Source organism: Roseivirga sp. E12, from assembly GCF_017592825.1.
GTDB lineage: Bacteria > Bacteroidota > Bacteroidia > Cytophagales > Cyclobacteriaceae > Roseivirga.
This window is the reverse complement of sequence record NZ_JAGFMD010000005.1, coordinates 173,015-230,685: the sequence shown is the minus strand read 5'-3', so window position 1 is coordinate 230,685 and position 57,671 is coordinate 173,015. Positions and strand designations below refer to the sequence as shown.

The 57,671-nt window shown below is 41.0% G+C and carries 51 protein-coding genes (2 of these 51 running past the window's edge); 30 read left to right on the top strand and 21 right to left on the bottom strand.

Translation table 11 applies throughout. The features are described from left to right. The 8 genes from rimM to J4E76_RS13350 all read left to right on the top strand — a co-directional run. Positions 1-349, top strand: the 3' portion of a protein-coding gene (gene rimM / locus J4E76_RS13385; protein WP_208504947.1) for a ribosome maturation factor RimM. 197 nt of this gene lie to the left of the window's left edge; only the last 349 of its 546 coding nucleotides appear in the window; its start codon lies off the left edge, out of view; the stop codon is at positions 347-349. Beyond that, the gene (gene trmD / locus J4E76_RS13380; protein ID WP_208504946.1) at positions 339-1,016 is read left to right on the top strand and encodes a tRNA (guanosine(37)-N1)-methyltransferase TrmD; all 678 of its coding nucleotides are present in this window, start codon (positions 339-341) and stop codon (positions 1,014-1,016) included. The genes rimM and trmD overlap by 11 nt, the downstream gene beginning before the upstream one ends. Positions 1,017-1,104: 88 nt before the next feature. Further along, positions 1,105-1,464: a 50S ribosomal protein L19 gene (rplS, locus tag J4E76_RS13375; RefSeq protein ID WP_208504944.1), complete on the top strand. Its 360-nt coding sequence runs from the start codon at positions 1,105-1,107 to the stop codon at positions 1,462-1,464. A gap of 116 nt (positions 1,465-1,580) precedes the next feature. Continuing rightward, positions 1,581-2,003 carry a hypothetical protein gene (locus J4E76_RS13370; protein ID WP_208504942.1) on the top strand — a complete coding sequence of 141 codons (423 nt, stop codon included), beginning with the start codon at positions 1,581-1,583 and terminating at the stop codon, positions 2,001-2,003. Between the two features lie 127 nt (positions 2,004-2,130). Further along, the gene (locus J4E76_RS13365; RefSeq protein ID WP_370592804.1) at positions 2,131-2,904 is read left to right on the top strand and encodes a diaminopimelate epimerase; all 774 of its coding nucleotides are present in this window, start codon (positions 2,131-2,133) and stop codon (positions 2,902-2,904) included. A 65-nt stretch (positions 2,905-2,969) separates the two neighbouring features. Further along, positions 2,970-6,320, top strand: a complete 3,351-nt coding sequence (secA, locus tag J4E76_RS13360) for a preprotein translocase subunit SecA (protein ID WP_208504940.1) — start codon at positions 2,970-2,972, stop codon at positions 6,318-6,320. Then, positions 6,313-6,843, top strand: coding sequence for a hypothetical protein (locus J4E76_RS13355; RefSeq protein WP_208504938.1), 531 nt, complete (start codon positions 6,313-6,315; stop codon positions 6,841-6,843). Before secA ends, J4E76_RS13355 begins: the two co-directional genes overlap by 8 nt. Continuing rightward, positions 6,840-8,030, top strand: a complete 1,191-nt coding sequence (locus J4E76_RS13350) for a M20 family metallopeptidase (protein WP_208504936.1) — start codon at positions 6,840-6,842, stop codon at positions 8,028-8,030. The genes J4E76_RS13355 and J4E76_RS13350 overlap by 4 nt, the downstream gene beginning before the upstream one ends. A 71-nt stretch (positions 8,031-8,101) precedes the next feature. Here J4E76_RS13350 and J4E76_RS13345 read toward each other — a convergent pair whose 3' ends face one another. Further along, positions 8,102-9,796, bottom strand: a complete 1,695-nt coding sequence (locus J4E76_RS13345; protein WP_208504934.1) for a Na/Pi cotransporter family protein — start codon at positions 9,794-9,796, stop codon at positions 8,102-8,104. 226 nt (positions 9,797-10,022) lie between these two features. Here J4E76_RS13345 and J4E76_RS13340 point away from each other — a divergent pair, with 226 nt between their 5' ends. From J4E76_RS13340 to J4E76_RS13315, 6 genes are all read left to right on the top strand, one after another. Next, positions 10,023-11,198, top strand: coding sequence for a Na/Pi symporter (locus tag J4E76_RS13340; protein ID WP_208504932.1), 1,176 nt, complete (start codon positions 10,023-10,025; stop codon positions 11,196-11,198). 86 nt (positions 11,199-11,284) lie between these two features. After that, on the top strand, positions 11,285-12,502 hold the full coding sequence (locus tag J4E76_RS13335; protein ID WP_208504930.1) for a porin: 1,218 nt from the start codon (positions 11,285-11,287) through the stop codon (positions 12,500-12,502). Positions 12,503-12,590: 88 nt separating this feature from the next. Then, a complete protein-coding gene (gene chrA, locus J4E76_RS13330; protein ID WP_208504929.1) occupies positions 12,591-13,724 on the top strand; it encodes a chromate efflux transporter in 1,134 nt (377 codons plus the stop codon). A gap of 76 nt (positions 13,725-13,800) precedes the next feature. After that, positions 13,801-14,142 (top strand): phage holin family protein, encoded by a 342-nt coding sequence (locus tag J4E76_RS13325; RefSeq protein ID WP_208504927.1) that lies wholly within the window; start codon positions 13,801-13,803, stop codon positions 14,140-14,142. 5 nt (positions 14,143-14,147) lie between these two features. Then, complete coding sequence (locus J4E76_RS13320) at positions 14,148-14,501, top strand: hypothetical protein (RefSeq protein WP_208504925.1); 354 nt, start codon at positions 14,148-14,150, stop codon at positions 14,499-14,501. After that, entirely contained in the window at positions 14,491-15,258 is a 768-nt protein-coding gene (locus tag J4E76_RS13315; RefSeq protein WP_208504924.1) for a geranylgeranylglyceryl/heptaprenylglyceryl phosphate synthase, read from the top strand. Before J4E76_RS13320 ends, J4E76_RS13315 begins: the two co-directional genes overlap by 11 nt. Here the strand turns inward: J4E76_RS13315 and J4E76_RS13310 are convergent. The 7 genes from J4E76_RS13310 to panC form a co-directional block, all read right to left on the bottom strand. Beyond that, the gene (locus J4E76_RS13310; RefSeq protein WP_208504922.1) at positions 15,244-16,167 is read right to left on the bottom strand and encodes an AraC family transcriptional regulator; all 924 of its coding nucleotides are present in this window, start codon (positions 16,165-16,167) and stop codon (positions 15,244-15,246) included. The genes J4E76_RS13315 and J4E76_RS13310 overlap by 15 nt on opposite strands. 136 nt (positions 16,168-16,303) lie before the next feature. Further along, the gene (locus tag J4E76_RS13305; protein WP_208504921.1) at positions 16,304-17,443 is read right to left on the bottom strand and encodes an acyl-CoA dehydrogenase; all 1,140 of its coding nucleotides are present in this window, start codon (positions 17,441-17,443) and stop codon (positions 16,304-16,306) included. A gap of 56 nt (positions 17,444-17,499) precedes the next feature. Beyond that, positions 17,500-18,192 (bottom strand): zinc metallopeptidase, encoded by a 693-nt coding sequence (locus tag J4E76_RS13300; RefSeq protein WP_208504919.1) that lies wholly within the window; start codon positions 18,190-18,192, stop codon positions 17,500-17,502. A gap of 4 nt (positions 18,193-18,196) precedes the next feature. Beyond that, positions 18,197-18,676 carry a D-glycero-beta-D-manno-heptose 1-phosphate adenylyltransferase gene (rfaE2, locus tag J4E76_RS13295; RefSeq protein WP_208504918.1) on the bottom strand — a complete coding sequence of 160 codons (480 nt, stop codon included), beginning with the start codon at positions 18,674-18,676 and terminating at the stop codon, positions 18,197-18,199. Further along, a complete protein-coding gene (locus J4E76_RS13290) occupies positions 18,648-19,667 on the bottom strand; it encodes a lysylphosphatidylglycerol synthase transmembrane domain-containing protein (protein ID WP_208504917.1) in 1,020 nt (339 codons plus the stop codon). Before J4E76_RS13290 ends, rfaE2 begins: the two co-directional genes overlap by 29 nt. Before the next feature lie 8 nt (positions 19,668-19,675). Beyond that, positions 19,676-20,023, bottom strand: coding sequence for an aspartate 1-decarboxylase (gene panD, locus J4E76_RS13285; RefSeq protein ID WP_208504916.1), 348 nt, complete (start codon positions 20,021-20,023; stop codon positions 19,676-19,678). 26 nt (positions 20,024-20,049) lie between these two features. Then, on the bottom strand, positions 20,050-20,898 hold the full coding sequence (panC, locus tag J4E76_RS13280; RefSeq protein ID WP_208504915.1) for a pantoate--beta-alanine ligase: 849 nt from the start codon (positions 20,896-20,898) through the stop codon (positions 20,050-20,052). Between the two features lie 139 nt (positions 20,899-21,037). Between panC and J4E76_RS13275 the strand changes: the two genes are divergently transcribed. The 3 genes from J4E76_RS13275 to glmS are packed head-to-tail and all read left to right on the top strand — an operon-like array spanning position 21,038 to position 25,014. Beyond that, positions 21,038-21,850 carry a glycogen/starch synthase gene (locus tag J4E76_RS13275; RefSeq protein ID WP_208504914.1) on the top strand — a complete coding sequence of 271 codons (813 nt, stop codon included), beginning with the start codon at positions 21,038-21,040 and terminating at the stop codon, positions 21,848-21,850. Further along, on the top strand, positions 21,843-23,135 hold the full coding sequence (locus tag J4E76_RS13270; RefSeq protein WP_208504913.1) for a DUF4270 family protein: 1,293 nt from the start codon (positions 21,843-21,845) through the stop codon (positions 23,133-23,135). Before J4E76_RS13275 ends, J4E76_RS13270 begins: the two co-directional genes overlap by 8 nt. A 43-nt stretch (positions 23,136-23,178) precedes the next feature. Next, on the top strand, positions 23,179-25,014 hold the full coding sequence (gene glmS / locus J4E76_RS13265) for a glutamine--fructose-6-phosphate transaminase (isomerizing) (RefSeq protein ID WP_208504912.1): 1,836 nt from the start codon (positions 23,179-23,181) through the stop codon (positions 25,012-25,014). Between the two features lie 28 nt (positions 25,015-25,042). Here glmS and J4E76_RS13260 read toward each other — a convergent pair whose 3' ends face one another. Further along, the gene (locus tag J4E76_RS13260; protein WP_208504910.1) at positions 25,043-25,705 is read right to left on the bottom strand and encodes a 3-hydroxyacyl-CoA dehydrogenase family protein; all 663 of its coding nucleotides are present in this window, start codon (positions 25,703-25,705) and stop codon (positions 25,043-25,045) included. A 39-nt stretch (positions 25,706-25,744) separates the two neighbouring features. Between J4E76_RS13260 and J4E76_RS13255 the strand changes: the two genes are divergently transcribed. From J4E76_RS13255 to J4E76_RS13245, 3 genes are all read left to right on the top strand, one after another. Next, the gene (locus J4E76_RS13255; protein WP_208504908.1) at positions 25,745-26,125 is read left to right on the top strand and encodes a RidA family protein; all 381 of its coding nucleotides are present in this window, start codon (positions 25,745-25,747) and stop codon (positions 26,123-26,125) included. Between the two features lie 65 nt (positions 26,126-26,190). Beyond that, positions 26,191-27,705, top strand: coding sequence for a glutamate--tRNA ligase (gene gltX, locus J4E76_RS13250; RefSeq protein WP_208504906.1), 1,515 nt, complete (start codon positions 26,191-26,193; stop codon positions 27,703-27,705). Between the two features lie 2 nt (positions 27,706-27,707). Continuing rightward, a complete protein-coding gene (locus J4E76_RS13245; protein ID WP_208504904.1) occupies positions 27,708-27,914 on the top strand; it encodes a hypothetical protein in 207 nt (68 codons plus the stop codon). Between the two features lie 3 nt (positions 27,915-27,917). Here J4E76_RS13245 and J4E76_RS13240 read toward each other — a convergent pair whose 3' ends face one another. From J4E76_RS13240 to J4E76_RS13225, 4 genes are all read right to left on the bottom strand, one after another. Then, positions 27,918-31,187, bottom strand: coding sequence for a VCBS repeat-containing protein (locus J4E76_RS13240; protein WP_208504902.1), 3,270 nt, complete (start codon positions 31,185-31,187; stop codon positions 27,918-27,920). Beyond that, on the bottom strand, positions 31,180-33,438 hold the full coding sequence (locus J4E76_RS13235; RefSeq protein ID WP_208504900.1) for a CRTAC1 family protein: 2,259 nt from the start codon (positions 33,436-33,438) through the stop codon (positions 31,180-31,182). Before J4E76_RS13235 ends, J4E76_RS13240 begins: the two co-directional genes overlap by 8 nt. Before the next feature lie 81 nt (positions 33,439-33,519). Further along, positions 33,520-33,705: a hypothetical protein gene (locus tag J4E76_RS13230; protein ID WP_208504898.1), complete on the bottom strand. Its 186-nt coding sequence runs from the start codon at positions 33,703-33,705 to the stop codon at positions 33,520-33,522. Continuing rightward, positions 33,702-34,337: an isoprenylcysteine carboxylmethyltransferase family protein gene (locus tag J4E76_RS13225; protein ID WP_236017458.1), complete on the bottom strand. Its 636-nt coding sequence runs from the start codon at positions 34,335-34,337 to the stop codon at positions 33,702-33,704. Before J4E76_RS13225 ends, J4E76_RS13230 begins: the two co-directional genes overlap by 4 nt. A 1-nt stretch (position 34,338) precedes the next feature. Here J4E76_RS13225 and J4E76_RS13220 point away from each other — a divergent pair, with 1 nt between their 5' ends. The 7 genes from J4E76_RS13220 (at position 34,339) to deoC (ending at position 41,374) form a co-directional block, all read left to right on the top strand. Next, complete coding sequence (locus J4E76_RS13220; protein WP_236017457.1) at positions 34,339-35,289, top strand: YafY family protein; 951 nt, start codon at positions 34,339-34,341, stop codon at positions 35,287-35,289. Between the two features lie 77 nt (positions 35,290-35,366). Next, positions 35,367-35,981 (top strand): GyrI-like domain-containing protein, encoded by a 615-nt coding sequence (locus J4E76_RS13215; protein WP_208504892.1) that lies wholly within the window; start codon positions 35,367-35,369, stop codon positions 35,979-35,981. A 102-nt stretch (positions 35,982-36,083) separates the two neighbouring features. Further along, positions 36,084-37,202, top strand: a complete 1,119-nt coding sequence (locus J4E76_RS13210) for a glycerate kinase (RefSeq protein ID WP_208504890.1) — start codon at positions 36,084-36,086, stop codon at positions 37,200-37,202. A gap of 17 nt (positions 37,203-37,219) precedes the next feature. After that, on the top strand, positions 37,220-38,035 hold the full coding sequence (locus tag J4E76_RS13205; RefSeq protein WP_208504889.1) for a LytTR family DNA-binding domain-containing protein: 816 nt from the start codon (positions 37,220-37,222) through the stop codon (positions 38,033-38,035). Positions 38,036-38,119: 84 nt separating this feature from the next. Beyond that, on the top strand, positions 38,120-39,463 hold the full coding sequence (locus J4E76_RS13200; RefSeq protein ID WP_208504887.1) for a lanthionine synthetase LanC family protein: 1,344 nt from the start codon (positions 38,120-38,122) through the stop codon (positions 39,461-39,463). Positions 39,464-39,510: 47 nt separating this feature from the next. After that, complete coding sequence (locus J4E76_RS13195) at positions 39,511-40,725, top strand: NAD(P)-dependent oxidoreductase (protein WP_208504884.1); 1,215 nt, start codon at positions 39,511-39,513, stop codon at positions 40,723-40,725. Next, positions 40,715-41,374 carry a deoxyribose-phosphate aldolase gene (gene deoC, locus J4E76_RS13190; protein WP_208504883.1) on the top strand — a complete coding sequence of 220 codons (660 nt, stop codon included), beginning with the start codon at positions 40,715-40,717 and terminating at the stop codon, positions 41,372-41,374. The genes J4E76_RS13195 and deoC overlap by 11 nt, the downstream gene beginning before the upstream one ends. Before the next feature lie 3 nt (positions 41,375-41,377). On the opposite strand, the gene J4E76_RS13185 is transcribed toward deoC, so the two are convergent. Both J4E76_RS13185 and J4E76_RS13180 read right to left on the bottom strand, forming a co-directional pair. Then, positions 41,378-41,902: a hypothetical protein gene (locus J4E76_RS13185; protein ID WP_208504881.1), complete on the bottom strand. Its 525-nt coding sequence runs from the start codon at positions 41,900-41,902 to the stop codon at positions 41,378-41,380. 63 nt (positions 41,903-41,965) lie between these two features. Beyond that, the gene (locus J4E76_RS13180; RefSeq protein WP_208504879.1) at positions 41,966-44,527 is read right to left on the bottom strand and encodes a M14 family metallopeptidase; all 2,562 of its coding nucleotides are present in this window, start codon (positions 44,525-44,527) and stop codon (positions 41,966-41,968) included. 433 nt (positions 44,528-44,960) lie between these two features. Here J4E76_RS13180 and J4E76_RS13175 point away from each other — a divergent pair, with 433 nt between their 5' ends. The 3 genes from J4E76_RS13175 to J4E76_RS13165 all read left to right on the top strand — a co-directional run bounded on the left by J4E76_RS13175 (position 44,961) and on the right by J4E76_RS13165 (position 50,659). Beyond that, entirely contained in the window at positions 44,961-48,182 is a 3,222-nt protein-coding gene (locus J4E76_RS13175) for a carboxypeptidase regulatory-like domain-containing protein (protein ID WP_208504877.1), read from the top strand. A 126-nt stretch (positions 48,183-48,308) separates the two neighbouring features. Further along, positions 48,309-49,091, top strand: a complete 783-nt coding sequence (locus J4E76_RS13170) for an alpha/beta fold hydrolase (protein ID WP_208504875.1) — start codon at positions 48,309-48,311, stop codon at positions 49,089-49,091. A 47-nt stretch (positions 49,092-49,138) separates the two neighbouring features. Then, entirely contained in the window at positions 49,139-50,659 is a 1,521-nt protein-coding gene (locus J4E76_RS13165) for a transporter substrate-binding domain-containing protein (protein ID WP_208504873.1), read from the top strand. Here J4E76_RS13165 and crtD read toward each other — a convergent pair. The 6 genes from crtD to J4E76_RS13135 form a co-directional block, all read right to left on the bottom strand. After that, positions 50,652-52,115, bottom strand: coding sequence for a 1-hydroxycarotenoid 3,4-desaturase CrtD (gene crtD / locus J4E76_RS13160; RefSeq protein WP_208504872.1), 1,464 nt, complete (start codon positions 52,113-52,115; stop codon positions 50,652-50,654). The genes J4E76_RS13165 and crtD overlap by 8 nt on opposite strands. Before the next feature lie 145 nt (positions 52,116-52,260). Beyond that, a complete protein-coding gene (locus J4E76_RS13155) occupies positions 52,261-53,319 on the bottom strand; it encodes a proline racemase family protein (protein ID WP_236017456.1) in 1,059 nt (352 codons plus the stop codon). Beyond that, positions 53,316-54,566, bottom strand: a complete 1,251-nt coding sequence (locus J4E76_RS13150) for an FAD-binding oxidoreductase (RefSeq protein ID WP_208504870.1) — start codon at positions 54,564-54,566, stop codon at positions 53,316-53,318. Before J4E76_RS13150 ends, J4E76_RS13155 begins: the two co-directional genes overlap by 4 nt. 6 nt (positions 54,567-54,572) lie before the next feature. Next, entirely contained in the window at positions 54,573-55,574 is a 1,002-nt protein-coding gene (locus J4E76_RS13145) for a 4-hydroxyproline epimerase (protein WP_208504868.1), read from the bottom strand. A 7-nt stretch (positions 55,575-55,581) separates the two neighbouring features. Next, entirely contained in the window at positions 55,582-56,520 is a 939-nt protein-coding gene (locus J4E76_RS13140) for an ornithine cyclodeaminase family protein (protein ID WP_208504866.1), read from the bottom strand. Between the two features lie 3 nt (positions 56,521-56,523). Continuing rightward, positions 56,524-57,671: the 3' portion of a DUF885 family protein gene (locus J4E76_RS13135; RefSeq protein WP_208504865.1), read on the bottom strand. It continues 565 nt past the right edge of the window; 1,148 of the gene's 1,713 nt are visible here — the last part of the coding sequence; its start codon lies beyond the right edge, outside the window; it ends in the stop codon at positions 56,524-56,526.

The window sequence follows — 57,671 nt, the reverse complement described above, 5'->3', positions numbered from 1 at the left end:
GAGTTTTGAAGATGTTTCTTCACTAGAAAGCGCTCAAGCGTTAAAGGGTCGTGAGCTATATCTTCCTTTGGCCTCTTTACCCGAGCTATCGGATAACGAGTTTTACTTACACGAGATAGTGGGTTATAGTCTTCAAGATTCGAATACGGATGGGACTGTTGGTACCATCAACAATGTCATTGAGTCAGGACCTCAGTTATTGTTTTCAGTATTGTCTGAAAACGATGTTGAGATTCTAATTCCTTATACCGAAAGCTTATTAGAGTCGATAGACAAGGAATCGAAGCGGATTGTGCTTAATGTACCTGAAGGTTTAATTGATATCTATTTAGAAGATAATGAGGATTGATATCATTACATGTCTACCAAAGTTGTTGGAGAGTCCTTTTAGTCACTCAATCCTCCAGCGCGCCCAAGACAAAGGGATCGTAGAGGTAGTTGTACATGACCTTAGAGGGTATGCCGTCAACAAGAAAAAACAGCTTGATGACTACGCATATGGCGGAGGTGCTGGCATGGTTATGATGATCGAACCAATTGATAATTGCATCTCGACCCTCAAGGCTGAACGTGACTATGATGAGGTGATCTATATGACACCAGATGGTGAGACCCTCAATCAACAAATCGCCAATGAGCTATCTCTGAAAGGAAACATCATGATTCTCTGTGGTCATTATAAAGGAGTAGATGAGCGCGTTCGTGAACGTTTCATCACTCGCGAGATCAGTATAGGAGATTATGTGCTTTCAGGCGGTGAGCTAGGGGCAGCAGTACTGTCAGATGCCATTATTAGATTGATACCGGGTGTATTGTCGGATGAGACATCGGCTTTGACTGATTCCTTCCAAGATAATTTGTTGGCTCCACCGGTCTATACACGACCTGCAGAATATAAGGGAATGACAGTCCCGGAAGTGCTACTTTCGGGTCACGAAAAGAAGATTGAGGAGTGGAGATTTAAGCAATCTCTGGCTAGAACAAAAAAGAGACGCCCAGACTTGCTGGATGACTAAAAAATTTCGAACTGAGTATCAGTTTATAAAAAACTAATTTCTATATTTGCATTCCAATTTTGGGAAGACCAGATTAAGAACGAAGATTATGAGCGATCTTATCAATTTTATAGAGGAAGAAAGTAACGAGAGAAGAGCTTCTTTTCCTGAATTCGCTGCTGGTGATACGGTTAACGTTCACGTGAAAATTAAGGAAGGCACTAAAGAAAGAATTCAGCAGTTTCAAGGAACTGTAATACAAAGAAAAAATCCAGGATCTAATGGTGAGACTTTCACTGTAAGAAAGATCTCTGGCGGCATAGGAGTTGAAAGAATCTTCCCACTATTGTCTCCAAGTCTTGACAAAGTAGAGGTTCTGAGAAGAGGTAAAGTAAGAAGAGCTAGACTTTTCTACCTTAGAGGCCGTCAAGGTAAGGCAGCTAGAATCAAAGAAAAGATTTCTAGATAAGCACTTAGCTATTAAAATATTGAAGCTCCGATTTGTCGGGGCTTTTTTTATGTTCTGAAATTAGAATCGCACGTTTATTGCTTGTCACTATAAGTTTTAAACTCAAAAAATCGAACATGAAAAAATTATTTTGTCTCACGCTCTTTCTCTTTTCTGCCAACTTCGTAAAAGCTCAAGTAGGTTTCTCTTATCATCAGTCCTCAGTCATTAGCGCTTTTGGCGTTTCGACCAACCCTGATAAAAAGCTATGGGGAGAGGCACGAATTGGTGCCAATTCGACTGAATTTGACATCACTGCTATGGTGTTATACAATGTGTTGGAGCGAGAGGACTTTAAGCTTTATAGTGGAGTGGGTGTTGGCACCACTTTTAGTGATGGAAACATAGCATTGGCACTTGGATTTCAATTTAAGCCTATTGAGAAAAAGGACAATTTCACTCTTTTTGGCGAGTATACGCCACTTCTTAATTCATCGGCTGGAAGTTATCTGGCTTCTGGGAGTATTGGTTTTAGATATTTTCTCAAGAGGAGGAAGTAGATGTAAACCCCTAGTCTGGAGCAGTTTTATTTTGGAATTTTTTTAGTGGTCACCTACTTAAGTCGCGCCATTTTGTCACTAATTCAAAAAAGGCTCGTTAATTGCAATCCAGAGCTAAAATTTAGAAGTGACCACCATTAATTTTCATAAATATCAGGGAACAGGAAATGACTTCGTCATGATAGATAATCGTGATGATCATTTTAATAAATCTGATTTGAACCAGGTTATCGCTCTTTGTGATCGAAGGTTTGGTGTAGGTGCTGACGGAGTTATCCTGATAGAGGAGCATGGTAGCGCTGATTTTGAGATGATTTTCTTCAATCCCGATGGTTCGCAATCCCTCTGTGGCAATGGCAGTCGTTGCGCTGTGATGTTTGCCAATCACTTGGGTATGATTCAAAATGAGACAACCTTCATGGCTATTGACGGCCTTCATCAGGCATATATTGAGGGTGGACTAGTGCATCTATTAATGCATGAGGTATCTACATATGAGAAGATTGGTGAGGATTACTTGATTGATACCGGGTCTCCGCACTACCTGAAATATGTGGACAATACCGAGTCTGTAGATCCAGTGTCAGAGGGAAGAGAAATCCGTTATTCAGATCGCTTTTCTAATGACGGAGTCAATGTCAATTTTCTAGAGAAAATGAGTGATGACGAGTTGAAGATCAGAACCTATGAGCGAGGTGTCGAAGGTGAGACCTTTTCATGTGGTACAGGCTGTACAGCAGCTGCACTTTCTTTAGGACTTAAGACAGGTACAGAACAAGTAAAACTCAATGCCGTTGGCGGAGAATTAAAAGTGTCCTTTAAGCGGGACGGAGAGTATTTTAAAGATATCTATTTAATCGGCCCGGCCGAAAGAGTTTTCAGCGGCCAAATTAGCCTGTAAGATTATAGAGACATACTTTCTTTATTAGTATACAAGAAATTAACTTTAGCGTATAAAGATTTAATATGAGCATTTTTACGAAGGGGATATCAAAGCTTTTCGGTAGTAAGTCAGACAGAGATGTCAAGGAAGTCACACCAATTGTGGCTCAGATCAATACGATTTATGCCACACTTGCAGATATCAGCGATGATGAGTTAAGAGGGAAGACCCAAGAATTTAAGGATACAATAGCCAATGGCCTGAAAGATATTGATGGAGAAATTGCTGCACTTCAACAGCGTATTGAGGACGAACCTAATCTCGATATTCAGGAAAAAGAAAACATCTTCCAAGCTATTGATAAGCTAGAAGAAAAGCGTAATGAAGAGCTTGAAGTTATTCTAAAAGAAATTTTGCCTGCTGCTTTCGCAACCGTGAAAGAAACTGCAAGGCGATTCAAAGAAAATGAGAAGCTAGTTGTGTCTGCCACGATGATGGACCGACAGCTAGCCGCGAAGGGTGATCATATTGAAATTGACGGAGATTCAGCTACTTGGTATAATGAGTGGGCTGCTGCTGGTAACCTCCTAAAGTGGGAGATGCTTCACTACGATGTTCAGCTTATCGGTGGTATCGTATTGCACAATGGTAACATTGCCGAGATGGCGACAGGTGAAGGAAAGACATTGGTTGCCACACTGCCGGCATATCTAAATGGCTTGGCTGGTAGAGGTGTTCATGTGATTACCGTAAATGACTATTTGGCCAAACGTGATTCGGAGTGGATGGCTCCACTTTTCCAATTTCATGGACTATCTATAGACTGTGTTGACAAGCACCAGCCAAACTCAGAAGAAAGACGTCAGGCCTATCGTGCTGATATCACGTACGGTACCAACAACGAATTCGGCTTTGACTACTTGAGAGATAACATGGCGCGCGAAGAGAAAGAGCTTGTACAACGCAAGCATCACTACGCCATGGTAGATGAAGTGGATTCTGTCTTGATTGATGAGGCAAGAACACCACTCATTATTTCGGGGCCTGTGCCTAGGGGTGATGAGCACGAATTCCATGAATTAAAACCGCGTATCCAAAAGTTGGTCGATGCCCAAAGAAAGATTTGTGGTCAGTACCTCAATGATGCTAAAAGACTTCTGAAAGAAGGTAATGAACAAGAAGGTGGCTTGGCCTTGTTTAGGGCGTTTAGAGGTTTACCAAAGTATAAGCCTTTGATCAAGTTCTTAAGTGAAACGGGCGTAAGAATGTCCATGCAGAAGACTGAAAACTTCTACCTGCAAGACAACCAAAAAAATATGCCTCAGGCCGATGAGCCTCTATATTTCACTATTGATGAAAAAACCAATGCCGTGAATCTAACGGAAAAAGGTACTGAGCTGATTACAGGTGAAGGTGAAGACCCTAACTTCTTTATTCTTACGGATATTGGTGAGATAGTCGCCAAGTTTGAAAAGGATGATACGCTCAATGATGAGGAAAAGCTGAAGCAGAAAGATGAGGCTATAAAAGATTATAGCATTAAGGCACAGAGGATTCATACAGTGAATCAGCTCTTGAAAGCCTTTACAATGTTCGAGCGCGATACAGAATATATCGTAGCCGAAAACAAAGTAAAGATTGTAGATGAGCAGACGGGTCGTGTAATGGACGGTCGTAGATATTCTGATGGCTTGCACCAAGCTATTGAAGCGAAGGAAAATGTGAAGGTTGAAGATGCAACGCAAACTTATGCAACCATTACCCTTCAGAACTACTTCAGGATGTATCATAAATTGGCTGGTATGACTGGTACGGCTGAGACTGAAGCGGGTGAATTTTGGGAAATCTATGAACTAGATACCGTTGTCATCCCTACGAACCGACCAATCCAGAGAGACGATAGACAAGACAAGGTTTATAAGACTGTTCGCGAGAAATTTAATGCTGTAGTTGAAGAGATTGTTGAATTGACGGAGCAAGGTAGACCAGTATTAGTAGGTACCACCTCGGTAGAAATTTCTGAAGTACTGAGTAGAATGCTTAACCTCAAAAAGATTAAGCACCAGGTACTAAATGCAAAGCAACATGCCAGCGAGGCTGATGTTGTCGCTGAAGCAGGTAAGCCCGGTACCGTGACCATTGCAACCAACATGGCAGGGCGTGGTACAGATATTAAGCTTCATCCTGATTCGAAAGCTGCAGGAGGACTGGCCATTATCGGTACAGAGCGTCACGAATCAAGACGTGTTGATAGGCAGTTGAGAGGTAGGGCAGGACGTCAGGGAGACCCCGGAGCATCTCAGTTCTTCGTTTCCTTGGAAGATAACCTGATGCGCTTATTCGGATCTGACCGTGTGGCTAAACTCATGGATAGAATGGGCTTGAAAGAGGGCGAAATGATTCAGCACTCTATGATTACCAAGTCTATTGAGCGTGCTCAGAAAAAAGTTGAAGAAAATAACTTCGGTACACGTAAACGCTTGCTCGAGTATGATGACATCATGAACCAGCAACGTACTGTGATCTACGATAGGCGTAGAAATGCCCTTAAGGGAGAGCGTTTGCAGCTCGATATCATGAACATGCTATATGATACATGCGAAGACATTGTTAATAACAGCAAGGGTTCAGAAGATTACGATGCATTTAAGCTAAGCTGTATTAGTACCTTGGGTATCGACTCCCAAATAGATCAAGACGCCTTTACTAAAACTGACTTCAATAATTTGGTCAATGACCTTTATGACGAAGCATTTGCTGCTTATCAAAATAAGAACAAGACAATTGCTGAAAATACCTTGCCACTACTGAAACATATTCAGAAAGAACGAGGTGCAACAGTGGAAAATATCTTGTTGCCATTTACTGATGGTAAACGTCAAATTGGTGTTCCAGTAAACTTGCAGAAGACTATTGATACTGAGAATGCCGAGATGATCAAGGCAATGGAAAAGGCGATTACCTTGGGTGTAATTGACCAGACATGGAAAGAGCATTTGCGTGATATGGATGACTTAAAGCAGTCAGTTCAAAATGCTGTCTATGAGCAGAAAGACCCTCTTTTGATCTATAAATTTGAGGCCTTTGAGTTGTTCAAGGCATTCCTTTCAAAAGTGAATGAAGAGACGATGTCTTTCCTAGCTAAAGCAGCTATTCCTACGGAAGACCCGAATCGAGTACAAGAGGCAAGGTCTTCGAAGCGCCAAAACTATAATGAGTCTAAGGCTGAATCTCAAAGTGCTTTAGCTGGCAGACAGGATGCACGGAACAGACCTCCGGTCGAAAAAGTAGCTCCTATAAAATCAGAAAAGGTTTTTGGTAGAAATGATAGGGTATCCGTTCAGTATCCAGACGGAAGTGTGAAAAAAGACGTTAAGTTTAAGACTGTGGAGGCTGACATCATGTCTAATAAGTGTGTGGTTATAGATGAATAGAGTTATTCTAAATATTGTTCTGATCCTTTTAGTGATTGGTTTGGGTTCGGCTGGCTGCGCAAAGTCAACTGTTCCTCAAAAGACTGAAGTTGCTGATTTGACCTTTTCCGAGGATTTATCTCAGTACAATCCTAAAGTTGAAGTGACCAACACGAATTCTGGTGAAGCATCCAACGAAGTAGTTCAGAATGAAGCTTTAGAAAGTCAGTTTGACATATCGGATCAACTTGATGCACTTTTGGATTCTATGCGAGTCGGCAACGATTCCGTGCGTATGATGGATGGCTACACTATATTAGTTTATTCTGGCAACAACGGAACTGAGGCCGGACGTGTGAGAAACAGACTGTTCGACATTGTACCAGATATGACTGCCCGCTATAGCTATAAGCTGCCTACCTACTTTGTAAAAGTAGGTCAGTTCTTTCAGCAAGTAGAAGCTCAGCCGCTATACCGTAAAATCAGAGCATATTATCCTACAGCTTCCATCGTTCCCGATAAATTTCCGATTGAAGAGAAATGATTTCGGCTGAAAAAATAAAGGCATTAGCCAGGCAGTTTGCAGATGACGTAGTACAAATCAGACGTCACATTCATGCAAATCCTGAACTATCATTCCAAGAGTTCGAAACAGCCAAGTATGTAGCTGAACAACTTAGAGAGTTGGGTATAACACCTCTGGAGGGAGTTGCCGGTACAGGATTGACAGCAACTATTGAAGGCAAAAATCCAACTTCAAAAACTGTAGCACTGCGAGGAGATATGGATGCCCTTCCTATTCTTGAAGCCAATGATATTGACTATAAATCAACCAAAGAAGGGGTAATGCATGCCTGTGGTCATGATGTTCATACAGCATGTGTTTTAGGAGCTGCAAGGATTCTAACTGAGCTGAAAGACCGGTTTGAGGGAACCGTCAAGTTAGTATTCCAACCTGGAGAAGAAAAGAACCCTGGAGGGGCCTCTTTAATGATTAAGGATGGTGCTTTGGAAAACCCAAGACCTGATCGCATGTTAGGCCAACATGTAATGCCCTTTATCCCGACTGGTAAGGTTGGTTTTAGAGAGGGAATGTACATGGCCAGTGCAGATGAAATATATCTTACAGTGAAAGGTAAAGGTGGTCATGCGGCCTTACCGGATAAGGTCATTGACCCAATATTAATTGCTTCTCATATACTGGTAGCGCTTCAGCAAGTGGTGAGCAGAAACGCTGATCCGAAAACACCGACTGTTTTATCTTTTGGGACTATTCATGGGGGACAGGCACAGAATATTATTCCTGATGAGGTGAAAATCTCAGGAACATTCAGGGCTTTGAATGAAGATTGGCGGTTTGAAGCACATAAAAGAATTACTGCAATTGCCAAGGGGGTAGCTGAGGGTATGGGAGGTGAATGCGATGTTAATATTGACGTTGGCTATCCGTATCTGAGTAATGATATCAAAACTACGCAAGTGGCAAGGCAGGCTGCCACAGAATACCTGGGAGAAGAAAATATAGTCGATTTAGACCTTTGGATGGGGGCGGAGGACTTTGCTTTCTATACACACGAAGTGCCATCAAGTTTCTATAGGCTGGGTACTGGAAATGAGGCTAAAGGTACCACCAATGGCGTACACACGCCCAATTTCAACATTGACGAAGATGCCATTGAGCTTGGAATTGGCTTAATGGCTTGGATTGCTCTGAATCAGTTGACTAAGTAATACAGATTGAGAAAAAGGAAATAAAAAAGGCCAACTTTAAGAAGTTGGTCTTTTCTTTATTCAGCACTTAGCTATTCCATATCTTCATCGTCCCTTCCGAAATCTCCGCGAACCGCCTCACTAATATTAATAATGTGATCGCCAATTTTTTCAGCAGAGAAGAACAGATCCTTATAGATTATTCCACTCTTGACATCGTACTCCATTTGTTCTGTGGACTTAAGGTGTTTCTTTCTAAGCTTAGCTTTAAGAGAGTTGATTTCCATTTCAACTTTAATAGCATCGTCAATATCGGCTTTACCAAATGGTCCTTCAAGGTTGCCCTTCATTAGGCTGAATGCCTCGTCTAACAACCCGAAAATCTTGGCAATGTTCGCATGCTGTTTTTCGGTGAAACTCAGTTTTTGCTTGTTACCTCTCTCAATATCCTTTGACATCCTGAGAATAATATCAGCAACTCTTTCAAGGTCTGTTGAAATACTCAAGATAGACCTGACTTTAACAGAAGCATCTTCTGTAAGTCTTTGCTCGCTTATCTTAACAAGATAGCTGGCAATGTTCTCCTCAATGTCGTCAGTCAAATTCTCATACTCAGCAATCTTAGCCCTTTGTTTGGCTCGTTTGCTCTCGTTCTGCTCAAGTAACTGCTTTTTGAGTAAGTCCATCATTTTGATGGTGATCTTCCCAAATTTGACCGTTTCTTTTTGAGCTTCTACTATCGATACATCTGCTGCAAGTGGGGCACCTTGAGTTCCTAAATAAGTCAGGTGGAACTCTTCGTCCTCATCACCCTTAGAGGTAACAAGTTTCGTTGCAAGGCGCACAAGTTGAGGGACAAACCAAATCATTATTAATACATTCAGTGTATTAAACATGGTGTGGAAAGTAGCTAGCGTATATTTGTCGGCACTATCTCCAGTCGGAGCCGGCCATATATAATGAATTAAATCAAGGAAATACGGCAGTAAAATAACCATCCATGTCACACCAACAATGTTGAACATTGAGTGAATCTTGGCCGATCGCTTTGCATGCACATTTCCAATTAATGCCGCTAGTTCAGCTGTAATGGTGGTACCGATATTCTCACCTAGAACCATAGCTGCTCCAATTTCTATTGGTAGTCCCTGTGAACATAATACTATGGTTAATGACATCGCTGCACTGGAGGATTGAACTATAATGGTTAGAAGAGTACCTGCAGCTACAAATAAGAGTCTTGTCAGAAGGCCTGGGTTGCTATACTCTGTAAGAAAAGCAATAACGTGATCGTTATTTTTAATATCAGGAACCGCACCTTTAAGGGCATCTAAACCCATGAATAACAAGGCAAAACCAATCAGGAACTCTGCCCAATTCTTGAGACTCTGCTTTTTTGAAAACATCATTGGCATTGCAACGGCCAAGATAGGAAGTGCAAATGCGGAGATCTTCACTTTAAACCCAAGAAGGGATACTAACCAGCCAGTGATGGTTGTACCAATGTTCGCACCCATCATGATTCCCGCAGATTCTACCAATGAAATTAATCCAGCATTAACAAAACTCACTGTCATTACAGTGGTAGCCGATGATGATTGGACAATGGCAGTGATCAAAAAACCAGTAAGAACCCCGGTGTATCGATTCGAGGTCATTGTGCTTAGAATGCTTCTCAGGTTATTGCCAGCCGCTTTCTGAATACCCTCACTCATGACTTTCATGCCATAAATGAAGAAGCCAAGAGCACCTAGGAGCTCTATTACGTTCAATATTCCGTAGTCCATATTAGTTTAAGGTTACTGAATGAATCTCAGTTTTAAAAGATTGATTTTCAGGGGTAAAAGTAGGGATACTTTTTATAAACGGTCTGTTAAGTTTTTGTTAAGTCGACATGATCAAAAGTCAAGTAAGCTTAACAATTGGATGATCTTTAGGAAAACTAACTGACACAGCATTTCGATAAGTTTGCGTCTTGTTAACAGGCCTATCAAAACTACAGAATTACATTTTATGAAAGAACTCGCAACAGATAAAAACAAACAGTTTTCTGTTGCAAAGAGAGCATGTCAAATCATAGCGACTCTGGCATTCTTTTTCTTTTCCATAAAATTGATGGTTACGGCTTTGGGAGGTTTTGCTCCTAGTTTTCAGGAGAATATTCTTTCCTCTTCTTTGGATCCATTTATTGGGCTCTTCATTGGTCTCCTTGTTACTGCAATTATTCAGAGTAGTTCTACCACAAGTACTATGGCTGTGGCACTAGTTGCTACTGGAAATCTTACGATTCAGGAAGCGATTCCAGTGATTATGGGAGCAAATATAGGCACTACCTTGACTAGTACCATTGTGGCTCTAGGTTTCATCTCCGATAAGGAAGCCTTTAGAAAAGCAGTTTCTGCTGGCGTGATTCATGACTTTTATAATATCATCTTAGTGCTAATTCTGTTCCCCCTAGAATACTTTTATGGATTTTTATCGGGAATTTCTATCAAGTTGCAACAATTGATTTTTGGTAGCCATACAGTTAGTTCTGAAGAGGGCTGGAAGTGGTTCCTAGATTTTGGAATAACCGACAGCATTGCCGGACTAGTTCAGAGTAATGTTGTTCTAATGTTGTTGTCTTTTGTGCTGCTCTTTACTTCCATTAAGATGCTTACAAGTTTTATCCAAAAGACAGTAATTGGTGATTCTAAGAACAAGCTGAGGAAGTTCGTCTTTCAAAAACCCGTTAAGTCTTTTGGCTGGGGTATGCTCATTACATCAGCCATCCAATCGAGTTCAGTCTCTACTTCTCTGTTGGTTCCACTAGTAGCAACAAGGAAAATCAGACTGATAAATGCTTTTCCATTTATCATTGGGGCCAACCTAGGAACAACGCTAACTGCTTTGATTGCAGCAAGCTTTAGTTCAGAAGCCGCCATGAGCATAGCAATTGCCCATTTGCTGTTCAATCTGACAGGTGCTGTCTTGTTTATGATATCATCAGGGTTGAGAAGACTTTTGGTGGGTTATACCAAAGAGTTTAGTGTGGTGATGTCGCGTAAGCGAATTATTGGTTTGGCCTATGTGATAATTACATTTTTCCTACTTCCCTTTCTTCTTATTTCAATCAATAAAGCTTTATCAAGTGAGGATGGCTCCAGTAAGCAAGAAGTTGTTCGGAAAGAAAGTGAAATGGTCAATTAAAAAAATTTAAACGCTAATGTAAAGTGTACTTTACTAATAAATTATTTAAGTATTTAAACTACAAATATACATAACCTATTATATCAATGACTCTAGCTAATTTTTCCCCAAGGAAGTTCACCCTATCTATTTTACTATTAGCACTGCTTAGCTCAGTACTTTTTGCACAGGACACGAGTAATAATAAGTTTGGTAAAGGCCTTCAAATTGTGGGTGCTGACTCTTCTTTCTCTATGAAGTTTAGTACAAGGTTTCAGACCTTGTACCAAGGTGTATTAGACCTCGATAGTGATGAATGGAGTGACCGTTTCCTGGTCAGAAGAGCCCGACTTAAGTTCGATGGATTCGTTTACAACCCTAAAATCACTTATAAAATTGAGCTTGGGTTATCTAACAGAGATCATGCTGGCGGAGACATAGATGAGTCTGGTAATACATCAAGAATTATCCTCGATGCAGTTGTGAAGTGGCAAGCCACTAAACACTGGAGTTTCTGGTTTGGACAAACGAAACTCCCGGGTAACCGAGAACGAGTTATTTCTTCTCAGAAACTACAGTTCGTAGACCGTAGTCTTTTAAACTCAAGATTGAATATTGATCGTGATATCGGAGTACAAGTAAGGCATGATAATAAAGTCGGTGAGAATGGTATTCTGAAAAAAATGTTCTCTCTTTCTATGGGAGAGGGTAGAGATATTATTGCAGCCAATACCGGAGGCTATAACTTTACTTACAGATTGGAGTATTTGCCTTTTGGCAAGTTTGAGAGTAAAGGAGATTACTTTGGTTCTGACCTGAAAAGAGAAGAAAAGCCAAAACTAGCCATAGGTTTGACTTATGATGTAAACCAAGACGCGGCAAGGCAGCGTGGACAATTAGGTTCATTCGTTCAGGATTCGAATGGAAATCAATTTGCAACTGATCTATCGACAATCTTTGCCGATTTCATGTTTAAATACGATGGATTCTCAATGATGGGAGAATATGGTGATAAAAAGGCATCAGATAATGTCTTCGCTACACTAACCGATGGATCTACTATCAAGTATGTAACTGGTAATGCTCTAAACCTTCAGGCAGGCTATCTTTTCAAAGGAGATAAAGAATTGGCTTTCAGGTACACTTCAGTGAGCCCTGACGACCTTACATTTTCAGGTCTCAGAGAAGAGAAACAATATACCTTGGCGTTTTCAAGGTACATCGTTGGTCATAGTCTAAAGATACAGAGTGATATCGCCTACCATGACAGAACAGGGGCGAGCAATCGTCTTGTTTATAGATTTCAAGTAGAAGTTGCTTTCTAGAATAAAACCTATCAAAAACATGATTGTTAACTAAGAGTTAACAGGCTTATACCCATATGCATTGATATGGCTGGTAAATTAGAGTACTATGGAAGAAACTAAAAAGGGGAGACTTGCCGAAGTTGCGGGCTTGTTCTTCAAGCTAGGCTGTATTGCCTTTGGTGGTCCAGCGGCTCACGTGGCCATGATGGAAGAAGAGGTGGTAGTAAAAAGGAAATGGATGGATCGTCAGCATTTCCTTGATCTAATGGGAGCTACAAACCTAATTCCCGGCCCTAATTCAACCGAGATGACAATGCATTGCGGTCATGAACGAGCAGGGATTCCTGGTCTTTTTGTAGCTGGTTTTTGTTTTATATTTCCAGCAGTTGTCATTACTGGAGTCTTCGCATGGCTTTATTCCCAGTATGGACAACTACCAGAAGTAGAGGCCTTTGTCTTTGGTATTAAACCTGCAGTCTTAGCTATCATAGCTGGAGCAGTACTCAAATTGGGTAAAAAGGCATTGAAAGGATGGGAACTTGGAGTACTGGGAGGGCTTGTCCTTTTAGCAAGTATTCTTGGTGTTAATGAAATTGTAGCACTCCTAATAGCAGGAATCGTAGGTATGGTTTATTTCACTGCTAGTGGCGGTGGTACCTTAAAGTCGTTTGTTGCTCCTATTGCCCTATGGTCCATTTCTGCAATCACTGTTACTAAAGTCACTGCCCTCAAAGTGTTCTGGAGTTTTCTCAAAGTCGGTGCTGTATTATATGGCAGCGGGTATGTCCTTTTTGCCTATCTGGATGCTGAATTAGTCAGTAACGGACTCTTAACTAGGGAGGCACTTATTGATGCCGTGGCAATTGGCCAATTTACTCCTGGTCCAGTACTTTCAACAGCCACCTTTATTGGTTACCAAATGGCTGGGGTAGGTGGGGCTATTGCAGCTACTGCAGGTATTTTTCTTCCTTCCTTTTTATTCGTTTTTATTTTAAACCCATTGGTGCCTAAAATGAGGAAGTCCAAGTCCTTGAGGTATTTTCTGGATTCAGTGAACATAGCGGCTGTTGCTGTCATGCTCGGGGTGCTGGTCGAAATGGGTAGGACTTCGTTAGTAGACTGGCGAGCTATCGTGATACTGGTACTCAGTATGCTCTTTACATTCGGCCCAAAGAAGATCAGTGCAATGTGGTTGGTTTTGGGAAGTGCCATTTTAGGCTACCTGCTTTTTCTGATATAGCTCATCAGACTGACTATTTTTTGATTAGAAGATATCAATTCGACTCTTCTGATTAAATTGTCAAAAAAATGGGCCATTGAAGCTTTTCGACTTAGATAAATTAATAGATACGTTCACGGGTTTCATTGAGACCAAAATAGAACTGGTTAAGCTTGATGCTAAAGAAGAGCTGAGTGGAGTAATTGCTAAAGCAATCGTATTTTTCAGTGTGGCGGTATTTGCATTACTGGCTTTATTATTTATTTCATTAGGAACATCTTCAATACTCAATTCGTTTCTTGAAAATGACTTTATTGGATATCTCATTGTTGGCGTCATTTACCTAATTGTTGGTGCTACGATATATGCCAATAAAGAATCCATTTTGACTAAAATTAGGGAACAGGCACAAAATGATAATAAAGAGGAAGATCTTTGATGGCTATGTCAAAACGAGAAGAACTTAAAAGTGCGAACGAAAATTTCAAGACTGCTCTTGAATCACAATTGGGTGATCTCAAGCACAATGTCGATAAGATCGGAAAGACCGCACTGATTGTGGGAGGAGGGCTTCTGGGTGCCTACCTACTTTCTACTGCCTTTACAGACTCGGGTAAGAAGTCTAAAAAGGAAAAAGTTAAAAGAGATAAGTCTTCTAAAAAGGATAAGTCTCATTTTCATGATAACCTACTCACCTCAACTTTAAAGGAGCAAGCCATTGTCTTCATACTAGGCCTTGCTGCTGAAAGGCTGACATCTTTATTGAGTGAAATAGATACAGATAAAAATGAAAAGTGACAGGCTAGTTCAATCATTCAACAAGTTTCGTGCTGATGGAAGAAAAGCCTTGGCAGTATTGTTCGACCCTGACGACACTGATGAAAGGAGCCTGATCAAGAGTTTGAACGTCTGCCTTGAACAAAAAGTAGACTATATTTTTGTCGGAGGTAGCTTGGTAACAAGTGGTAGCTTACATGAGGTAGTGAGTATGATCAAATCATATACCGATATTCCGTGTGTACTCTTTCCAGGTAATGCCATCCAAATTGATGCTTCGGCCGATGCGGTATTGTTCCTCTCTTTGATTTCTGGTAGAAATCCAGAATTGCTGATCGGTCAACATGTAGTTGCTGCGCCAGTGGTAAAGAGGAGTAAGTTGGAAGTGGTTCCAACGGGTTACATGTTGGTGAACTCAGGTAAGCCTACTAGCGCATCCTATATTAGCAATTCTCAACCGCTTCCTAACGATAAACCGAGTCTCGTAGCAAGTACGGCTCTTGCTGGTGAAATGCTGGGGCTTCGAACCATGTACATGGATGCAGGAAGTGGTGCAGAAGAGCCAATTGCTCCTAAGGTTGTTCGCGCAGTGCGTAGTGCAGTAGAGGTGCCTTTGATTATAGGTGGTGGGCTTAACACTCCTTTCAAAGCAAAACAGGCTTTGGATGCTGGTGCTGATATCATAGTGATCGGCAATGGAGCACAAAAAAACCTCAATCTAGTGACTGAGGTTTCTGAAGTAGTTCATTTTTATAATGAAGCCTTAAATGTTAATTAGGCTTTCACGTCTTCTCATCTTACCTGCAGGAATACCGAACATCATTTTGAATCTTCGACAGAAGTAAGCGGTGTCTTTATAACCAACCTCTCTACCGATATCTCTGATACTCTTCTTGGTAGTTCTTAAAAGATCTACAGCAGCCTCCATACGTTGGTACTCAATATAATCTTGAGGGTTAATGCCTGTCAACATCTTGAAATACTGACCTACATAATCTTCAGATACATTAGCAACACGCGCCAATACCTTGTTCGATAAGTCACCACCAATGTTCTTTTTGATGTAACTAAAAATATCGATAAGCCTAGGGTCCTTGAAGTATGTACTGTTAGTAACAAGTTGTTCTACAAAGAGCCTATTATCAAGAATATATCTAATCACCTCAACTACTAAGTACTCGGTGTTTACCTTGATGATTCTGTTTTTACCTGGCTTAACAGAGTTATCCTCGTTAATAATCAGTCTGATCAAATCTCCTAAAACTGTCGAATTACGAATAGCAAAAGGAGTGATGTTCAGCGAAGAAAAGAAGTTGACCGAGTCAAAGACCTTAGCTTCGAACATCACTTGACTAAATCCGTCAACGTCAAAATCGTTGATTTCAGAATCATTCGCATTTTGAAGGTACTTCTTCTTGTTGGAGATAAATTCCTCGTTAGAAATAGCTTGAGCAGTCACAGAACCAAAGGAAATTGAGAGCGACTTGCCACCAGGAATAAATAGCATATCTCCTTCAGAGACTTTTTCCTGATCCGGGCCGAAGTATACATCTCCATTGTTGACTACAATAATTGTATTTTCAACATCGTAAAAGTTATCTATGGTAACAGCCTTGGCTATCTTCATGTTCCTACTTTTGATGTAGCGAACTCCGAGTGATTCTATGATTTTGTTATAATCCTCCATAGTGGTGTATGAAACGTTTCGAAAAAATTAATGTTATAAAGTGTACGAATTTACGCTTGTGTATAACATTAACAAAAAAAAATGACCATTGACAATAATTTATATGTCAATGGTCATTTATATGTAACAATTCTAGTTATTTCAATAATTCTCTGGAGATTACAATCTTCTGAATCTCCGATGTCCCTTCGTAAATCTGAGTGATTTTAGCATCTCTCATTAGGCGCTCAACGTGGTATTCCTTTACAAAACCATATCCACCATGCACTTGGACAGCTTCTACTGTAGTATCCATGGCTACTTTGGATGCATACAATTTAGCCATTGCACTCGCCTTAGCAAAGTCCTTCTTCTGATCTTTGAGATGGGCAGCTTGTAGGCAAAGCAAACGAGCAGCTTCGATTTCGGTTGCCATATCGGCTAGTTTAAACTGAATGGCTTGATGCTGACTGATCGGCTTACCGAAAGCTTTTCTTTCTTTTGAATAGGCCAATGCTAGCTCATAGGCGCCTGAAGCGATCCCTAAAGCTTGAGAAGCAATTCCTATTCTGCCACCATTTAAGGTAGACATAGCGAATTTGAAGCCAAAGCCATCCTCTCCAATTCTGTTTTCCTTAGGAACTTTTACATCAGTAAACATCAACGAATGCGTGTCTGATCCTCGAATTCCTAGCTTGTCTTCTTTCTTGCCAACTACAAAACCATCCATGTCTTTTTCAACAATCAGGCAGTTAATTCCCCGATGACCTTTTTCTCTATCTGTTTGAGCAATGACTAAATAGATAGAGGCTGTATTACCATTGGTAATCCAGTTTTTGGTTCCGTTTAATAGGTAGTGATCGCCTTTATCTTCAGCAGTGGTCTGTTGTGATGTGGCATCAGATCCAGCTTCGGGCTCAGAAAGACAGAAAGCGCCAATCTTTTCACCAGTTGCTAATGGTGTGAGGAATTTTTGTTTTTGTTCTTCATTGCCAAACTTTTCAATACCCCAGCAAACCAAACTGTTATTAACAGACATGCAGACGCTGGCGGAGGCATCAATTTTAGAAATCTCTTCCATAGCCAAAACATAAGAGACGGTATCCATACCTCCTCCTCCATATTTTGGGTCTACCATCATTCCCATAAAGCCCAGCTCACCCATTTTCTTGACTTGCTCGGCAGGAAATCTTTGATGTTCATCTCTTTCAATGACACCTGGTAAAAGCTCTGTATTAGCAAACTCTCTTGCCGCGTCTCTTACCGCAATATGCTCTTCTGTTAACTCGAAATTCATTAGAAATTATTGAACGAACGTTTGTTAGGCAAAGTTAATCAATTCACCAAAACTTGCTAGTCATTTCCTAGGAATGCCATGGCATAATAAAGTAGCATGGCAAGTGAGCCTAGGGCAGCCACTAAATATGTTCTAGCAGCGGCATTTAAAGCGTCTGTAGCCATATCATGTTCATCACCCTGAGTAATGTTTCTTTGATCTACCCAAGCCAAGGCTCTTTTGGTTGCATCAAACTCAACGGGGAGTGTCACAAAAGCAAAAAGCGTAAAAACTGCATAAACACCTACAATGAGAACTCCGGCCATTTCGTAAGGTAGGAATGAAGCTCCTACTCCGAAAATCATTACAAAGAACAGAATGTTCAAAATCTTTCCACTCAGAGCCTGTAGGGGCACCAAAGCTGATCTCATTTTTAGAGGGGCATAAGCTGTTGCGTGTTGAATAGCGTGTCCGCACTCGTGGGCTGCTACGGCAGCCGCCATAACTGATCTGCCTGCATAAACATCAGGACTCAAATTTACCGTTTTGTCGAGCGGGTTGTAGTGATCTGTAAGTCGACCTTGAACAGAGACTACTTGAACGTCATCAATGTTGTGATCTCTCAGCATAAGCTCAGCAACTTCTTTACCACTGAGGCCTATTGAAAGCCCCACTTCAGAATACTTTTTGAATTTTCGTTTGAGACTGTTCTGAACAGCCCAGCTAACGATCATTATTCCGACTATTAAAACTATAAATGGTATACTCATATCTCTATTTTCTTATTTTCTCTATGATATTGGTGGTAGAGTACCCGTTGACCAAGTCAATGGTTTCTACAGATCCACCATTTGCAATTACGCTGTCCGCACCTACAATGTTTTCAACTTTGTAGTCACTCCCCTTCACCAGTACATTTGGCAAAAGATAATCGATTAACTCTTTTGGAGTCTCTTCTCCAAAGACAGTGACACCATCAATAAAAGACATTGCCGCCAGCATTCTGGCACGGGCCTCTTCGTTGTTTACCGGCCTGTTTTTTCCTTTGAGTAATCTTACAGAATCGTCAGAATTAAGACCAATGATCAAGCGGTCACCACAAGAACGTGCCTTTTCCAGATAGTCGATATGCCCGAGGTGAAGAATGTCGAAACATCCATTCGAAAAAACGACTTTCAGGCCATTGGATTGCCAATCTTGAACTCTGTCTTTGAGCTCTTCTTGACTAACTATCTTGGTTGCGGTCTGCTTCAATTTTTTGATTCTTATTTCTAAAGTTAAGAATCAACAAGCTTATAAAGCCAATTAATATGATGGCCACTACTTGCGATCCTTGTGAGATTATTGCAAAAACATAGCCATCCTCGTAGACTATGCCAAATACAACAAGAATACTGGCTACAAAAGCCTGGTATGCCCCAATACCGTTGTTTACGGGGGTTGCCATGCCCAAACTTCCCATTACTAAAACTGCCACACCTGCCATAAATGACATTTCGTCAGTGGGCCCATAGCCAAATGAAATTACATAAAGCATGAAGAAATAGAGAATCCAAATCCCAAAAGTCGCAAGCCAGAACTTAACGGGGCTCTTTACTTTGGCAATTGTCTTCATGCCTTTCAGAAGGTTTGCCATGAATTCAATGACTTTCGACACGAAACCACTTTGCTTTTGTGGTTGTCTTGCCTTTCGGATTAACCAAAAAATGAATGCTAAGCCTCCAATGGCTAACAGAACTAATATCGGCCAATACTGACTAATGATAGGAGCTTTTGATTCCACGAATTCAATAAAAAAAGATTTGAGTAAATCGAATTGAATCGATAGTAAGAATAAAGTCAGCAACGCGAGCATGAATAAATCTAAAAGGCGGTCTGTAAAAACTGTACCTAATGAGAAGGAAACTGGGATTTTACTTGTCCTTTTGAGCACTGTACAACGAGTTACTTCCCCAAGCCTTGGAATTGCCATGCTGGAAAGGTAACCGACCATCAGCGCTAAATAAGATGTAGAAATGCTCGGGTTATATCCACCGGTGTTCAGCATCAAATTCCAGCGATAAGCACGTAGCAAGTGACTTATTATTGAAAGAAAAACACTGAGAAGTATCCATCCATAATTAAACTTGAGAATAGCATCTGAAGCTTTACTCCAATCGACATCTCCAGACGTTTTGTATAAGACAAATCCAGTCAGTCCAATTGAGACAACAAACTTGAGGATATCTTTTATTGCAATTCGCAAGATTGGGATTAGGCTATTTTGTTGTTGTTATCTGGGAAGGCTATGCTCGGTTTATGAGATTTAGCCTCTTCAAAGTCCATAATAGCGTAAGATACAACAATGATTATATCTCCAACTTGTACTTTTCTTGCCGCTGGCCCATTCAAACAGACAATACCACTGTCTTTCTCTCCTTTGATGACATAGGTTTCAAATCGTTCGCCATTGTTGACATTAACGATCTGAACTTTCTCATTCTCAATAATATTGGCGGCATTCATTAGGGATTCATCCAATGTAATGCTTCCGACATAGTGTAACTCAGCTTGAGTTACCTTGGCGCGATGAATTTTCGACTTAAAGACCTCTATTTGCATTTCTCCTCCTCAAAACGAGCGCAAAACTAAGAAATTAACATCAAGTTATCTATCAATCTAACTTGGCCAATATTCACAGCTATGCACAAGGCAATCTTTTCTTTGTTAAACAGGCTTTCTGTGGGTTTGAAATCATCTGTTGATATGATCTCAAAATATTCAAGTCCTAAACGTTCTGAAGTATCGAATAGTTCTTTAACCTCTTTTTTCACAGCTTGAATATCTGAGCTATTCAAAAGACTCTTTTGACCAATGCCAAGTGCCTTGTAAATCAATCCCGCTTCTTTTCTTTCTTTTTCTGACAGTCGCATATTTCTAGATGACATTGCCAAGCCGTTTGACTCTCGAACAGTTGGCACCATTCTTAATTGAATAGAGTAGTTGAGATGATCTACTAAAGCCTTAACAATAAAGAATTGTTGCAAATCCTTCTGCCCAAAAAAAGCTTGATCAGGTTGGATAATGTTAAAGAGCTTGGATACAACTAATCCCACACCATCAAAATGGCCAGGTCTAAAGCTTCCTTCTAATTGCTCGGCAATTCCATCAAAACCAATTCTTAATTGTGGTTTGGATAGATACATCTCCTTAACATCTGGTAGAAATAAAATGTCGCAGCCTGTTGTCATTAGTTTCTCGGAATCCTCATCAATTGTTTTTGGATAATTTGAGAGATCGTCTGCATTGTTGAACTGCGTAGGGTTCACGAAAATGCTGGTAACAGTCAAATCACAGTTTTCTTTGGAGGCCTCTACTAACTTTAAGTGACCTTGGTGTAAAGCACCCATTGTGGGTACAAACCCGATTGACTGGCCTTTAGACCTTGAGTTTTGGAGTGTATTCCTAACCTCCTTTACAGTCTTACAGATTTTCATAATGACTTTTAACGGTTATTAACGTGGTGCGAGAGACAATACATTGCCTTTTTCTGTAAAATTGAATGATTTTTGACCCAAATTCCGTAATTTTGTGGCTCTTTTTCAAAGAAGAGATTTCATTTAATTTCCATTAAGTATGTCAAAATTAAGAATTCTGTACGTTGCAAGTGAAATTCAGCCGTTTCTACAAACCTCTGAGGTATCAGATTTTGTTAGAAAATTACCTCAAGCCATGCAGGAGAGAGGTATGGAAATCAGAATTTTAGTGCCACGTTTCGGTCTCATTAATGAGAGAAAGAATCGTTTACATGAAGTTGTTAGACTTTCAGGAATCAATATTGCTGTTGGTGAGGAAGAGAAACCTTTAGTGATAAAGGTTGCTTCAATCCCGAATGCAAAGCTTCAGGTCTATTTTATTGATAATGAAGACTATTTCCACAGAAAGACCGTTTTCTACGACAAAGAGGACAATTTCTATGAGGATAATGACGAGAGAGCCATTTTCTTCTGTAAAGGAGTTTTAGAAACTGTAAAGAAATTGGGTTGGGCGCCAGATATCGTTCATTGTAATGACTGGATGACGAGCCTTATTCCTATGTATCTAAAAACGACCTACAAAAACGATCCTATATTCCAGAATACCAGGTCGGTTTTTACCATCTACAACAACGACTTTGCTCACCAGTTCAAAGGTGACTTGTTGGATAAGGTTAAGATGATGGATATTGACGACAGTATGTTGGAGAACTTAAAATCAGCTGATTTTGCTGGTTTTATTAAAACTGGAGCTGAATATGCTGATGCTGTAATTAGAGCAGAAGAAGAAGCCAGCGATAGCTTAATTAACTTGTTTTCAGAAATAGAACAAGGAAGAACCGTAAGTACAATTGAAAAGGACGATAACTTTTTAGACTCCTATTTTAACCTATATAATGAACTTGTTGGCTAAGATTAGAATATATGGGGCTCTTTTAATGGGCCTCATTATATTTAATTCTTGTGAGGAGAAAGGTGATTTTGAATTGGGCTCAGATGTGGCGCCAATCGAATTCGAAGCAGAGAATATATCTTTGAGTACAGGCATTGTCTGGTTAGACTCAATTAACTCTGCAAACTTGGCACGAATTTTTGTTGGGGAGCATTCCGGTTCCGACTTTGGCGATATGACGGCCAAAGGATATTTGGGTCTTGATCTCAATGAGAACAGTCACCCTGTACTCACTGCTGATGATGTTCTGGATTCTGTGAAGCTGAACTTTAGTATCAATTTTTTGTATGATACTTCTGCGACAAACCGCGCACTGAATTTAAGGGCATACAAAATTGGTGAGTCGTTTCCGGCTGATAGATATATAACCACGAGTGAGTTAATTCAAACCAATGAATTGATTGCTTCTGGCGATGTTCAGATTGACACTTTTGATTCTGTTTATAGTATTGATGCCGACCTAAATTGGGCACAGGAAATTTTTGATGGTATAAGAGATGAAAATGCGACATTTGATGCTCAACCTGCATTTAGCCAGTTTTTTCCAGGCTTTGTTTTTCGCCATGAAGGAAGTTCTCAAAACATTTTTGGACTAGGTACTGGTTCTAATTTTGAAGTCATATTTTACTATTCTGCTCCATTGAGTGATGGAAGCGGTAATGTTGCTAACCGAACAATTACTATGAGTGGTGTGGGACAGCCGAGTTTTCATCACTTTACATCAGATCGATCTGCTACAAATTTTGCTTTTGTTCAAGAGACGAGCGTTGAGTATAATCAGATATCTGAGCTAGTGGTACAGTCTGGAATTGGGCTGGTTACCAAGCTTGATCTTTCAGATTTAGAGCGTTTCGCAAATGTAAATGATGGTGCCATTGTAAATTTGGCTGAGATGACTGTCGGTCCGATTGGTGAATTGCCACCTGGTATTTCTCCTCCATCGATATTACTGTTACTAATCACTGATGAACGAAACACCTTGATAAGTGATGGTGGTGCGTTAAGGGCAATTCAAGAGGATGGAGTTAGTGTAATCTCCCAAGCTTTCCCACTTCAGTTGAGATATAACGAGAATGACAGGACTTATACTGCGTCTGTTACTTCCTATGTTCGAGGCTATTTGAATGATGTATTTAGACGTAATGAAGTATTCATATATCCAGCAAATATGAACCTGTCCACGAATGGATTCACCCTTGGATTGGGTGACCTCGAAATCAAGATTTTCTTCTCTCAGTTGAGGTAGCCATTCTTATTATTATTACTTTTCGAAAAAGGCAGATAGAACTATGTGTGGAATTGTTGGCTATATAGGAAAAAGAGAAGCTTATCCCATAATAATCAAGGGTTTACAAAGACTTGAGTATAGAGGATATGATAGTGCCGGAGTTGCATTGTTGAATGGAGAATTGAACGTTTACAAGAAAAAAGGTAAAGTTGCTGATCTTCACAATTTTGCGAAAGAGAAGGATTTGTCCTCTTCAATAGGCATTGGTCACACGCGATGGGCTACACATGGTGAACCGAATGATACCAATGCTCATCCTCATATTTCTATGGGCGGTAAATTGGCAATGATTCACAATGGAATTATCGAAAACTATGCAGCTCTTAAGACTGACTTGGTGTCTAAAGGATATTCGTTTCAAAGCGAGACAGATTCTGAAGTCTTTATCAACTTTGTAGAGGATATTTACCTCAATACGAAGGTTGATTTAGCTGAAGCTGTAAGACTTGCATTAAATAAAGTAGTGGGAGCATACGCCATAGCCATTGTCTCTCTAGAAGATCCAAACTTATTGATAGCTGCGCGAAAGGGTAGTCCTTTGGTCGTTGGTTTGGGTAAAGATGAGTTTTTCTTGGCCTCAGATGCTACTCCAATTATTGAGTACACTAATGAGGTTGTGTATCTGGATGATCAGGAGATCGCAATTATTAAAGACAATAATCTGACAATCAAGAATATTGAGGATGTAGAGATGAAACCTTATGTCCAGACCGTGGATATTGAGCTCGAAGCAATAGAAAAGGGTGGATATGATCACTTTATGATCAAAGAGATATTTGAACAACCCAAGTCAGTTGGAGATTGTCTAAGAGGTCGTCTAAATGCAAAAGAAGGTCATCTTCATCTTGGTGGTATACATGACTACACGAATAAGATTTTGAATGCCGACCGTATTCTAATTCTCGCATGCGGAACATCTTGGCATGCAGGTTTGGTCGCTGAATATATTTTCGAGGAGTTTTGTAGAATTCCGGTTGAGGTAGAATATGCTTCCGAATTCCGTTATCGTAACCCGATTGTTGGAGAAAAAGATATTGTTATAGCTATCTCTCAATCAGGTGAGACGGCAGATACACTTGCTGCAATTGAGTTGGCTAAATCTAAAGGAGCGACTATTCTTGGGGTTTGTAATGTAGTTGGTTCTTCTATTCCTAGAGCTACTCATGCAGGTTCATATACTCATGCCGGTCCAGAAATTGGGGTTGCGAGTACAAAAGCCTTCACCGCTCAAATTTCTGTGCTGACAATGATGGCTTTGATGATTGCTCAAAAGAAGGGTACTTTGTCTGAGAGTAAGTTCAGAAGCCTATTGGTTGAACTGGAGTCTATTCCTGATAAGATTGCGAAATGCTTAGATTTAAATCCTCAGATTGAAATCATATCTGAGAAATTTAAAGATGCCACCAATTTTCTTTATCTGGGACGTGGATATAACTTCCCTGTAGCCCTTGAAGGAGCACTTAAACTAAAGGAAATTTCATACATCCATGCAGAAGGTTATCCCGCTGCTGAAATGAAACATGGACCAATTGCATTAATTGATGAGAATATGCCTGTGGTATTTATTGGCACTAAGGACTCTTCATATGAGAAGATAGTTTCCAATATTCAAGAGGTAAAAGCTAGAAAAGGCGAAGTGATCGCGATTGTAACTGAGGGAGATACCGAAATTACCGAGATAGCGGATCATATCATCGAAGTGCCACATGCCCACGAAGCATTGATGCCACTTGTATCAGTAATACCACTTCAGCTTCTCTCATATCACATTGCGGTGATGAGAGGTTGTAATGTCGATCAACCTCGAAATTTGGCAAAATCGGTTACGGTAGAATAGTTTTCCAAGGGAGTTTAGCTCCCTTTTTTTATGCCAATAGATAGGCCTTTTTTAATAGTGGGCAGATTTTGTATCGCTCTTCCTTAGTGTCCTCATAAAGGGCTTCAAGCAATTCGTAAATGTTTTGAATCCCAATCATTTCACACCATTCAAATGGGCCATAGGGATAATTGGTACCCAGTTTCATGCCTAGATCAACATCCTCTTTGGTAGCAGTTCCTTCTTGTACTGTGTAGAAAGCCTCGTTAATAATCATGGCAATGATTCTTGGAGTGACCATCCCAACTCTGTCATTCACAACCTCAAGGTCTGTTCCTATCGCTTTGCAGATGTTGTTGAGTTCTTGAAGGCTATCTTGATCTAGGAGACTAACTTCTAAGATCTCTCTGTCCACAAATGTCGGGAGCCCATTAAATCCAAAGACGGTGTTTCTCGACTCTTGTTCCTGAAAGTAAGAAAGTTCGGCAAGTGAAATTTTCGGTGAATTGACAAAAATCGTTAGGCCTTCGCTATCTCGATAATGCGAGAACAATTCTGGTTCATCTCCGACAAAAAAGTCAAAAATCAAATCAAAAGAGGGAAACGAAGAATGAAACTGATAGGTGGAGTCGAAAGTCAGATCATTTGTCAATCCAAACTTTTTTTCGAATTCATTGAAATCTCTTTCCGTACCAATAACCAGAATCTTCATAAATGAGTAATTTGACACAAAAGTATTAATAATTAGACCATGTCAAAGATCATTATTACAAGTGCTAACGCACCAGCCCCAATAGGGCCCTACAGCCAGGCAGTTAAAGCAGGCAATACACTCTATGTCTCAGGTCAAATCCCTTTTGATCAGCTAACAGGCGAAATGATAAATGAGAACATCACTGAAGAGACGCATCAAGTGATGAAGAATATTGAAGCAGTTCTGAGCGAAGCCGGAATGACTTTCAGCCAAGTGGTGAAGTGTTCAATTTTCATCAAAGACATGAATCAGTTTGGAACAATCAATGAAGCCTACGGCATGTACTTCAAGGATAACCCTCCTGCTAGAGAGACAGTTGAAGTGGCACGATTGCCGAAGGATGTGAACGTGGAAATTTCCTGTATCGCGGTTGATTGATAAGACGAGAATTGAGGATATGACTTTAATAAGTCTTCCTATATTTGCGCCCTAAATTATAGCATATGAGTGTTCGCGTAAGATTTGCTCCAAGCCCTACCGGGGCGCTGCATATTGGGGGCATTAGAACAGCCCTTTATAACTATCTTTTTGCAAAAAAACATGATGGAGCTTTTATTCTTAGAATAGAAGACACCGATCAAAATCGTTTCGTAAAAGGTGCAGAATCGTACATAGAGCAGGCATTAGACTGGGCAGGCATTACTCCCGATGAAGGCGTCAGTGCTGGTGGAGATTATGGTCCTTATAAGCAATCGGAACGGAAGGAAAGATATAAGAGATTTTCCGATCAATTGATTGCGGATGGAAAGGCCTACTTGGCATTTGATACTCCAGATGAGCTCGATGCCATGCGTGAAAGACTTAAAGAGGCTCGCGTGGCAAACCCTCAGTATAATGCAATCACTCGCATGCAAATGAGAAACTCATTAACACTATCGTCCGATGAGGTTAATGAGCTAATTGCCCAAGGACAGCCTTATGTGGTGCGAATCAAGCTTCCGAGAAATGAGGATGTAAGGTTTAAAGATTTAGTCCGAGGTTGGGTGGTTGTCAATACAGCGACTATGGATGACAAGGTGCTCCTCAAGTCGGACGGAATGCCTACCTATCATTTGGCAAACATTGTTGACGATCACCAAATGGAAATATCTCATGTCATACGTGGAGAGGAATGGCTTCCTTCAGCACCACTGCATGTATTGTTATATGAGTATTTAGGCTGGGAGAAACCAGAGTTTGCACACTTGCCGCTCTTGTTGAAACCTGATGGTAACGGAAAACTTAGCAAAAGAGCCGCTGACAAATTAGGCTTTCCAATTTTTCCCCTTAACTGGACAGACCCAGTAACACAAGAATTATCTAAAGGCTTTATGGAAGAAGGCTACCTGTCTGATGCCTTCATTAACTTTTTGGCCTTATTGGGTTGGAACCCAGGCGGAGAAAAGGAGTTGTTTAGGATGGAAGATCTCATCCAGCTTTTTAGTCTAGAGAAGATTAATAAGGCAGGTGCCAAGTTCGATATAGAAAAGGCCAAGTGGTTTAACGAGCAATATCTTAAATCTAAATCTAGTAAGGTCTTAGCGGAGGAATTCATATCCCTTCTGGATCAACCAGTCGATGAGAAAAAGGCTATCTCCATTGTAGAGTCGTTGAAAGAGCGAGTGACTTTTGTCAAAGATATGATCGAAGCAGGTCGTTTTTTCTTTGAAGCCCCGCAGACATATGACGAAAAGACGGTCAGAAAGAAATGGAATCAATTGGCTGTTGACAAGCTAAATGGATTTTCAGATAGGCTCAAGGATAAAGACCAAATTGAGAAGGAGGAGGCACGTGAACTATTAATGAGTTACCTTGCTGAAGATGAGACTCCCTTGGGCAGAGTAATGCCAGCCTTAAGATTGGCACTTACTGGTCAGGCTGGAGGACCGGACTTAATGGCAATAATAGAAATATTAGGTCCAACCGAGGTTACTAACAGAATCAAAAAGGCTACAGATACAATCGCTTTAAACGATTAACCATGGCAAAGAAAAAACCGCAACAAGAAAAGCCTAAAGTCGCTCCTGAGTTGGATGGACTAGAGGTAAACATAGATTCTTTTGGAGAGATTCAAAACTCTCTATCAATTGACAAAATCAATGACTTTTTAAATAAAAACGTTGATGACAAGAAATTGAGAGATCGTGATGACCTGGATGAAACTCAAAGCAGTGAAGAGGAAGAATAACCTCTAATTGCTTTTGCTTACATAGAGACTTTCTCCGTTCGCTGAATGAACAATGATCGTTTCGCTTCCCACTTTTACCTTAAGTGATGACTTGATGTTGCCACTGGCTCTGTACTTTGAGTCACGAATCAATTCAAATTTTTCTTTTGTCACATCATAAGAAATGGTAAACCCATGGCTCGCATCATACTGCCCTACTGTCACCTCTGTTCCGTAGTCGTTTCCACTAATTAGATATTGACCGTCCAATTCTACAATTGCCTGAATTGGTGCGATTTGAGTAGCCTTCGGTAGTGGAATGTCCTTATACCCTTCTGCAGCGCTTAAAAATGCCATATGACTGAAGGTGTTTGCTTGTAGTACATAAGCTCCATCACGAATTTCTGGAGGAATTACTTCAGCAAATGTCGCCTTTGCAAACTCTTCGTGTTTCACATACCTTTTCTTAAACCGAATAACCTGCTGCTCTAAGGTGCTCTTTGAGTGTAATACATGTTCCTCTCCTCCTATAAAGCAGCTCATTATGGCATCAATCATACCATTATCATCATAGTCTTTTGCAAAAACACTGATGGGTTGATCCTTACTGACATCATACTTTGTATTCTCACCCAAATTACCGGCAATGACATCAAGTTTTCCGTCTTTATTGAGGTCTTCCAAATGCAAACTATTCCACCAGCCGGTATAAGTATCTAGGCCTAGTGATGTGGATGCATTTGTGAACTTACCATCCTCTTGTAGGAAAACAGTGATAGGCATAAACTCACCTGTCAAAATCAGGTCAATGTCATTGTCTCCGTCAAAGTCAGCCCATTCCGAATCGGTAACCATTCCTATTTTTTGGAGCCCCTGAGCAACTTCTTCTGTAATATCGGAAAAGCTACCCCCTTCATTAAGCAAAATATAAGAAGTGCCTGGAAGAGGGTACTTCTTAGGGTCAAGTCTTCCACCGACAAAGAGGTCAACATCTCCATCGTTGTCAAAGTCTGACACTGAAACCGATCCTGAGCTGGTAAGCATTTCCGGTAGGACACCTTGCCCAAGTCTGAATTTACCTCTGCCGTTATTAATATAAAGTCGATCTTGATACTCACGACTTAGGGGTTCAAACTCATTGCTGCCTGAGGTTACGTAAAGGTCAAGGTCACCATCTTTGTCAAAATCTAGGAATACAGCGTCAGTATCCTCAGCATTTGGAGCTCCCCCTAACTCACTTTTTCTGAACTTACCATTTCTAGTTTGTATAAAAATGTATCCAGCATTACCGGACGAACCACCTACAAATAAGTCCTCTAAACCATCTCCATTCACATCTCCCTTAGAAAGAGCAACACCTGATTGTGATAGTCTATGAGGAAGTAATGGCTCATAGTAGAAATCCACATATTCATTCTCAGGGGTTATGTGATCTAGCCCATAGGCGCTTGCAAGGTTTCCTGAGGTTAAAGATGTTAGTGTATTGTGAATGGAAGTATTCTCACTGGAATCTTCAATTTGGAAACTGAGGCTGGTATTCAAAGTCGTCTCTTTGGTTTCTGATTGACCGTTTGGCCAGATGACTGTAACGTTGACGGCCTGATTATTATCACCAAAGCCAAAGTAGATTTCTGAAGTGACATTAGACAGATAGCCTCTCGACTTTGACTGATAGTGGGCCCTTTTGATTTCTCCTTGTTGAACTATCACCTTGGCACCAATTCCTTCCGGGTTTTCTTCGGTACCGTCAAGTTTTACTTTGAGGTAGTAAGGCTTCGCTTCTGACTGATCTAAGGTGTTTTCATATACGTAGGCATAGTCATCAATATTGGATATCACCAAATCTAAATCACCATCTTGATCGAAGTCGCCATAAGCCATCCCATTCGACCAGGTAGGGGCAGAAAGACCCCAGTCAGTCGTCACATCTGTAAATGTAAGGTCGCCATTATATGAGTAGGCATAGTTGGGAAGCTTGAGATCATTTGTTTTCTTGACAATGGCTAATGCCACTTCATCAGGGTCTTGCCCTTTACCTTTTGCAATTTCTAGTTGTTCACTGATATAATTTCTAAAATCCCAATCAGTAACGTTCCTTCTGAAGCCGTTTGTTATGATCAAGTCCTTTTCTCCATTGGCATCATAATCGGCAAACACTGGAGCCCAACTCCAATCGGTTTCATTGATGCCCGCGAACTGGCCAATTTCAGAAAAGCCTTTTTCGCCTTGATTCATCTGAAGCGTATTACGCATGTATTGTGGAGTATAGCCTTCCTTAATTGAGAGATTAAAAAAGTCATAGTGCATGGGGCCAAGAATCTTTTTCTGACGGTAATTATCCTCTGGCATCATGTCAACCTGAACCACATCCGGCATCAGGTCGTTGTTAAAATCCTGAACATCTACCCCCATCCCAAAATGACTCGTGTGCTTTAAGTACACCTTGGATTGATCAGTGAAAGTCCCGTCTTGATTATTGATATAGACTATATCGTCAAAGAGAAAATCATTACTAATATAAAGGTCAGGATACAGGTCATTATTCAAATCGTTTACCGCAATACCGAGTCCGTAGCCTTCCACCAGAATTCCAGCCTCAAGGGTGACATTGGTAAAAGTATTATCACCATTGTTACGATAAAGCCTATCGTTTGAAAGCCCCGTACCATCAATAATTTTCTTGTTGACCAACTTTAAATCTGTACCCTCATTATTGCCGTAGGTCAGGAGGTACATGTCAAGGTCTCCATCCAGGTCATAATCGAAGAATGCTGAATGCGTAGAGTGTCCATTATCGTTTAGGCCGTAGGCTTCCGCTTGCTCTGTAAATGTTAGGTCTCCATTGTTAATAAATAGGAGATTCTCCCGCTTGGTACTGTCCGGATTGGAAACTGCAATATATATGTCGTTAAAGCCATCAGCATTGATATCTACTATTGAAACCCCATTACACCAAGCTTCGGTCGAAACCCCAGCTTCTTTGGTGATATCATCAAACTTCAAATCTCCTTTATTAAGGTAGAGCCTGCTTGAGACAAAGTTTCCTGTAAAGAAGATGTCTTCAAGCCCGTCATTATTGAGGTCGCCAACAGCAACCCCGGCACCATTGTATATCGGGGCAAAACTGAGAAGGTTAATCTCACGATTTTCATGCATCTCATTATTAAAACGGATGCCTGATTCTTTAGGACTCAGTAATTTAAAGAGGCCGTCATTCTGCTCCGGCTCGCTACATGAAGAGAAGAGAATACCTAATGAAAAAAATACAGCTAAGCTCCGTAATGACTTATTCATGATCGCTATGGTTCATTGAATCGTTATCCATAAAAAAATTCAAGCTTGTGAGTGATCGTCTTGCAATTTCGTCATTTGCCTCGACTATTTCTATACTCTGGTTGACCGATATATTTTGAAAAGTCTGTTTCGAATTTGCAGTGGGCCAAATGACCTCGAGTAAATCAATTGATTTTGCCATGCCAAGCCCTATTTCCAGAGCATAACTATTGCCACCAAAGCTTGCTCCATTAGATACCGTTCTGTAGAGGTGTTGACCCTCAGAAGTTACCAGGTGCACTCTGGCACCGACAGCTTTTTTATTCGATTTTGTACCCGTAAGCTGGATGTTGATCCAGTTTTTATCTTCATTAGGGTTAACTAATAGCTGGTTCTGATAGATGTCTCCTTCATGAGCACCCCCCATGGTAATATAAATATCATGATCACCATCGTTGTCCATATCTCCCCAACTTATACCGTGCCCTTTTTGAATATTTGAGAAGCCTCCGGCAAAACTGACCTCCTCGAAAAACTCACCGTCAACGTTGCGAAACATTCTATTAGGAATGATACTTTCGAAATTCGGATCACCTGTTCCGAAATAGAGGTCGAGGTATCCATCATTATCTAAATCGCCATAGTTGAAGCCCATGCCATATATAGATTTCATAAACCCTGTTGCTTCCGTAACGTCAGTGAACGATCCATCACCGTTATTTTTGTAAAGCTTTGGTAGTGCCGCTGTAGGAGAATTACCTTGGAGTTCAAAGGTGACTTCATGTGCTAAAGGGTTGTTGCTGGTGGTGTAGGCAGATACGAACAAATCATCGAAACCATCATTATTGAAATCCATCGAGCCTGTCGAAAAGCTCACAAATGGTTCTGTTAGGTTGAGTGCCTTGGCTTGGTCAATAAATTGGAGGTTGCCTTGATTGATCATCAGTTTATTCTCACCTCCCATTATTGAAATATAGATATCCTCAAGGCCATCATTATCGGCATCCAAAGCCGTGACTCCTTTAATAAGTTGTTTGAACTCCAGTCCAGCATCTTTTGCCATGTTCTTAAATGTGCCATCTCCTTGATTCACATAAAATTCGGAAGCATGGACTTTACCTCTGGCTGCTCGGCCAATTGTATTGGTGGCAGTGGTTTCATTACCAATGAATACATCAAGCCAACCGTCTTGATTGAAGTCTCTCCAAACAGCCGTCTGAGTTGGGTGGAAAGAAAGTAAGCCTGCTTTTTCCGTCACATCAGAAAAAGTGCCATCACCATTGTTTTTGAGGAGAGAGTTTGGGTGTTGTCCCCATTGACCAAACCACCCACCTCTAAGGATAAATAGATCTACAAGCCCATCGTTATTGTAATCGGTCTGCATACAGTTTAGACCACCAAACAATCCAGATACACCTGTTGAAACTGTTTGGTCCGAGAATGTGCCGTCACCATTGTTAAAGAAGATTTTTAATTGATCTTTTTCGGTCGTACCACTAGAAGATGCCACGATGTCAAGGAAGCCATCATTGTTAAGGTCTTCCACTATTGACCCTCCTGAAATGCCCTTAGATGCTATCCCCAGGTTAGGTGCTTTGTCTACAAAGCCTTTCAAGGTACTATTATCATCTTGAAAGGCTTCTGGCGCAATTAGGTATTTGGCGGGTACTCCTGCTGGGTATTCACCTATAGTTTGGTAGCAGATGTTGAGCAACCATACAAGCTCAAGGTCTTCTGGATAATCTTCTAACAATGGCTCAATGATATCAATAGCTGATTGGGAACCCATCTTGAGTTGGTGAACGCCATTATTTGCAATGGGTAAAATACATGACGCGGATGTATGGTTGATTAGGCAGTTTTGCTGTTCTCCCAGTCGGATATAGGATAGGGCTTCAAGTCTCTTAAAAAAATAATTCCACTGCTTGTCAAGCTTTTGACCTGCTCCTGAAACTTCAGCATTAAAACGATCGACTTCTTGAATTGCTTTTTCAGTATTTCCACTATTGAGCACTTCTCGGATATACCAATAACTGAATGAAACGTACTCTTGAAAATTGTTCTTCTTGAACTGGCGCATGGAGTCTAAAACCGAAGCGCGTTTTTCATTGAAGTAGTAGGTGATTTCAGCGGGGCTTACTTCGCTATGCCTTTCGGCCAATAAGGAGACCATATATTGGTTTTGCTCTTGAGCGCTTTTGTTCTCCTCTAAATCACATGATTGCATTAGGAATACTATGGATAATAGTATGACTATTCGCTTTCCCAACATGGTGGCAAATATAGCTAAAAATTCAGCGGTCAATGTCCCTTATACGTCCTAAAATAAGCTTTCAGGCCTTTGCTCGGACATTCAATCTGATTCGTTCATTTCCAGAACTACTCTCCAAATAGTGCCCAGTAGCATTAGAGTAAAGCCAGTGACTAGCATAACCGATCTTATGTTGAAGTCAATCGAAAAGAAAAGTTTGAGTAGGGCAGCTATTATTACTAAAAAGAGTCCAAAGAAGGCAATCCATGTGACTATTTTGACTTTCATAACTGAGAGGAGCTTCTTTTAAACAAGGTCGGAAAAATGGCGGGTACTTCTTTTTTGTATTCAATATAAGCTTGACCAAACTTTTGAATCAACTTTTTTTCTTCTAGGCGAATTCCAATAGGTAGATAGATGACCAGTGCCAAAAGTGTGACAAAGCTCGAGAGCAATGGGTTATAAGTGAAATAGCCTAAAAAGATAAGAATGGTGCCAGAATAAAGAGGGTGCCTCACTTTGCGCTGAAGGCCATCGGTGGCCAAGTGCTGCTCCTTGGGTTCGGGTTTAAACCCTAGGAATACACCAGTGCTGTAAGCTCGAAAAGCTCTCTTGATAATAAAAATACCCATTGTCGCCATCATCAGACCTACATAAAAGTGGGTTGGCGTAGGAACCATCAATAATGGACTCGGAATAATAGCACTAATCAATAATACCAAGCCAATCACTAGTAGTGAAATTAAATTGTAGAGTATGCGATAGGTTCTTGGCTTTAATCCAATTCTTTCCTTGACTTTTGGCAGTAGCAAGAAACTGTGGAGAAAATAAAACACCCCCCAGCCCAAGAATAATATGCTATGATCGAGCCACATGGTCGCAATGATAAGGATATTTTTTATGTTTAGGGCTGCGAGCATTATGAATAGAATTGATCGACTTACCGCCATCCTTATACAGCTTCAATCTAAGAAGGTGGTGAAGGCTCAAGAAATTGCCAATAGGTTTGATATTAGCCTAAGAACGGTTTATCGTGATGTTCGAGCACTTGAAGAGGCTGGTGTTCCATTGGGAGCTGAGGCTGGTACGGGTTACTTCATTATGGATGGTTATCACCTTCCTCCAGTCATGTTTTCACAAGAAGAAGCCAATGCCCTAGTTCTGGGTGCCAAGCTGATTGAGGAGCAAACGGATCACTCCATTAAAAAGCATTTCAATGAGGCCATGTATAAAATTAAGAGTGTCTTGAAAAATGATGAAAAAGAAGGCCTCGAGAGGCTTGAATCACAGATAAGAGTAGAGCGCATTCCGCGTAACCAGAGCGATGATTTTCCGAACAACTTTCTGGCAACCATTCAAAATGCTCTAATCAACCATAAGGTTTTAAGCTTCAAATACTTTTCTAATTACACCGGTGATTTCAATGATAGGCATGTAGAACCGATTGGTCTGACCTATTATGGAGGTAATTGGCATCTTCTGGCCTATTGTCGTCTTAGAAAGGCCGCTAGAGATTTCAGAGTAGATAGGTTGGTGAAATTATCTATGCTTGACGAACAGTTCGAAATAAAGTATGAGGTATTGGATCAATTCACCCAAGACTTGATGCGAGGTACGGAGCTTTCTGAAGTCATTATCAATATTGAAAGAAAGATTGCTGTGCTGATCTCCAATCAGAAGTTTTATCAGGGTTTTGTAAGTGAGGTAGAAAAGGACGGACGAGTTGAAATGAAATTTTTAGTGCCTGGTCTCGAATACTTCTCAAGGTGGTTAGTCTCGTTAGGCGACTCTGTAGAAATATTAGAGCCAGAGAGTTTAAAGGGCATAATGGTCGAGCGTGCACGTGAGTTGGCTGACCATTATAATTCTTAGATTTTTTTAGGGTCCCACAATCCTACTGACATAGGGTTGTCACTAGTGCCTATGTAATTGCTTCCAAAATCAAAATTATGAACATGGTAGCATCACAGAAACTCGATTTAACCAAACACTATCCAGAATACTATAAGGCAAAAGAAAAGCCTCAGTTAGTAAATCTTGAACCGTACAATTACATCACCATTTCAGGCGTATCTGCGCCAGAGGCACCCATCTTTATGGAGTCTCTTGAAAAGCTCTATGCACTGGCTTATTCAATTAAGTTCACATGTAAGGCAAATGACCTTGACTTTGTAGTTCCAAAAATGGAGGGCTTTTGGTGGGTAGACGGCTCCCTTCCATTCGAAGAGACTCCCAGAAGCGATTGGCACTGGAAAATTATGTTCCGAATGCCGGACTTTGTGGGCAGATCGGATTATGAAGTGGGTCTCGAAGGGCTAATTGAAAAGGGCAAGATATCATCAGAACATGGATTAGTATTCGAAGAAATCCACGAGGGACTTTCAGCACAAATACTTCACTTGGGTTCTTACGATAATGAGACTGCCTCGCTCGAAAAGCTTTATGCGTTTATCGAGAAAGAGGGCTTTGAAATTGCTGGGTATCATCACGAAATATATTTGAGTGACCCAAGAAAAGTAGCAGAAGAAAAACTAAGAACAATCCTTCGGTACGCTATTAGATAAGGGGGCAGCAAAACATAACTTCATGACAGATACCAAAGTATACGGCTTTGGTATTTTTATTTTTGGCAGACTCTAATTTTACATAGATTACCGAAAGAGGTTATGAAGCTATTAGTTTGCCCCGATAAGTTTAAAGGTTCTCTGACAGCTACTGAAGTGTGTGCTGCAATAGATCGGGGATTAAAACGCTTGGATTCATCGGTGGAAACCAGACTGCTTCCATTGGCCGATGGCGGAGAAGGAACCCTGAATGTGTTAGAGTCCATTTTACCTACGAAGCGAATCATCCTAAGGGTTAGTGATCCTTTATTTAGGCCTATTGAGGTCTATTATCTTCGTCATGATTCAATGGCATTTATAGAAATGGCTATGGCCTCTGGACTCCAACTTTTGAGCCCTTCAGAAAGGAATCCTCTCAAAACGACCACTTATGGTACCGGAGAAATAATAAGGCATGCCGTAAATCAGGGTGTGGACGAGATATATCTGTTGATTGGTGGTAGTGCCACTAACGATGGAGGTATTGGCATGGCCCATGCCTTGGGTTTCGAGTTTATGACAAAAGCGAATGAGAGTTTTGAAGCGACAGGGGCTGGGCTTGCAAATATCGTTGGTATATCAAATGAAAATTGTGATCCATCCATAAGGGGTGTTCGGTTTACGGTTTTGTCGGATGTCCAAAATCCGCTACTCGGAAAAAGAGGGGCTTCTCAAGTCTATGGAGCTCAAAAGGGGGCTGATGATGAACAGATGATACAGCTTGATCGAGGTATGTCAAATCTGGCTAGCGTGTTGAACAATGGCAATGAACATGCCGCAGGTTCTGGTGCTGCGGGTGGATTGGGTTATGGAGCAATGTCCTTTCTCAATGCAGAGATCCAATCGGGTATTGAAACGGTCCTAGAGATTGTGGACTTTGATAAAATATTAGATGGGGTAGATTTAGTTATCACCGGGGAGGGAAAACTTGACAGCCAGTCCTTGGAAGGCAAAGTGGTTGCAGGCGTGATGAAAGCCAGTAAGATAAAAAATATACCAATCGGTATTATTTGTGGGCTTGCTGAAAGCGAGACTAAAGATTTACTCAAGGAACAGGTTTTTGAGGTGAAGAGCTTGATGAAAAATGATATGAGCTTGGCATATGCTTTAGCACATGCTTCTGAGTTAACAGAGAGAAGCGCGTATGATATGCTCAGCAATTTCAAAACCCACCTGCCTTGAATCTAGTATAAACTGCTATGCCCAAAACATCAATCCTATCACCTTCGGTGAACAGAGATAGCAAAGAGGCGGAATTGACCGGTTTGGTACTCTTGGTACTAATTGTCATTTCGTTAATCGTTTGGGGGCAGAATTATATAAAGAATATCACCAACGAGGCGTTTTCTATTAAGCTTAGTCTTATTTATAATCTGGTCGTTTATGGGAGTTTTGCTTTCTCAACACCCTTCTTGTTGAGGTTCGCACGAAAGTTTCCGTTATCAAAGGATAGACTGCACTACCTATTTCATTTCGGGTTTTCCATTTTGATGGTTGGACTGCATATGGTGTGTTGCAATTTGCTGCTGTTCAGTATTAACCTTTCTTCAGTACCGATACTTGATCGCTTTGTCACCAAGTACCTCACCAATGTTGTTCATATTCATCTGCTGAGTTATTGGGCCATTGTCTTAATTGCTACTTATTACTTTAAAGAGCGAAAAGAAAGGGTTGAGGCACCTGAAAAGCTGTTGAGGAGGTTTGAAATTCGAGAGAATGGAAGGCTGTTTTATATCGACTTTGCCAATGTGTTATGGGTAGAAGCACTTGACCATTATCAAAAAGTCCACACCCCAACGGGTTATCACTTGATAAGCCAGACCATGAAGGGCCTTGAAGTCAAATTGCCGACCGAGGTTTTCGGCCGTGCACATAGATCTTACTTTATAAACAAGGAGCATATCCAAAGTATTTACAAAAAGTCAAGGGGATCGAAAGGCACATTTGTAATGCTTTCAGATGGAACAGAACTGAAGCTTGGAGAATCCTATAAATCCAGTTTCACTTCTCATTGAAGCTTTCGCGAACTTTTTGAGCCTATTCGCGAATCTTTCCTTTGAGAGAAGGGTTGGGAACGCTGTTTTTGCCAAAAAAATGATATGCGTAAAAACCTCTGGTTCCTCTTGACTTACCTCGCCTCGATATGCCTTTTCTCTTGTGCTTCAAATGAATCCCAATATCTGAAACTGGCGCTAGAAACAGAGTCATGGCTTCAGAACCAAACCAACGATTCGAACGTCTGGCCAGATGCGATAGATGATCCTAGTAATATCTCACTATCATTTTCTGATGGAATGTCTGGCGGCTTGACTTTTTATCTAGAACTGTATAATGCTACTGGAGACGAAGCTTATCTGAATCGTGCGGAAGAAATTGGTGAGTATGTCCTGAATAATTTACCTCGCAAGACTGATACGTTGAAAGGAAAGTTTTGGGCTTTTAGCCCATACGGTAATGTGTGTGCCCCTGGTTTTGCTTTGACCGAACTCTACAAAGTGACACATAAGCCTAAGTTTCTAAATGGAGCATTATCAATATTGGATGTGTTGGCCCATTTCGCTGATCACCCGAATGATACCATCTCTTGGGACTTGGGAAATGATGTTTTAGGTGGGCTGGCTGGCACGGGCCTTTTCCTACTGTACGCTGGAGAGGAGCTGGAGAATGCTAAGGCGACCAATATGGCCATTGGAGCAGGAGAAACCTTAATAGCTCGTGCTGAAAATGAAGGAGACGGTCTTTTTTGGAAGCGTGGACAGAATGGACGGTTTATACTCCCAAATTTTTCACACGGAAATGCAGGTATTGCCTATTTCCTGACCCGACTTTATGAGAAAACAGGTGATGAAAAATTCCTCAATGCTGCCCTTAGCGCAGTGGACTATTTAGACAACATCGCTAATACTACAGATGATGTTTATCTAATACCCTACGGCTTTCCGGATAATGACTGGAGGCGACCATACGATATTGGCTGGGCACATGGACCCGCAGGAGTAGGGCGCTTGTTTGTCCTCTTGAACCGTGTCACGAGTGACGTTAAGTGGTTGAAAAAAGCGGAAGCCTGTTATAACGGAATAGTGTCCAGTAATCCCTTGTTAACTCCACAATCAAATTTTGGTAAGGAGCCATTTTCTACCGATCAGCGTTTTGGGCTGGCAGGAGTGGGCTCATTTGCCCAAGAACTGTATAGACTAACAAGTGATCAAAAGTATCTTGATTTCTCACTGCAAATAATTGAGCACATCACTACTAAATCAGTCATGGACGAAGGTCGTCATTGGTCGATACCTCGTTTTGGGTTTATGTCAAATGCCGGTAGCATTACAACATTCAATGGGTACTTCTATGGGAATATAGGTTATGGTCTTTTGTATTTAAACCAACATTTTTTGTTAAAAGGACAAAGACCTTCTGTTCGCTTCGTGGATGATCCATTCTAGTTGCTATTTGATGGCAATGCTTGGCACATAATTTATATTTTTGTTGCATGGAATCTATTAGCATCGGCATTATCAAGGAAGGCAAAGTACCTATTGATCGCAGAGTACCTCTTACACCGGTTCAGGTTAAAGAAATCTTGGCTACATATGAAAATATTGAGATCAAGTGCCAGCGCAGTGAAATTCGTTGTTTTCCCGATTCGGAGTATGCGGAGGCCGGGGCGATAATGATCGATGATGTCTCAGATTGTGGGATAATACTAGGTGTCAAGGAAGTCCCAATCCCGATGCTCTCTGAGGGAAAAACACACTTCTTTTTCTCACACACCATCAAAATGCAAGAGTATAATAGGGGCCTCCTTCAGGAAATCATCAAGAAGAAAATTCGACTCATTGATTGGGAATGCCTTACCAATAAGAATAGTCAGAGACTTATTGCCTTTGGTCGATATGCTGGCATCGTGGGAGCATACAATGGCATTTTGACCTTTGGTAAGCGGTATAATCTTTTTCAACTACGCCCTGCGCATGAATGCTTCGACTTGGACGACATGGAAACGGAGTATTCTAAGGTTGAATTACCAGCCATAAAGATCGCACTGACGGGTGGAGGTAGAGTCTCAAAAGGCGCTATGGAAGTACTGAATGGAATGGGAATAAGAAAAGTGAGCCCTGCTGAATTTGTTGATGAGTATTTTGACGAGCCCGTCTATACTCAGCTTAATACACGAGACTATAACCAGAGAATAGGTGGAGGTGATTTTAATAGGGATGAATTTTACTCAGATCCAAGTCAATATGAGTCCTCTTTCCTCAATTATGCTCGAAAGGCGGATGTATTGATTGCGGGAGCATTTTGGGATCCTAAAGCCCCTGTTCTTTTCACAAAGCACGATGCTCTGCAACCCGACTTTAAATTGAGGGTAGTGGCTGACATTACCTGTGACATTGAAGGTTCAATCCCTTCAACTAAGCAACCGAGTACCATTGACGATCCCATTTATGACTTTAACCCAAGTAACGATCGTGTAGAATCAGCCTTTGCAGATGAGGGAAATATAACTGTAATGGCAGTAGATAATCTTCCTTGCGAGCTTCCACGTAATGCATCGGAAGATTTTGGAAAGGAATTTTTAAAACATATTCTTCCTAATCTAATCGGAGAAGATACTGACGATATTATCAAACGTGCCTCAATCACGGAAGATGGCCAATTGACGGAGAGATACTCCTATTTACAAGACTATGTCAATGGACATTAGCAGATACATAGAACATACAAACCTGAAGCCCAATTTAGAGGATAGGGATATAGATGTATTGGTTAAGGAGGCGATAGATCACAAATTTATCGGTGTCTGTGTTCCTCCTTTCTGGGTTAAACGCGCATCGAGAGAATTGGCTGATCATGATACCCAATTGGTAACGGTGATTGGATTTCCACTGGGTTACCAAATGACTCAAAGTAAACTTCTGGAAATTGAGACTGCCATCGATGATGGTGCTCATGAGTTGGATGTTGTTATGAATGTTTCTGCCTTTAAATCAGGTATGCCTTGGGTGAAAGTTGAGCTTGCTAAATGTGCCAATTTGATACATCAATCGAGCTGTATGATGAAGGTAATTATTGAGACAGCTTATCTTACAAAGAATGAAATTATCGTTGCGACTAAACTTGCCTCCGAGGCCGGGACTGATTTTGTAAAAACTTCTACAGGCTTTGCTTCTAGTGGGGCTCAAGCCGATGACATTGTTTTGATGAGAGCACATGCTCCATCTAATGTAGGTTTAAAAGCCTCGGGAGGTATTAAAGATCTGTATACACTTCAGGCAATGATAGCTGCCGGTGCCGATCGTATTGGGACTTCTTCAGGTGTAAAGATTATGGAGGAGCAGGCCAGCCTTGACTGATCGTTATGCTGATTTAGAATTCAGCTTTTGTATTCCCTTATACTTGTAAATGCGAAGGCCAAAATGATCGAATATGCTCACCTTCATTCTATTTTGTGCAAGCTCAATTCTTTTGGAAGGGTCATGAAAAACAGAGAGCTCAAGCCCAGCTAGGACGAAATTCTTTTTGCTGCAGAGATCATTCACATACTCCTCAAAAGCTTTTGGCCAGTCAGTCATATACATTTCATAATGACTCCGCCCATCAAAAAGAAGTTCGAGTTGATTGTCTCCGATGTTATACCGGTAAATCCCTGCCAATACATCATAGAGCTCATCGAAAAAAGAAAGATGGGTGGGTTTGAAGTTTTCGATGAGATCCGTCCTTTCATCAGGTAATCGTAGTGGGTTGAAAAGTTGAAAGTACCCTTCCTTAACTAGTTCAACCAGCCTAGCCTGAAGCTCCAGCCTCGAGTTTGCCTGTGCCTCTTTTAGGAGATAGTTCTTGTCAAGAAGGAATAAGCGATCTGACACTTTGAAATTTTTCACAAAGCTAAAGATTATTGCTTAATAAACCGAGAAAGGACACTTCAGGTGTAGTATGATAACAAATTATCGTGCAGCCCCTCTGTTTACTATTCTTCCAAAGAATATGGCGTTCATCATTAATTTGTTGGTGCCATACCAGAAAGCCCTGAAGTTTGGATTATCCACCAAAGAGACAATTCGACCATTGCCCATTGCATTAACTCTGATGGTGGAAGTTCCTTTTAAGGCTTCCAGATTTGCATCACTGATCCAGCCACTGCGTAGAGGTTCTTCAGTATATCGTCCGGGGTTAGCAAACATACTCTCAGCCGGCTCTATCATGGTATTACCCCTTCTGAATGTAGGTAGTGATTCTCTGTAATAGCCAAATGTCATAGGGTGCGAAAGGTCTAATGTAGACATGTAAACACCTCCTGGAATATTCTGTGCCCTTGTATAATTCGAAATCTGATCGTAAGCGATTTCCTCAGCACTTGGACGCTTGGCACTGACCGATTTTAGGTTAGTCAGCTTGTTTCTTGCCATCCAGCCCACGGCCGAACCAGTGCCGACTAAAGTACCACCATTTCTAATCCACCTTTTTAGGTTTTCCATGGCAGACTCACTAAGGTTTAGCCCCCCTGAAATAATGATGGTATTGTAACGGTCAATCGCTGCAGAGCCAAGTCTACCTACAGGAAGTTTGGTTGCCAACATGTTCATTCTTGTATCCAAAAGGTGCCAAACCTCACCAATATCGTAAGAACTACCCGCTTCAACGACCAGTGCCACTTCTGGCTTTTCAAGAGTAATAAATGAGTTACTTCCCAAGGATACTCCTCCAGTCAGCCCCGTATTGAGGGCGTGTATATCGAGCCCATCTTCTCTGGCTATGGCCTGCAGTTCTTCGAAGAGGTCGTATGCCGATAGTTTCTGATTGGCAACAGGTATAAGGATAGTTCCTCTGTCAAATTCCTTTTCATCCGCACCTTCAAATTTGCTCGTAGCAACTTTTAATCTTACGCCTTTGGATAAGAGTCGATTAGCTGCCCTTGGGGCATAATATCCATGCCATTCGAAGGCATACGCATAATTACTTTGACCACCAACTACTTGACCTTCTGGAAATGACAAGTTTTCAATTTTATCTCCTAGTTGGTTTCTTCCATAGTCCCTACTTGACATTTCATGATATTCAAGATTGAAAGCCAATGGGTATGTCCAGCCTGAAATATCATAGAAAAGGCTATCCTCAAATGTGGTGCGTTGCTCAAACATGGCCTTAATGATTTTATAATTTCGCTGTTTTAGAGGTACTATGTAGCTATTTCCTGGTAAGTACTCTTCGTCTTCTAATCGTATTCTTCTCGAAGGTCTGTAGAAGTCTATTTCCTGCTGATCTAGGATTTCTGCCAAGTGATAAGCGCGCACAGGGTCCTTTTCTGCCTTAAATATGTAGGCCTTGTGAGCGTCAGAGTCAGCCTCTCTTAGTGCTCTTTTGTAAAAACTCTTTTGATACTCTAATAGCTCGACTCTCATAGAAACAGCCGCTTGCCAAGTTGATAGTGCTGTCGTGAATTGGTTGCGTACGGTAAATGGAAACTTCAGAACACCATTTGCACTTTCTTGCGCATGGCCTCGGGAGCTAGCTTGTTCAAAAAGAATACCTATGCCACCATTTATATCCGGGAAAGTCGAGCCCTTTCCATAGTAGAAATCGTCATATCCTTCTTTTGTATAGTAGAGTGAACCTATGCTATCCAAGGCTTGAGCATGGTATTCACCTACTTTGCCTGTTAGCTCTTGATTAAGTTTTGGCGTAAGTGGGTGTGTTCTAGAGGGCACGCCAGGTTGAAAGAAGAATGTTGAGTTGGTACCCATCTCGTGATGATCGGTCAAGATGTTTGGCTTCCATTCATGATACTTTGCAATTCTGTTTCTTGATTCAGGTTGTTGAAGGGGTAGCCAGTCTCTATTCAAGTCGAACCAGTAATGGTTGGTACGTCCTCCAGGCCAGACCTCGCGATATTCTCTATCATTAGGATCTGGATTTACGTTTTTGCCTTTGTGCATGTTTGCCCATGTCGAAAACCGCGTCAGGCCGTCAGGATTATATGAAGGGTCTAGTAAGACTACCGTATTTCTGAGTGAGTTGTCTATTTCGGCTCCTTGTGCCGCAGCCAGATAGTATGCAACCAGCAAAGAGGCATTAGATCCACTCGGCTCGTTGCCATGTATACTAAAGCCCATATAAACAACACTGGGCATTTTTTTCACGTCAAACTTGTCAGCCTCATTGGGGTAGGTAAGCCAAACATGGTCACTTCTGATCTTATCAATTCCTACGTGATTGCTTGGGTGAGTAATTGTCAAAAGGAGTTGAGGCCTTCCTTCATGAGTTCGGCCAGTTTCTTCTATAGTAATCCTGTCAGAAGCTGCCGCAACGGCTTTCATATAAGAAACCAGCTTGTCATGCGTAATGTGCCACTCACCAACCTGGTGTCCTATGACTGACTCGGGGGTGGGAATGGCAGGATCATATTGAACATTGTCGGGTAGATAGTAGGCCAAGTCTACTTGGGCAAAAGCCATCGATCCGGTGGAAAGGAGAATTACTAAAAGGAGCTTAAAAAAACGTTTGTTCATCATCTAATACGGCTATTGCAAAGAAAGCAATATACAGATTCCACGTACTTATTAAAAGGAGAAAAAACGATAGCAGAAATTACTTGGCAAACACTTTTTTCTTAGTCAAGGAGAATTTACTTTTGTACCGAGCATCAGATAAGCTATCCCCTGAACTAGCAGACTGATATTTAGACAAATTACTGTACAATACGCTGTTGGCTTTTTTGAAGTATCATCTTAAGGATGCACTTGACTTATTTTTTAAGAAACTTGTAAATGATCAGGTTATCAATGTTAAGAATAGGTTAAAGGAGTTACGCAATCGTAGCGATATCATAACATTTGTCCATTTACCTCCACCTTTATAACTACTACTTTTGCCTTGTGAAAAGCGCTTAGCGCACTCAAAGAATTGAATCGAAACAATCTAATCTACTTTAAATTTTCTTGTATGAAAAGACAATTACTTCAGTTACTCTTGGCTGGATTGATGCTTGTTACAGTAAACGCAGCATTCGGTCAGGGTACAACAACCTCTTCTATTAACGGAAGGGTAACAGATGCAAGCGGAGAGACACTCCCAGGTGCCACTATCGTTGCAGTGCATACGCCTAGTGGTTCTCGCTATGGAAACATCACCAACAGTGATGGTTATTATAGAATTCCAAACATGAGAGTTGGTGGTCCTTACACAGTGACCGTGACTTTTGTTGGTTATAGAGAGTTCAAAAAAGAGAATGTTTATTTGACATTAGGTCAGGCATTCAAAATTGACGCTCAACTATCTGAAACTTCAGTAGCACTAGAAGCTGTAGAAGTGGTAGGAGAGAAAAGTGACATTTTTGATGGTAACAGAACTGGTGCTGAGACAGTAGTCGGTCTTGAGCAGATTAATGCTACTCCAACCGTGGCAAGAGCGATTGGTGATTTTGCAAGGTTCACCCCTCAAGCAACTATTGATGAAGGAAACGATGGTTTTTCTATTTCCATTGGTGGTCAGAACAACCGTTACAACTCTATCTACATTGATGGTGCTGTAAATAATGACGTTTTCGGACTGGCTGGTTCAGGTACAAACGGTGGACAAACTGGAGTATCTCCAATCTCAATTGATGCGATTGAGCAATTCCAAATTCAAGTAGCTCCATTTGATGTGAGAGTTTCAGGTTTTGCTGGTGGTGCAATTAACGCAGTAACTAGATCTGGTTCTAATGAAATTGAAGGATCTGTTTACAGGTTTTGGAGAAACGAAAACCTTGCTGGTAAAACACCAAGAGATACAGATGGCGCAAGAGAGCGTTTGGCTGATTTCTCCGCTGAGACAATTGGTTTCAGAGTAGGTGGTCCAATCATCAAGGACAAGCTTTTCTTATTCGTTAACGTTGAAAACCAAAGTGATGAAACACCTCAGCCATTCGACTTCAATGACTATGAAGGAGATGCGACTGCTGCGGATATTAATGCCTTAAGAACTAAACTTCAAGGCTTTGGTTATGAGCCAGGTACATTGACTCCAAACCCAGTAATCCTTGATTCTGATAAAATCACTGCTAAGCTCGATTTCAACTTGAATCAGAACAACAAAATTTCAGCAAGATACTCTTACGTAAAAGCTGATAACATTGAAGCTGTAAGATCTACTAATAGAACGCTAAACTTCTACAACAGATCTGAAGCTTTCTTATCTAAGACAAACTCGCTTTCTGCTGAATGGTCTTCTACTATAGGTTCTAATGCCTCTAACAAACTGACTTTCGGTTATGTAAGTGTTAATGATGACAGAGACCCAACTGGGACTGACTTCCCAACTGTAATCATCAATGACGGTGTAGGTAGAATCAACTTTGGAGCTGAGCCATTCTCAACTGCCAACCTTTTAGATCAAACTGTATTCACTATCAATGATAACTTCGAGTTATATAAGGGTAGACATACTTATACTTTCGGTGTTAATGCTGAATTCTACTCTGTGGAAAACTTGTTTATCGCCTTTAACTATGGTGAGTATGAGTATGATGATTTGAACCAGTTCTTGACTGATCAACCAGCGAGTGATTACTTCAGACTTTATTCTAACAGAGATAACTTAACAGGTGACGGTTCAATTGCTGCGGCAATTTTTAACTCTAGCTTATTCGGTCTCTATGCTCAGGATGAAATGCAGGTTAACAACGACCTAAAAATAACTTTCGGTCTGAGAGTTGATATGCAGGCATTTGATGATACTCCTGAAAATGCTGATTTCAACAACAACAGTATTCCTTTGTACGAAGCTGCAGGTTATGACCTAAAAGGTGCTAGAATTGGTCAGTTTATCAAGACTCAGCCTTTGTTGTCTCCAAGGTTTGGTTTTAACTGGGATGTAAATGGTGACAGAACACTTCAAGTAAGAGGTGGTGCTGGTGTGTTTACTTCTAGAATTCCTTTGGTGTGGCCAGGTGGTGCATACAATAACAACGGTTTCAATACTGGAGCTGCATTTATTGGTACTGATGGTTTTGACGGTATATTCAGACCAGATATCAACAACCAACCAGGTACATTTGATCCAACAAGACAATCAGGTAACATTGATTTGTTTGCTGAGGATTTCAAAATTCCTCAAGTGGCGAAAATCAACGCTGCTGTTGATAAGCGTTTGAACAATGGATGGATTTGGTCTGTAGATGCGCTTTACACTAAGACTATCCACGCTGTTAGATATGAGAACATTAACATCAGACCTTCAACTTCAAACTTGACTGGTACTGGTGATAACAGACCTATCTATAACAGAAGAGATGAAGTTGACGATACTTACAGTAGAGTTATTTTGGCTTCGAATACTGGTAGAGGTTATGCTTATAACTTGAGTACAACATTGACAATGCCTTTGAATAATGGCCTTCAAGGAAGCGTTTCTTATTCTTACGGTGAGTCTTTCAATGTATTTGATGGTACGTCTTCTCAAAACTCATCTCAGTGGAGAGGGTTGCACTCTATAGGTGGTAGAAACTTTGACCAACCTCTAGTTAAGTCATTCTTCTCTCCAGGGCACAGAATCATTGCTCAGGCTTCTTACAGAAAAGAGTGGAATGCAAACTTAGCTACTCAAATCGGCCTTGTTTATGAAGGTCGTTCTGGGCGTCCATTCTCTTACATCTACAATGATGGTGATAGATTGACTAACGAAGCTTCAAGAGAAAGATCATTGATCTATGTTCCTGAAAACTCAAGTGATATTATCCTTGTTGACGATGCAAGAGCGGGTACTGCTGCTGAGCAGTGGACAGCTCTTAGTACATTCATCAACTCTGACGATTACTTGAGCGAAAGAAGAGGTCAATATGCTGAGGTTAACCAAAACCGATCTCCATTCACTCATGTATTTGACTTAAGATTGATCCAAGATTTCTCTATCAATGCAGGCGGTAAGAAACACACTTTACAGTTCACTGCTGATATCTACAACTTCGGTAACTTACTGAATGCTGATTGGGGTAGAAGATACTTTGTACCTTCAGACTTTGAGCTGTTGAACTTCGAAGGCTTCTTGCCTGATGGCACTACACCTACTTATACTTTTGATGGTGTAACTGACAACGATCCTTCTGCTAACAGAATTGATGATTCTGGCTTGACTAGCTCAAGATGGCAGATGCAACTTGGTCTGAGATATACTTTCGGTAACTAAGATTTATCATACAATCATTAAAAGGCTTCTCTAAATATTTAGAGAAGCCTTTTTTGTGTATCAGCGTCTAATCATGATTTTTTGAAACCTATTCCTGATAATATTGTTAGATTAGCGATTTAGGCAATGCTGTATTATAAATCATACGATCACCCGGACTCTACCGAGTGGGTTACTTTTATCCACGGTGCTGGAGGGAGCTCTTCTATCTGGTACAAGCAGGTGAAAGAGTTCAAAGAGCATTTCAATGTACTTTTGATCGATCTAAGGGGTCATGGAAAGTCTCAGGAGATTTTTGAGCGATATTTTTCAAACGAGTACAACTTTGAGAATATTTCTGCCGATGTCTTGGAGGTAATGGATCACCTGAAAATTCAGCAATCTCATTTTGTCGGTATCTCGCTGGGAACCATACTCATGAGAACCATCTGTGAACTCGCTCCAGATAGAGTGAAATCATTAGTAATGGGCGGGGCAGTAACAAGGCTAAATGTGCGTTCTAAGCTATTAGTAGGTCTTGGAAACGCTACAAAGAAGTTCATACCCTATATGTGGCTCTATCGTTTCTTCGCTTGGATCATCATGCCCAGAAAAAGAAATCAAGAATCAAGAATTCTTTTTGCCAATCAAGCTAAGAAGCTGTGCCAAAAAGAATTCGTTCGCTGGTTTGGTCTTACTTACAAATTGAACCCTCTATTGCGTTATTTTAATGAGAATGACACAAAGCTTCCAACGCTATATGTAATGGGAGATGAAGATTATATGTTTCTACCTCAAGTTACCCAGTTAGTCAAAGATCATAGCACCTCTTCACTTCAGGTTGTTCCTAACTGCGGACATGTTTGTAATGTAGAGCAGCCCGATTTCTTTAATAGCACGGCAATCAATTTTATCAGCCATAACAGCTAGTTTAGTGTCCTTTTTGAATTAGTCAGTCATGATCACTATCTTTTATCATGTCTTGGCCAAAGATCGTTTCAAAATTACGAGTTTGTCTAGTCGTACTTTTACCTTGCATAATACTCTTTGAATGCGCGAATAAAGGCGCATCAGAATCCACCGAGGAACAAGCGACAATTCAAGCCGCTCCTATCTACTTCGATCTGGATCAAATCAAGACGCGTGGAAGCTTAATTGCTGTTGTAGATAACAGTACAACTGGATATTTCATTTATCGAGGTAGACCTATTGGATATGAGTATGAACTCCTTACTCGCCTCGCCAAATACCTAAAAGTTGAGCTTGAAGTTCGGATAACGGCAGATATTCAAGGTGCCTTTGATATGTTAGATAGCGGAGAGGCAGATATAATGGCCTATCACCTGACAGTGACCAAAGAGAGGAATCGGAAAGTTGCTTTTACAGAACCACATAATAATGTGCCTCAAGTATTAGTACAGAGAAAGCCTAAAAACTGGCGTCAAATGAAGCTCCATGAAATTGAAGCATCATTAATCAGAAGTACAATAGATCTGGGAGGAAAGACTGTTTATACAAGAAAGGGCTCTGCTTTTTCCGATAGGCTCCTGAACCTCTCCGATGAGATAGGTGAAGACATTGTAATAGATGAAGTAGAGGGCGCTGTGGACACAGAGATGCTTATAAAGATGGTCCTAGATGGCGATATTGAATATACCATTGCAGATCAGGATGTAGCCATGATCAATGCGACATACTATCCTGACTTGGATGTTGAAACACCGATCAGTTTTCCTCAGAAAATAGCTTGGGCTGTAAGGAAGAATGCTACTGACCTTAAGAGTATAGTGGATGATTGGCTGGTTGATATGAAGAAATCTCCTGATTTTTTCGTGATCTATAATCGCTATTTTAAAAATAGGAAATCGCAAAACTATAAGGTCCAAAGTGCATATTCCTCCTTCTCCAAAGATCGTATTTCCCCCTATGATGATCTAATCAAAGAAGCCGCTCAGAAACTGGATATGGATTGGTTGCTTTTAACTTCTATTGTCTTTCAAGAATCAAAGTTTGATCCGGAGTCCGAATCGTGGGTAGGAGCACAGGGCTTAATGCAGCTGACAAACAATGTGATTGAAGAATATGAGGTCGATGATGTCTTTGACCCTGAAGAGAACATTATGGCGGGAGCCGATCATCTAAAGTGGCTAATGGAGTATTGGTCAGCTGATATTGCCGATGAGAATGAGTTGATCAAGTTTGTTTTGGGCTCTTATAATGTTGGACAAGGGCATGTACGAGATGCGATGAAATTGGCGAAAAAGTATGACGCTGATCCACTGATATGGGAAAACAGTGTTGCGAAATATCTCGAATTAAAATCTACACCAGAGTATTATCAAGACCCAATAGTGGTCTATGGATATTGCAGGGGTTCTGAACCCGTTAAATATGTTCGAGAAATTCTGACGCGTTACGATCAGTACCTGCAGTTCTATGAAAACCCCAATCTCGTGAGCGATACTTTGATTGTCACCGAGCGAATACCAACTAACTGAAATGATCAGCCATAATCTTGGCAGAGAGAAGGCTTAGAGGAATACCACCGCCAGGGTGAACACTGCCCCCACAAAAGTACAAATGCTTGATTTTACTTGAGAAGTTTGGGTGTCGAAGGAATGCAGCGTACTTATTATTAGAACTATTTCCATATAAGGCACCGCCAACTGAACTTGTTCTGGACTCAATAGTCCGAGGGTCTAGCACGTCTTCTACTTCAATTAATGATCCAATGTCCTCATTGAGCATTTTTGATAGTTTGGAGAGAATGTTTTTGCGTGCCTCGGCAATCATCGTATCCCAGTCCTGTCCTTTATTATTAGGCACATTGATCATCGTAAACCAGTTTTGACATCCCTCCGGAGCATCGTCCTCCTTATGTGTGCTGGTGATATTTACATAAACTGTAGGATCAGCATAGATGTCTTCTGATTTGAAGATGTGCTCAAACTCTTTCTTATAATTGGCCGAAAAAAAGATGTTGTGCAAGTCAAGGTGATCGAATTTCTTTTTTATACCCCAGTAGAAAATTAATGCAGAACTGGACTTCGGTTGTGACAACAGCTTTTTGGGTTGGTACTGATCTTTCAAAAGCTTTTTGTAAGTACCGACCATATCCATATTACTAACCACGCGATCAGACTTGTGGAAACCCATTGCGGTATTCACACCCTTAGCTGCACCATCATGGATCACTATATTTTTAACAGGTGTATCGAAGTAGAATTTCACCCCAACGCGCTTTGCAAGCTTATAGATACTATTGGTGATGCCTTGCATTCCGTTGACAGGAAAATATGCCCCGCTACCAAATTCTAAATGGGGAATGATATTCAGTGTCCCGGGGGTTTGATATGGGTCAGACCCGTTATAAGTAGCGTACCGGTTGAAAAGTTGTACCGTTTTGGGGTTTTCGAATCGCTTCTCATTCACCTGATTCATTGTTCGACTTAAATCGAATTTAGGGAGTTTCAAATAGGTCATCAATGCTTTACCACCCAGCCAAGTTGAGGCTCGGTGCAAAGACTTATGCATGAATACTGGAGACAGATTGTTGTATAGAAACTCACTCTTGTCTAATGCAGAAATTACATTCTCGTTTGGCTCTTCAAATTTCTTTTTGAACTCATGGAGAAGTTTTTCTCGATCTGACCACGCTGTAAATTCCGTGCCATCTGGATAGAAATACTGACATGTGGTTTCGAGTTTTTCGTACTGAAAGTGCTCTGAGATATCCTGATTGCATAACTCGAATAGCCCTTCCACTTCTTCTGGAAGAGTAAAGAGGGAGGGGCCCGCATCAAAGCGATACTTCCCAAGCTTTATTTCGGTCAGCTTGCCTCCAGGATAGTTGTTAGCTTCAAAAACGGATACTATGAATCCTTTTTGAGCCAAGCGTATAGCAGCTGCCATACCAGCTATTCCTGAGCCAATCACTATTGCTGATTTGCTCATCAGTAGTCGTCAGTCTAAGTTCAGTCGGTCGTAGTGAGTCTATGTAATATGAAAATGGGAGATGAATTTTACTTATGCAAGCCTAGTCCTGTATTTTGTCAGGAAAAAGTCGATTTCACATACATTTTTTTGTCAATGGCAATTATTATCTTAAAATAAAACCATTTTTTAATGGATCATTCGGATCAATAAGCCATTCGTTTTGACCTACAATAAAGGCATTACCTTCAACTCTTGGTATTACTGCATTGTACGGTCCATACTCAAGAACCTGATGTACCGATCCCTTAAATTTAGTACCAAGGATGCTCTCAATTGTCATCTCTTCACCTTCGGCCAGTTCTTTCCTTTTATGATGTATTGCCATTCGGCCGGCCACCCCTGAACCAGTTGGCGACCGGTCTACCTCACCTTCGGCAAAGATGCAGACATTGCGGTTGTCAGCACCATTATGAGCCGTTTTGCTTATGAATATGGTTCCGTAAAGAAAACTAAGGTCTTCTTCAAATGGATGTTTTACTTGGTTAGATTCCATCAGTATGGCATGTTTAATGTCCATGCCTTTTTTAATGATATTGCTATAATTGTCTTCTAAGAGCGGAAGGCCGAGTTTATCAGCATCTACATAGGCATAGAACGCTCCCCCATATGCTAAATCATAGGTAACCATTCCAAGCTCAGGAACTTGAATTTGCTGATCCAAAGCAATTACGAATGAGGGGACACAATAGAAGTAAACACTTTCTACTTTTCCATTGGACATTTTGGCGAAAGAAGTAATTCGTCCACATGGGGCATCAATCTCAAGTTTTGTTTCGGGTGTTTTTTTCTTTACCCAGCCGATTTCCACGGCTAACTTGGTAATGGCAATTATTGCATGACCGCACATAGTACTATAGCCTTCGTTATGAAGGAAAAGAATCCCAAAGTCTGCATCGGGTTCGTTAGGTGGAAGTAGTACACACCCGTACATATCAGCATGTCCACGAGGTTCAAACATTAGAGATGTTCTAATGTGATCGAGATTCTCCTTCATATACCTCCGGTATTCCAAAACAGAATTACCCTCGAGTTCTGGTATGCCGCTGACAATTACACGTAAAGGCTCACCGCCAGTATGCATGTCGATAGTTTTAATTTTCAACCAGCCTTCAGGAGTTATTAGATCGTGTTTGGTACAAATATTCTGATAGGTGTCTTTCAATTGTATCGCTCAACGTTTAACAAATTGGATTCAATATCAAGTGATTGACCAGTGATATATTGGGTTAAAAGCATACCTGTTATGGGCCCCAAAGTCCATCCAAGCATGGCATGACCAGTGCCAACAAGTAAATTGTCGATAGACCTCGGCCTACCAATATAAGGTAGGCCATCTGGCGTACATGGACGTAGACCCGCCCAAGGTTTAATGGTATCGAAGCCATAATTCTGAAATTCAGGCATTGCTTCTTTTACCGAATCGATAATTCCTTGGACCCTTGCTGGATTTACTTCGTGATTGATGCCTGAAATTTCCATGGTTCCGGCAACCCTAAAGCCATGTAGCATTGGAGTTGTTGCAACTCTAGCCTCAACCAGAATGGATGGCAGTTTCGGCATGGTTGGAGGATTTTCTATCGTAAAACTATATCCTTTTCCCGCCTGTAGTGGAAGGTCTATTTTTAGATGCTTCATTAACAAGGGAGACCACGAACCAGCTGCAATTACAAATTCATCAGCTTGATAGTTTTTTTTATCTGTTACAAACCCACTGATTTTATTTCCCTTTGTTTCAATGGCCTGCAATTCCGTTTTGAAATCAATTTTAACTCCATTATTAACCAGAAGAGATTTGAATTGCTCCATAAAAGCGTTTGGGGTCATCCAACCATCACAACCGAAATAAACTGAGCCTGCCATATTGTAATGTACATTAGGGTCCATTCTTTCGGTTTCTTCTTTTGAAAGTTGACTTGCTTCTAAACCATACTGATTGGCGATTTCTACCAACTCAACTTCGTGCTTGAGTGCTTCCTTAGTCTGGCAGACCATTAGTAACCCAGGTTTGTGATAACCTGCTTCAATCGTCTCCTCACGGAGAATCTCCTCATAGAGTTTTTGACTCTGAGTAGTCAAATCGTAAAGCAATGGAATGGCAGCTTTTACTCGCTTGTCTGTGGCAGCCTTTTTAAATAGCCAACCCCATTTCAATAAATCCTGACTGAGTTTGGGCTTGATATAGAAAGGACTGCTCTTGTTTAGCATCCATTTGAGTCCTTGACTGATAATGCCAGGAGAGGCTAGTGGAATAATATGACTGGGAGAGATGTATCCAGCATTTCCGTAAGAGCAATTGTCCTTGCCATCTGTACTGTCAATAATGGTCACATCAACTCCTGCTTTGTTCAGGTAATAAGCCGTGGACAGTCCCACTATGCCTGCGCCTACTATGACCACCTTTTTATCCATCTTTGTCTAAATTACTTGAAACCCATGCGCATATGGGTCATCTTCTTCATCAATTAGAATCGTGTTGTATCCGGTGATTTTGGCCCATCCTTCAATACTTGGGATTATGGCGTCAAAGTCACCTAGCTTCACCGTATCCTCAACTCGGCCTATGAACTGACTGCCGATGATACTTTCATGAATAAATCTATCTCCTTTTTTCAATTTTCCTTTAGCTGCCCATTGTGCCATACGTGCCGAAGTTCCCGTACCACAAGGAGAGCGGTCGATCGCCTTATCACCATAAAAAACAGCGTTTCGAGCAGTAGAACCATCTTGAGTTGGCGCACCTGTCCAGAGAATGTGACTTAATCCACCAATAGTGTCGTTTTCGGGATGTTTAAAAGTGTGCGCTGCATTTAGGTTGTCTCTTAAGGTTTTACTCCACCCGATAAGTTGACTAGCCGTATAATTGGCCATGTCCTGGTAGTTCTCCTGTGGATCAATTATGGCATAGTAATTTCCACCATATGCCACATCCACAGTGAGTTTACCCAAATCTGGGCATACTACCTCAATACCTTCCGCAGCAAGATATGCGGGTACATTTGTAAGTTTGACCGCACTGATCTTTTTACCATTCTGAGTGTAGTCAATCAATACTAACCCTGCTGGAGTCTCCAAGCGTAGTTTTCCAGGAGTTTTTGGGGTAACCAAACCTTCTTCAAGCATAATGGTAACCGTTCCTATAGTACCATGTCCACACATTGGTAGACATCCGCTGGTCTCAATGAATAGGACACCAATGTCATTTGCTTCATCAACAGGTGGATAGAGAATACTTCCAGACATCATATCATGACCGCGAGGTTCAAACATGAGTCCTTTTCTTATCCAATCAAATTCTGATAAGAAGTGTTGTCTCTTTTCGCTCATGTTGGCCCCTTCCAACAATGGCGCACCACCGGCAACAAGCCTTACTGGATTACCGCATGTATGGGCATCAATACAAAAGAATCGCTTGCTCAATTTATCATTAGTTAAGTTTACCAAACACAAATAATCCAGCTGCTAAATCTTCCAACGCATGGCCGACAGACTTAAACAGTGTGATTTCTTTATCACTTACTCGACCTTGTTTTGAACCATTGCAAAGTTCGAAAAGGTCACTTTTAATATCTTCTTTTGAAATAACATTCAATGTTAGTGGTATGGCCAAATCCCCAGATTCACTTAGAGCGCCTTCATGGTCAATGAAAATCGAAGCTCTTTCCATTACCTTGTCATCGGCTTCTCTCATGTCCGCTTTATAAGCACCTACTAGGTCTAAGTGTTGACCTTTACCGAGCCACTCTCCTAGTATTAGTGGTTCTTGACTTAAAGTGGCCACTGATATGATATCGGCCTGTTTAACTCCTTCTTTTAGCGATTCAATTACCTCAACTTCCAAGTTTAAATGTTGAAGTTGATTTTTTAGTAGATGAGCTTTATCAATACTTCTACCCCAAATCAAAACTTTATCAATTGATCGAACCGTAGAATGTGCTTTAACTAATTCAGGTGCTAATGCACCGGTACCTACCATGAGCAATGTGCTCGAATCTTTCCTGGAAAGAAATGATGAGGCTAAGGCAGAGGCTGCAGCCGTCCTTTTAACCGTAAGTATTTTGGCATCCATCTGTGTTTTGATCAGCCCATTCCGAGCATCCATCAGGGTATAAACACCTTGTATTGCGGGTAGATTTACTTCACCGTTATAAGGGGAGACGGTAACCATCTTCACGCCTAAATACTCACCCTTGCTCCAGGCAGGCATTAATAATAATGTAGAAGTATTTTCACCTACTCCATTGTCAAACTCGTGGTGATGTCGTGGAGGAATTGTGTAGTTTTCACAGAAGGCCTTGCGTAGTATCGGAATGAATTCTTCGTAACTAAAAATTGACGCTATTTCTGTTCCCGAGACAAACCTCATAAATCAATTTTCCTTATTCTTTATGTAGGCTTCTATTACCTTTTCAAGTAGAGGGAGTGTCAAAGTTCCCTCTGAAAGCAATGCTGCATGGAATTCTCTGATGTCAAAATTATCTCCCAACCTTTCAGAAGCCCTCTTTCTTAATTCTTTGATTTTAAGATCTCCGATTTTGTAAGAAAGGGCTTGGCCTGGCCAAGAGATATAGCGATCTGTTTCGGTCGTACATTCATGGATTGAAAGTGCTGTGTGCTCGGCTAAGTAATCAATGACCTGCTGCCTCTGCCATCCATAGGCATGAATGCCAGTATCGACAACCAATCGACATGCTCTCCACATTTCGTAGGTCAGCCTACCAAAGTCGTCATAAGGGGTTTCATACATTCCCATTTCAATGCCTAAAAATTCGGAGTACAATCCCCAGCCTTCACCAAAGGCAGAGATATACATGTTATTCCTAAACTGAGGTAAATCCTCTAACTCTTTAGTCAGGGCGGATTGCAAGTGATGACCAGGTACTGCTTCATGAAGGGTTAGTGAAGGCATAACATATAAAGGCCTACTTGGTAAGTCGTAGGTGTTAACCCAGTATTCTCCTGCTCTTGTACTGTTAATGGGAGCACCAGAATATCTGCCACCTGTGTACTTAGGAGCCAGATGTGGCGCAACAGGCTCAACTGTATAAGGTTGTCGTGGTAGTTTACTAAAAAGTGCGGGAAGCCTTCCGTCAGCTTTTTTGGATAAATATGCTGCGTAAGAAAGCAACTCTTGAGGAGTCTTAGGGTAGAATTGAGGGTCGGTACGTAGAAATTGGATAAACTCCTTTCGAGTACCCTTGAAACTAGCCTTTTTCATGACCGTCTCCATTTCTTCTTTGATTCTTTCTACTTCTCTTAGTCCAGTATCATGAATCTCTTTTACCGATAAATCAGTAGTTGTGTAATAGTTGGCTCTGTTCAGATAGTATTCCTTACCATTCGGCCAATGGGAAGCCCCTATTTTATCTGGTGCATTCGGTATGTACTCTTCATCAAAGAATGATTTGACCATCTGATAGCCAGCCAATGCACCATTTTCAACCGCATCTTTGCCCCTCCGTAATAATTCAGTTTTGTCATTTTCTGAAAATGAAGCCGGTATCTTTAAGAATGGAG

Bases quoted from the DNA above. Each gene is read 5' to 3' on its own strand.
- trmD (WP_208504946.1), top strand. From the start codon at position 339: ATGAGGATTGATATCATTACATGTCTACCAAAGTTGTTGGAGAGTCCT.
- rplS (WP_208504944.1), top strand. From the start codon at position 1,105: ATGAGCGATCTTATCAATTTTATAGAGGAAGAAAGTAACGAGAGAAGA.
- J4E76_RS13370 (WP_208504942.1), top strand. From the start codon at position 1,581: ATGAAAAAATTATTTTGTCTCACGCTCTTTCTCTTTTCTGCCAACTTC.
- secA (WP_208504940.1), top strand. From the start codon at position 2,970: ATGAGCATTTTTACGAAGGGGATATCAAAGCTTTTCGGTAGTAAGTCA.
- J4E76_RS13355 (WP_208504938.1), top strand. From the start codon at position 6,313: ATGAATAGAGTTATTCTAAATATTGTTCTGATCCTTTTAGTGATTGGT.
- J4E76_RS13350 (WP_208504936.1), top strand. From the start codon at position 6,840: ATGATTTCGGCTGAAAAAATAAAGGCATTAGCCAGGCAGTTTGCAGAT.
- J4E76_RS13345 (WP_208504934.1), bottom strand. From the start codon at position 9,796: ATGGACTACGGAATATTGAACGTAATAGAGCTCCTAGGTGCTCTTGGC.
- J4E76_RS13340 (WP_208504932.1), top strand. From the start codon at position 10,023: ATGAAAGAACTCGCAACAGATAAAAACAAACAGTTTTCTGTTGCAAAG.
- J4E76_RS13335 (WP_208504930.1), top strand. From the start codon at position 11,285: ATGACTCTAGCTAATTTTTCCCCAAGGAAGTTCACCCTATCTATTTTA.
- chrA (WP_208504929.1), top strand. From the start codon at position 12,591: ATGGAAGAAACTAAAAAGGGGAGACTTGCCGAAGTTGCGGGCTTGTTC.
- J4E76_RS13320 (WP_208504925.1), top strand. From the start codon at position 14,148: ATGTCAAAACGAGAAGAACTTAAAAGTGCGAACGAAAATTTCAAGACT.
- J4E76_RS13315 (WP_208504924.1), top strand. From the start codon at position 14,491: ATGAAAAGTGACAGGCTAGTTCAATCATTCAACAAGTTTCGTGCTGAT.
- J4E76_RS13310 (WP_208504922.1), bottom strand. From the start codon at position 16,167: ATGGAGGATTATAACAAAATCATAGAATCACTCGGAGTTCGCTACATC.
- J4E76_RS13305 (WP_208504921.1), bottom strand. From the start codon at position 17,443: ATGAATTTCGAGTTAACAGAAGAGCATATTGCGGTAAGAGACGCGGCA.
- J4E76_RS13300 (WP_208504919.1), bottom strand. From the start codon at position 18,192: ATGAGTATACCATTTATAGTTTTAATAGTCGGAATAATGATCGTTAGC.
- panD (WP_208504916.1), bottom strand. From the start codon at position 20,023: ATGCAAATAGAGGTCTTTAAGTCGAAAATTCATCGCGCCAAGGTAACT.
- panC (WP_208504915.1), bottom strand. From the start codon at position 20,898: ATGAAAATCTGTAAGACTGTAAAGGAGGTTAGGAATACACTCCAAAAC.
- J4E76_RS13275 (WP_208504914.1), top strand. From the start codon at position 21,038: ATGTCAAAATTAAGAATTCTGTACGTTGCAAGTGAAATTCAGCCGTTT.
- glmS (WP_208504912.1), top strand. From the start codon at position 23,179: ATGTGTGGAATTGTTGGCTATATAGGAAAAAGAGAAGCTTATCCCATA.
- J4E76_RS13260 (WP_208504910.1), bottom strand. From the start codon at position 25,705: ATGAAGATTCTGGTTATTGGTACGGAAAGAGATTTCAATGAATTCGAA.
- J4E76_RS13255 (WP_208504908.1), top strand. From the start codon at position 25,745: ATGTCAAAGATCATTATTACAAGTGCTAACGCACCAGCCCCAATAGGG.
- gltX (WP_208504906.1), top strand. From the start codon at position 26,191: ATGAGTGTTCGCGTAAGATTTGCTCCAAGCCCTACCGGGGCGCTGCAT.
- J4E76_RS13245 (WP_208504904.1), top strand. From the start codon at position 27,708: ATGGCAAAGAAAAAACCGCAACAAGAAAAGCCTAAAGTCGCTCCTGAG.
- J4E76_RS13240 (WP_208504902.1), bottom strand. From the start codon at position 31,187: ATGAATAAGTCATTACGGAGCTTAGCTGTATTTTTTTCATTAGGTATT.
- J4E76_RS13235 (WP_208504900.1), bottom strand. From the start codon at position 33,438: ATGTTGGGAAAGCGAATAGTCATACTATTATCCATAGTATTCCTAATG.
- J4E76_RS13230 (WP_208504898.1), bottom strand. From the start codon at position 33,705: ATGAAAGTCAAAATAGTCACATGGATTGCCTTCTTTGGACTCTTTTTA.
- J4E76_RS13225 (WP_236017458.1), bottom strand. From the start codon at position 34,337: ATGCTCGCAGCCCTAAACATAAAAAATATCCTTATCATTGCGACCATG.
- J4E76_RS13220 (WP_236017457.1), top strand. From the start codon at position 34,339: ATGAATAGAATTGATCGACTTACCGCCATCCTTATACAGCTTCAATCT.
- J4E76_RS13215 (WP_208504892.1), top strand. From the start codon at position 35,367: ATGAACATGGTAGCATCACAGAAACTCGATTTAACCAAACACTATCCA.
- J4E76_RS13210 (WP_208504890.1), top strand. From the start codon at position 36,084: ATGAAGCTATTAGTTTGCCCCGATAAGTTTAAAGGTTCTCTGACAGCT.
- J4E76_RS13205 (WP_208504889.1), top strand. From the start codon at position 37,220: ATGCCCAAAACATCAATCCTATCACCTTCGGTGAACAGAGATAGCAAA.
- J4E76_RS13200 (WP_208504887.1), top strand. From the start codon at position 38,120: ATGCGTAAAAACCTCTGGTTCCTCTTGACTTACCTCGCCTCGATATGC.
- J4E76_RS13195 (WP_208504884.1), top strand. From the start codon at position 39,511: ATGGAATCTATTAGCATCGGCATTATCAAGGAAGGCAAAGTACCTATT.
- deoC (WP_208504883.1), top strand. From the start codon at position 40,715: ATGGACATTAGCAGATACATAGAACATACAAACCTGAAGCCCAATTTA.
- J4E76_RS13180 (WP_208504879.1), bottom strand. From the start codon at position 44,527: ATGAACAAACGTTTTTTTAAGCTCCTTTTAGTAATTCTCCTTTCCACC.
- J4E76_RS13175 (WP_208504877.1), top strand. From the start codon at position 44,961: ATGAAAAGACAATTACTTCAGTTACTCTTGGCTGGATTGATGCTTGTT.
- J4E76_RS13170 (WP_208504875.1), top strand. From the start codon at position 48,309: ATGCTGTATTATAAATCATACGATCACCCGGACTCTACCGAGTGGGTT.
- J4E76_RS13165 (WP_208504873.1), top strand. From the start codon at position 49,139: ATGTCTTGGCCAAAGATCGTTTCAAAATTACGAGTTTGTCTAGTCGTA.
- crtD (WP_208504872.1), bottom strand. From the start codon at position 52,115: ATGAGCAAATCAGCAATAGTGATTGGCTCAGGAATAGCTGGTATGGCA.
- J4E76_RS13150 (WP_208504870.1), bottom strand. From the start codon at position 54,566: ATGGATAAAAAGGTGGTCATAGTAGGCGCAGGCATAGTGGGACTGTCC.
- J4E76_RS13140 (WP_208504866.1), bottom strand. From the start codon at position 56,520: ATGAGGTTTGTCTCGGGAACAGAAATAGCGTCAATTTTTAGTTACGAA.